49 protein-coding genes, 1 other RNA gene, 1 pseudogene and 1 riboswitch (2 of these 52 cut by a window edge) are annotated in these 57671 nt (G+C 63.7%); of the genes and pseudogenes, 30 read left to right on the top strand and 21 right to left on the bottom strand.

All coding sequences use genetic code 11. From position 1 onward, the window contains the following. On the top strand, nt 1–812 hold the 3' portion of the coding sequence (locus tag ISS99_RS02090; protein ID WP_284343855.1) for a D-alanyl-D-alanine carboxypeptidase family protein. It extends 325 nt beyond the left edge of the window; the window shows 812 of its 1137 coding nt (coding positions 326–1137); the start codon falls outside the window, past its left edge; it ends in the stop codon at nt 810–812. 100 nt (nt 813–912) lie between these two features. Here the strand turns inward: ISS99_RS02090 and metK are convergent, their stop codons facing one another. From metK to ISS99_RS02060, 6 genes and pseudogenes are all read right to left on the bottom strand, one after another. Continuing rightward, nucleotides 913–2109: a methionine adenosyltransferase gene (gene metK, locus ISS99_RS02085; RefSeq protein WP_204629914.1), complete on the bottom strand. Its 1197-nt coding sequence runs from the start codon at nt 2107–2109 to the stop codon at nt 913–915. Nucleotides 2110–2398: 289 nt separating this feature from the next. Beyond that, nucleotides 2399–4678, bottom strand: coding sequence for a 5-methyltetrahydropteroyltriglutamate--homocysteine S-methyltransferase (gene metE, locus ISS99_RS02080; RefSeq protein ID WP_204629913.1), 2280 nt, complete (start codon nt 4676–4678; stop codon nt 2399–2401). A gap of 200 nt (nt 4679–4878) precedes the next feature. Next, nucleotides 4879–5087, bottom strand: a riboswitch (cobalamin riboswitch). A gap of 64 nt (nt 5088–5151) precedes the next feature. After that, a pseudogene (locus ISS99_RS02075) lies at nt 5152–5981 on the bottom strand (class I SAM-dependent methyltransferase). A gap of 75 nt (nt 5982–6056) precedes the next feature. Next, nucleotides 6057–6977, bottom strand: a complete 921-nt coding sequence (locus tag ISS99_RS02070; protein ID WP_284343854.1) for an alpha/beta hydrolase — start codon at nt 6975–6977, stop codon at nt 6057–6059. Between the two features lie 64 nt (nt 6978–7041). Next, nucleotides 7042–8028, bottom strand: coding sequence for a tRNA dihydrouridine synthase DusB (gene dusB, locus ISS99_RS02065; RefSeq protein ID WP_204629912.1), 987 nt, complete (start codon nt 8026–8028; stop codon nt 7042–7044). Between the two features lie 24 nt (nt 8029–8052). After that, on the bottom strand, nt 8053–9312 hold the full coding sequence (locus ISS99_RS02060; protein WP_204629911.1) for a nucleoside permease: 1260 nt from the start codon (nt 9310–9312) through the stop codon (nt 8053–8055). A gap of 174 nt (nt 9313–9486) precedes the next feature. On the opposite strand from ISS99_RS02060, the gene rhtC reads away from it, so the two are divergent. Beyond that, a complete protein-coding gene (rhtC, locus tag ISS99_RS02055) occupies nt 9487–10116 on the top strand; it encodes a threonine export protein RhtC (protein WP_204629910.1) in 630 nt (209 codons plus the stop codon). Nucleotides 10117–10136: 20 nt separating this feature from the next. Here the strand turns inward: rhtC and ISS99_RS02050 are convergent, their stop codons facing one another. From ISS99_RS02050 to ISS99_RS02035, 4 genes are read right to left on the bottom strand one after another with little or no spacing between them, the layout of a single operon-like run. Beyond that, entirely contained in the window at nt 10137–10736 is a 600-nt protein-coding gene (locus tag ISS99_RS02050; protein WP_204629909.1) for a uracil-DNA glycosylase family protein, read from the bottom strand. Further along, on the bottom strand, nt 10733–12103 hold the full coding sequence (locus tag ISS99_RS02045) for an FAD-binding oxidoreductase (RefSeq protein ID WP_204629908.1): 1371 nt from the start codon (nt 12101–12103) through the stop codon (nt 10733–10735). Before ISS99_RS02045 ends, ISS99_RS02050 begins: the two co-directional genes overlap by 4 nt. Before the next feature lie 10 nt (nt 12104–12113). Next, on the bottom strand, nt 12114–12470 hold the full coding sequence (locus ISS99_RS02040; RefSeq protein ID WP_204629907.1) for a YraN family protein: 357 nt from the start codon (nt 12468–12470) through the stop codon (nt 12114–12116). Further along, nucleotides 12470–14317, bottom strand: a complete 1848-nt coding sequence (locus tag ISS99_RS02035; RefSeq protein ID WP_204629906.1) for a penicillin-binding protein activator — start codon at nt 14315–14317, stop codon at nt 12470–12472. The genes ISS99_RS02040 and ISS99_RS02035 overlap by 1 nt, the downstream gene beginning before the upstream one ends. 87 nt (nt 14318–14404) lie before the next feature. On the opposite strand from ISS99_RS02035, the gene rsmI reads away from it, so the two are divergent. The 17 genes from rsmI (at nt 14405) to lpxC (ending at nt 32740) form a co-directional block, all read left to right on the top strand. Next, entirely contained in the window at nt 14405–15244 is an 840-nt protein-coding gene (gene rsmI / locus ISS99_RS02030) for a 16S rRNA (cytidine(1402)-2'-O)-methyltransferase (RefSeq protein WP_204629905.1), read from the top strand. An 84-nt stretch (nt 15245–15328) separates the two neighbouring features. Continuing rightward, an RNA gene (gene rnpB / locus ISS99_RS02025) (RNase P RNA component class A) lies at nt 15329–15691 on the top strand. 268 nt (nt 15692–15959) lie between these two features. Further along, nucleotides 15960–16406 (top strand): division/cell wall cluster transcriptional repressor MraZ, encoded by a 447-nt coding sequence (mraZ, locus tag ISS99_RS02020; RefSeq protein ID WP_204629904.1) that lies wholly within the window; start codon nt 15960–15962, stop codon nt 16404–16406. Nucleotides 16407–16457: 51 nt separating this feature from the next. Then, the gene (rsmH, locus tag ISS99_RS02015) at nt 16458–17399 is read left to right on the top strand and encodes a 16S rRNA (cytosine(1402)-N(4))-methyltransferase RsmH (protein ID WP_204629903.1); all 942 of its coding nucleotides are present in this window, start codon (nt 16458–16460) and stop codon (nt 17397–17399) included. Continuing rightward, complete coding sequence (gene ftsL / locus ISS99_RS02010) at nt 17396–17671, top strand: cell division protein FtsL (RefSeq protein WP_204629902.1); 276 nt, start codon at nt 17396–17398, stop codon at nt 17669–17671. The genes rsmH and ftsL overlap by 4 nt, the downstream gene beginning before the upstream one ends. After that, the gene (locus tag ISS99_RS02005) at nt 17668–19488 is read left to right on the top strand and encodes a peptidoglycan D,D-transpeptidase FtsI family protein (RefSeq protein ID WP_204629901.1); all 1821 of its coding nucleotides are present in this window, start codon (nt 17668–17670) and stop codon (nt 19486–19488) included. The genes ftsL and ISS99_RS02005 overlap by 4 nt, the downstream gene beginning before the upstream one ends. Continuing rightward, the gene (locus ISS99_RS02000; RefSeq protein ID WP_204629900.1) at nt 19485–20960 is read left to right on the top strand and encodes a UDP-N-acetylmuramoyl-L-alanyl-D-glutamate--2,6-diaminopimelate ligase; all 1476 of its coding nucleotides are present in this window, start codon (nt 19485–19487) and stop codon (nt 20958–20960) included. The genes ISS99_RS02005 and ISS99_RS02000 overlap by 4 nt, the downstream gene beginning before the upstream one ends. After that, a complete protein-coding gene (locus ISS99_RS01995; RefSeq protein ID WP_204629899.1) occupies nt 20957–22321 on the top strand; it encodes a UDP-N-acetylmuramoyl-tripeptide--D-alanyl-D-alanine ligase in 1365 nt (454 codons plus the stop codon). Before ISS99_RS02000 ends, ISS99_RS01995 begins: the two co-directional genes overlap by 4 nt. Further along, nucleotides 22311–23393, top strand: a complete 1083-nt coding sequence (mraY, locus tag ISS99_RS01990) for a phospho-N-acetylmuramoyl-pentapeptide-transferase (protein WP_204629898.1) — start codon at nt 22311–22313, stop codon at nt 23391–23393. The genes ISS99_RS01995 and mraY overlap by 11 nt, the downstream gene beginning before the upstream one ends. Nucleotides 23394–23396: 3 nt before the next feature. Then, nucleotides 23397–24635 (top strand): putative lipid II flippase FtsW, encoded by a 1239-nt coding sequence (ftsW, locus tag ISS99_RS01985; protein WP_204629897.1) that lies wholly within the window; start codon nt 23397–23399, stop codon nt 24633–24635. Further along, nucleotides 24632–25705, top strand: a complete 1074-nt coding sequence (gene murG / locus ISS99_RS01980) for an undecaprenyldiphospho-muramoylpentapeptide beta-N-acetylglucosaminyltransferase (protein ID WP_204629896.1) — start codon at nt 24632–24634, stop codon at nt 25703–25705. The genes ftsW and murG overlap by 4 nt, the downstream gene beginning before the upstream one ends. After that, nucleotides 25702–27144, top strand: coding sequence for a UDP-N-acetylmuramate--L-alanine ligase (gene murC / locus ISS99_RS01975; protein ID WP_204629895.1), 1443 nt, complete (start codon nt 25702–25704; stop codon nt 27142–27144). The genes murG and murC overlap by 4 nt, the downstream gene beginning before the upstream one ends. Then, entirely contained in the window at nt 27141–28079 is a 939-nt protein-coding gene (locus ISS99_RS01970) for a D-alanine--D-alanine ligase (protein WP_204629894.1), read from the top strand. Before murC ends, ISS99_RS01970 begins: the two co-directional genes overlap by 4 nt. Further along, nucleotides 28076–28822, top strand: coding sequence for a cell division protein FtsQ/DivIB (locus tag ISS99_RS01965; protein ID WP_204629893.1), 747 nt, complete (start codon nt 28076–28078; stop codon nt 28820–28822). Before ISS99_RS01970 ends, ISS99_RS01965 begins: the two co-directional genes overlap by 4 nt. Continuing rightward, nucleotides 28819–30051 (top strand): cell division protein FtsA, encoded by a 1233-nt coding sequence (gene ftsA / locus ISS99_RS01960; RefSeq protein ID WP_204629892.1) that lies wholly within the window; start codon nt 28819–28821, stop codon nt 30049–30051. Before ISS99_RS01965 ends, ftsA begins: the two co-directional genes overlap by 4 nt. Before the next feature lie 118 nt (nt 30052–30169). Further along, nucleotides 30170–31351: a cell division protein FtsZ gene (gene ftsZ, locus ISS99_RS01955; protein WP_204629891.1), complete on the top strand. Its 1182-nt coding sequence runs from the start codon at nt 30170–30172 to the stop codon at nt 31349–31351. A gap of 474 nt (nt 31352–31825) precedes the next feature. Next, entirely contained in the window at nt 31826–32740 is a 915-nt protein-coding gene (lpxC, locus tag ISS99_RS01950; protein ID WP_204629890.1) for a UDP-3-O-acyl-N-acetylglucosamine deacetylase, read from the top strand. Between the two features lie 201 nt (nt 32741–32941). On the opposite strand, the gene ISS99_RS01945 is transcribed toward lpxC, so the two are convergent. Continuing rightward, on the bottom strand, nt 32942–33421 hold the full coding sequence (locus ISS99_RS01945) for a DciA family protein (protein ID WP_204629889.1): 480 nt from the start codon (nt 33419–33421) through the stop codon (nt 32942–32944). Between the two features lie 29 nt (nt 33422–33450). On the opposite strand from ISS99_RS01945, the gene ISS99_RS01940 reads away from it, so the two are divergent. Then, nucleotides 33451–34383, top strand: coding sequence for a M23 family metallopeptidase (locus ISS99_RS01940; RefSeq protein ID WP_204629887.1), 933 nt, complete (start codon nt 33451–33453; stop codon nt 34381–34383). A gap of 190 nt (nt 34384–34573) precedes the next feature. After that, nucleotides 34574–37297: a preprotein translocase subunit SecA gene (gene secA, locus ISS99_RS01935; protein ID WP_204629886.1), complete on the top strand. Its 2724-nt coding sequence runs from the start codon at nt 34574–34576 to the stop codon at nt 37295–37297. Between the two features lie 207 nt (nt 37298–37504). On the opposite strand, the gene ISS99_RS01930 is transcribed toward secA, so the two are convergent. The 6 genes from ISS99_RS01930 to ISS99_RS01905 form a co-directional block, all read right to left on the bottom strand. Further along, the gene (locus ISS99_RS01930; RefSeq protein WP_204629883.1) at nt 37505–38356 is read right to left on the bottom strand and encodes a symmetrical bis(5'-nucleosyl)-tetraphosphatase; all 852 of its coding nucleotides are present in this window, start codon (nt 38354–38356) and stop codon (nt 37505–37507) included. Nucleotides 38357–38413: 57 nt separating this feature from the next. Next, nucleotides 38414–38797 (bottom strand): Co2+/Mg2+ efflux protein ApaG, encoded by a 384-nt coding sequence (gene apaG, locus ISS99_RS01925; protein WP_204629882.1) that lies wholly within the window; start codon nt 38795–38797, stop codon nt 38414–38416. A 50-nt stretch (nt 38798–38847) separates the two neighbouring features. After that, nucleotides 38848–39636: a 16S rRNA (adenine(1518)-N(6)/adenine(1519)-N(6))-dimethyltransferase RsmA gene (gene rsmA, locus ISS99_RS01920; RefSeq protein ID WP_204629881.1), complete on the bottom strand. Its 789-nt coding sequence runs from the start codon at nt 39634–39636 to the stop codon at nt 38848–38850. Next, the gene (pdxA, locus tag ISS99_RS01915) at nt 39633–40682 is read right to left on the bottom strand and encodes a 4-hydroxythreonine-4-phosphate dehydrogenase PdxA (protein ID WP_284343853.1); all 1050 of its coding nucleotides are present in this window, start codon (nt 40680–40682) and stop codon (nt 39633–39635) included. Before pdxA ends, rsmA begins: the two co-directional genes overlap by 4 nt. Before the next feature lie 16 nt (nt 40683–40698). Next, nucleotides 40699–42066, bottom strand: coding sequence for a peptidylprolyl isomerase (locus ISS99_RS01910; protein ID WP_204629879.1), 1368 nt, complete (start codon nt 42064–42066; stop codon nt 40699–40701). Nucleotides 42067–42171: 105 nt separating this feature from the next. Next, a complete protein-coding gene (locus ISS99_RS01905) occupies nt 42172–44640 on the bottom strand; it encodes an LPS-assembly protein LptD (RefSeq protein WP_204629878.1) in 2469 nt (822 codons plus the stop codon). 83 nt (nt 44641–44723) lie between these two features. On the opposite strand from ISS99_RS01905, the gene msrB reads away from it, so the two are divergent. Next, nucleotides 44724–45125, top strand: coding sequence for a peptide-methionine (R)-S-oxide reductase MsrB (gene msrB, locus ISS99_RS01900; RefSeq protein WP_204629874.1), 402 nt, complete (start codon nt 44724–44726; stop codon nt 45123–45125). Between the two features lie 177 nt (nt 45126–45302). Here msrB and ISS99_RS01895 read toward each other — a convergent pair whose 3' ends face one another. Genes ISS99_RS01895 through ISS99_RS01885 form a run of 3 tightly spaced genes read right to left on the bottom strand, consistent with a single transcriptional unit; the run spans nt 45303 to nt 47390 of the window. Further along, the gene (locus ISS99_RS01895) at nt 45303–46226 is read right to left on the bottom strand and encodes a histone deacetylase family protein (RefSeq protein WP_204629945.1); all 924 of its coding nucleotides are present in this window, start codon (nt 46224–46226) and stop codon (nt 45303–45305) included. A 5-nt stretch (nt 46227–46231) separates the two neighbouring features. After that, nucleotides 46232–46798, bottom strand: a complete 567-nt coding sequence (locus tag ISS99_RS01890; protein ID WP_204629873.1) for a cob(I)yrinic acid a,c-diamide adenosyltransferase — start codon at nt 46796–46798, stop codon at nt 46232–46234. Between the two features lies 1 nt (nt 46799). Then, on the bottom strand, nt 46800–47390 hold the full coding sequence (locus ISS99_RS01885) for a hypothetical protein (protein ID WP_204629872.1): 591 nt from the start codon (nt 47388–47390) through the stop codon (nt 46800–46802). Between the two features lie 94 nt (nt 47391–47484). On the opposite strand from ISS99_RS01885, the gene ubiH reads away from it, so the two are divergent. The 3 genes from ubiH to ISS99_RS01870 are packed head-to-tail and all read left to right on the top strand — an operon-like array spanning nt 47485 to nt 50754. Beyond that, nucleotides 47485–48711, top strand: coding sequence for a 2-octaprenyl-6-methoxyphenyl hydroxylase (ubiH, locus tag ISS99_RS01880; RefSeq protein WP_204629871.1), 1227 nt, complete (start codon nt 47485–47487; stop codon nt 48709–48711). Further along, entirely contained in the window at nt 48708–49910 is a 1203-nt protein-coding gene (locus ISS99_RS01875; RefSeq protein ID WP_204629870.1) for a UbiH/UbiF/VisC/COQ6 family ubiquinone biosynthesis hydroxylase, read from the top strand. The genes ubiH and ISS99_RS01875 overlap by 4 nt, the downstream gene beginning before the upstream one ends. A gap of 49 nt (nt 49911–49959) precedes the next feature. Continuing rightward, nucleotides 49960–50754 (top strand): dienelactone hydrolase family protein, encoded by a 795-nt coding sequence (locus tag ISS99_RS01870; protein WP_204629869.1) that lies wholly within the window; start codon nt 49960–49962, stop codon nt 50752–50754. Between the two features lie 92 nt (nt 50755–50846). Here the strand turns inward: ISS99_RS01870 and ISS99_RS01865 are convergent, their stop codons facing one another. Beyond that, nucleotides 50847–51851: a polyprenyl synthetase family protein gene (locus ISS99_RS01865; protein WP_204629868.1), complete on the bottom strand. Its 1005-nt coding sequence runs from the start codon at nt 51849–51851 to the stop codon at nt 50847–50849. 181 nt (nt 51852–52032) lie between these two features. Between ISS99_RS01865 and ISS99_RS01860 the strand changes: the two genes are divergently transcribed. From ISS99_RS01860 to ISS99_RS01840, 5 genes are all read left to right on the top strand, one after another. Continuing rightward, on the top strand, nt 52033–52803 hold the full coding sequence (locus tag ISS99_RS01860) for a DeoR/GlpR family DNA-binding transcription regulator (protein WP_275578096.1): 771 nt from the start codon (nt 52033–52035) through the stop codon (nt 52801–52803). A 200-nt stretch (nt 52804–53003) separates the two neighbouring features. Next, nucleotides 53004–54512 carry a glycerol-3-phosphate dehydrogenase gene (glpD, locus tag ISS99_RS01855; protein ID WP_204629867.1) on the top strand — a complete coding sequence of 503 codons (1509 nt, stop codon included), beginning with the start codon at nt 53004–53006 and terminating at the stop codon, nt 54510–54512. 134 nt (nt 54513–54646) lie between these two features. Next, a complete protein-coding gene (locus ISS99_RS01850; RefSeq protein WP_204629866.1) occupies nt 54647–55489 on the top strand; it encodes an MIP/aquaporin family protein in 843 nt (280 codons plus the stop codon). A 63-nt stretch (nt 55490–55552) separates the two neighbouring features. After that, nucleotides 55553–57049, top strand: a complete 1497-nt coding sequence (gene glpK / locus ISS99_RS01845) for a glycerol kinase GlpK (RefSeq protein WP_204629865.1) — start codon at nt 55553–55555, stop codon at nt 57047–57049. A gap of 215 nt (nt 57050–57264) precedes the next feature. Beyond that, on the top strand, nt 57265–57671 hold the 5' end (the start) of the coding sequence (locus tag ISS99_RS01840) for a carbohydrate porin (RefSeq protein ID WP_204629864.1). The gene runs 901 nt beyond the window's last position; the window shows 407 of its 1308 coding nt (coding positions 1–407); its start codon is at nt 57265–57267; its stop codon lies beyond the right edge, outside the window.

The raw sequence follows: 57671 nt of genomic DNA, 5'->3' as shown, positions 1-57671 counted from the left end.
GTCAGACCATCGCGGTCAACGATTGCATCCTCGGCATGGTGACCAAGTCGGCCAATGACGCCGCCACGGTCGTGGCCGAGGCGCTGGGCGGTTCGGAGGACCATTTCTCCGACATGATGAATGCCCAGGCGGCGCTGCTCGGCATGGGTTCCACCCACTTCGACAACCCCAATGGCCTGCCGGACCCGGACAACAAGAGCACGGCGCGTGACATGGCCAAGCTGGCGATCGCGCTGTATCACGATTTTCCGCAGTATTCCCATTATTTTGCGACCAAGGATTTCGTGTTCCGCGGCCAGCTGATCCGCGGGCACAACAACCTGATGGATCGCTATCCGGGCATGGATGGTCTGAAGACCGGCTTCACGGACGCTTCCGGTTTCAACCTCGCCTCCACCGCCGTGCGCGATGGGCATCGTCTGTTTGCAGTGGTGCTGGGCGGTCGCACCGCCCGCGCCCGCGATAATTTGATGGCACGTCTGCTCGATGACGGTTTCGATCATCGGCCGACCCCCGATGCGCTGATCGCCGCGGCCAGCATCGGCGGTTCCACGCGCCGCGTACTCGCTGCGCTGTCGCCGATCGGCACGGCTGATGCCGAAGATGCGCCGGTTACCCATCGCCGCTGCAGCCGGGCCTGCATGCAGGCCCGGGCTACCCCGGCGTGCAAGCCGCATCGCGGCAAGACTTGTCCGCCGGCCGCCAAGTCGACCAAGGCCAAGCACAGCAGCGGCACCACCCGCCTGGCCCATCGCAACCGCAAGACCAAGAAGCCGGTGATGCTGGCCGCGTCGGCCGACAAGAAAGAATAAGCAACGATCCGTTTACGAGTTTCGGCGCCGGTCGATCCGCACAAACAAAAACCCCGCGGCATGCCGCGGGGTTTTTTGTGGTGTGCCGTAACCGGAGAGATTACAGCTTGGCGTCGGCGCGCAGCGCGTCGGCCTTGTCGGTCTTCTCCCAGGAGAATGCCGTGTAGGTCTTGCCGTCCGGACCCTTCACTTCGTACGGGGTGCGGCCGAAATGACCGTAGCTGGCGGTCTGCTGGTACATCGGATGGATCAGGTCCAGCATCTTGATGATGCCGTACGGGCGCAGGTCGAAGTGCTTGCGGATCAGCTTTTCGATCTTCTCGTCGGCGATCTTGCCGGTGCCGAAGGTGGTGACCGAGATCGAGGTCGGCTCGGCCACGCCGATGGCGTAGCTCACCTGCACTTCGCAGCGGTCGGCAATGCCGGCAGCCACGATGTTCTTGGCCACGTAGCGGGCGGCATAGGCAGCCGAGCGGTCCACCTTGGACGGATCCTTGCCCGAGAACGCGCCGCCACCGTGACGGGCCCAGCCGCCGTAGGTGTCGACGATGATCTTGCGACCGGTCAGGCCGCAGTCGCCCACCGGGCCGCCGATCACGAACTTGCCGGTCGGGTTGATGTGGAACTTGGTGCCCTTGTGCAGCAGCTTGGCCGGCAGCACGGGCTTCAGGATGTGCTCGCGCACGGCCTCGACCAGATCCTTCTGCTTCACGTCCGGATCGTGCTGGGTGGACAGCACCACGGCGTCGATGGCGGTCGCCACGCCGTCTTCATAGCGCAGGGTAACCTGGCTCTTGGCGTCCGGGCGCAGCCACGACAGCGGGGAGTTCTTCTTCTTGCGGATCTTGGCCTGCTGTTCCACCAGACGGTGCGAGTAGTAGATCGCCGCCGGCATGAAATCCTTGGTTTCATTGGTGGCGTAGCCGAACATCAGGCCCTGGTCGCCAGCGCCCTGTTCTTCGGGCTTCTTGCGGTCCACGCCCTGGTTGATGTCCGGCGACTGCTTGCCGATCAGGTTCAACACGCCGCAGGTGGCGCCGTCGAAACCGACGTCGCTGGAGTTGTAGCCGATGTCCAGGATCACCTTGCGGGTCAGCGCTTCCAGGTCGATCCAGGCGCTGGTGGTGATTTCGCCGGCGACGATGGCCACGCCGGTCTTCACCATGGTTTCGCAGGCCACGCGCGCGCGGTTGTCCTGCGCCAGGATCGCGTCGAGGACGGCGTCGGAAATCTGGTCGGCGACTTTGTCCGGATGGCCTTCGGAGACCGATTCGGAGGTGAAGAGGAAGTTGCTCATCGTGGCTTATATCCTTCTTTACGGATAAAGAGATGGAAGGGGGAATTGCCCATGATACACGCACTAGCCCTGGGTTTCACTGCCCAGTCTTGCATAACTACGTGACAGTGAGGCCGGATTCAGGCGGCCGGCCAGGGTTATCGCCCCGGGGTCTGGCTGGAGCTCGCCTGGGAGGCTCCGGCCTTCGACGAGGCGCCCGGAAGCGCTCCCGGCGCTGGTGGCCTGGGATGTTTCGCACCCAGGTCGGAGCACCTTCGCGCAGGTGCGAAGGTGCTCGTTCCATGGGTCGTCAAGGGTGGGCTGTATGTAGCGTTGCGCGCAGCGACTGCGCCGCCTGCACCATCGCCACCAGGGCCGGTTCGGTCTCCTTCCAGCCGCGCGTCTTGAGTCCGCAATCCGGATTGACCCATAGCTGGCCGGGCTCCAGCACCGTCAATGCACGCTGCAGCAGATCGATCATTTCCGTTTTCGAGGGCACCCGCGGCGAGTGGATGTCGTACACGCCGGGGCCGATGCTGCCCGGATAGCGGAAATCCTCGAACGCCTGCAGCAGTTCCATGCGCGAACGGCTGCTCTCAATCGAGATCACATCGGCATCGAGCGCGGCGACGGCTTCAATGATGTCGTTGAATTCGCTGTAGCACATGTGGGTGTGGATCTGCGTCGCATCGCCGGTGCCGCCGGCGGTGATGCGGAAGCAGCGCACGGCCCATTCCAGATACGCGGCGTGATCGGCGCGGCGAATCGGCAAGCCTTCACGCAGTGCCGGTTCGTCGATCTGGATGACGCGGATGCCGGCGCTTTCCAGGTCGTGCACCTCGTCGCGCAATGCCAGCGCCAATTGCAGGCAGACCTGGTCGCGCGGCAGGTCGTCGCGCACAAACGACCACTGCAAAACGGTAACCGGTCCGGTCAGCATGCCTTTGACCGGCCGGTCGGTCAGCGATTGCGCATAGCGCGTCCAGCTTACGGTCATCGGCTGCGGCCGGGATACGTCGCCCCAGATGATCGGCGGTTTCACACAGCGCGAGCCGTAGCTTTGTACCCAGCCGTGGCGGGTGAAGGCAAAGCCGTCGAGCTGTTCGCCGAAATACTCCACCATGTCGTTGCGTTCGGGCTCGCCGTGCACCAGGACATCCAGGCCGATGTTCTCCTGGAAGCGGATGACCCGTTCGATCTCTTCGCGAAGCACGCTCTCGTAGGCGTCGCCGTCGATGCGCTCGGCGCGATGTTCGGCGCGCGCGTGGCGTAGCGTTTCAGTTTGCGGGAACGATCCGATCGTGGTGGTCGGCAGCGGCGGCAGCGCCAGCACTTCGGCCTGTACTTTGCGTCTGTGCGCCAGGCTGGAGCGGCGCTGCGTGGCTTGCGGACTCAAGGCGCGCACGCGGGCACGTACATCCTTTCGTTGCACGCCGTCCGCCAGCCTTCGTGCGGCCAGGCGAGCGGACTGATCGCTGAGCGCGTGTTTGGCACCTTCGTCGCCATCGAGGGCTTGCGCATACAGTTTCAGCTCTTCCAGTTTCTGCTTTGCAAACGCCAGCCAATGGCGCAATTCGGCGGGCAGCGAGGTTTCCTGTGCAACATCGTACGGAGCGTGCAAAAGCGAGCATGACGGTGCAAGCCACAGGTTTTCCGTACCGCGCGCCGCGGCGATTTTTTGCAGCAAGGTCACGACTTGCGTCGGCTGACTGCGCCAGATATTGCGCCCGTCGACCACGCCGGCACTCAGCACGCGTTGCGCCGGCAGTGCGGACAGCACGGCATCGAGCTGTTCGGGGGCGCGCACGAGGTCTACGTGCAAGCCATCGACAGGCAGGTTGGCGGCCAGCGCGAGATTGTCGCCGAGGCCGCCGAAATAGCTGGCGAGCAGGCGTTTCGGCGAGGCGCCTTGGGCCAGTGTCTCGTAAGCGGCGACGTAGGCGAGTCTGGCGGTTTCATCCAGGTCCTGAACCAGGCAGGGCTCGTCCAGTTGTATCCAGTCGACGCCCGCCTGCGCGAGTTGTGCAAGCAGTTCCACGTATGCCGGCAGCAAGGCGTCAAGCAGATTCAGTGCATCGCTGCCATCGGTGGTTTTCGATAGCAGCAGGAAGGAAACCGGTCCGAGCACGACGGGGCGGGCATTCAAGCCCAGCGCGCCAGCCTCACGCCATTCGGCCAGCGGCTTGTTGGCGTTGAGCTGAAAGCGCTGGCCGGCGTGCAGCTCGGGGACGATGTAGTGATAGTTGGTGTCGAACCATTTGGTCATCTCCAGCGCGTGCAGGTTGCGATTGCCGCGAGCCATGGCGAAGTAGCCGGCGAGCGGGTCATCCTGCAACAGGGAGCGGTAGCGTTCCGGCACGGCGTCGAACATCACGGCGGTGTCGAGCACGTGGTCGTAGAGTGAAAAGTCGTTGACCGCGACCGTCTGCATGCCGGCCTCGCGTGCCAGCTGCCAATGGCGTTGTCGCAGAGCGCGTGCGGTATCCAGCAAGGCGCTGGCGTTGCCGTCCTGCCAGTATGTTTCCAATGCCCGCTTCAATTCGCGGCGGCGGCCGATGCGGGGAAAGCCCAGATAGGTGGTGTGTGTCACGTGTATTCCTCGTTGCGATGGGTGGCAAAGAGGAACGAAGGCAGGCGCGTCCGCGGGTCGGGCCCGTGATGCGCGCCGTCGACCTTCGCCCCCGCGGGCGAGCTGGATAAACCGCGGGATGGACGAGCGCCGCGCCGGATACGACGCGGTGCCGGGCCTCCCCGCGGAGATCCAGGTCGTACGGGCGCACCGTTGCGAAACGGTGCGCTTCGGCCAGGGCAGGTCTTCGGGCTCGTGGACGTGGCTCGCGCCGCCTACTGTTCGCCGCTTCCCGGGGTAACCCAGTGCCTATGGCGAAGGTCGTTTCCACACACCGCTGCGGGGCAGCGCCGGATTCCAACCGGCTTCCCTTTTAATTCCATCTCTTTATAAAGATAAAGAGATGAAAACCTCGGCAGGCGCACGATAACGGTACGGAGGACGGCCGTCAAACGGCAGGTGCCGCGGGCGATTTACGAGCCAGGGGTCCTGTTTCAGTAAACCGTCGCCCGCGCTTGCACAAAGGCAAAAAAGAACACGGCATTGGGATCGTTGCGCACCGCCTGCAATTCGCCGCGCATGCCTTCCACCGTGGCGGTGTCGGTTTTGCCCTTGCCAATCAGCTGTTCTGCTGCCGATAGCAGCAATTCTTCCCAAAACTCGATCATCTGTTTGCGCCGACCCGGTTGGCGATTGTCCAGGTGCACGTTCTTCACTTCGGTGTGTACATCGCGATATCCGCCGGCCAACAGCAGATTGCCCAGCTTGGCACCGATAAATGGATCGCCGCCGCTGTCGTACTGGTGGTCGTTGAACGCCATCCAGTAGCGCAACAGGTTGGGTGAATACGGATCGAGGAAAAACGAGGAATTCAGCACTTCCGTCACGTATGCGGTGGCGCCGGGGCTGAGTACGCGGCGAACTTCGCTGAGCCGCGGGCGGGGCTGGGGACGTGCTCCAGTACCCAGCACAGATACGCGGCGTCGAAGCTGCGTTCGGCGAACGGCAGATCCGCCGCATCCGCCTGCTGCAAAGCGTAGCGTTGTGCACACCACGCGGTGGCGCCGAGATTGCGCTCGGCCACCGCAAGTTGCTCGGAAGATCGGTCGACGCCGGTAACGTGCAGCTCGGGAAAACGGCGCAGCAGAATCTCCGTTTGTGCACCCACCCCGCAACCGACTTCCAATAGCCGTTTTGCGCCGCTGTAGTCGATGTGGCTGAACAGCGTGGATTCAAACATGCGCGCCTGGCGCACGAGCCGAGACTGTTCGTCCGCGGAAAATCCGTGGATATACGGAAAATCGCCGGTCACGATGCTGTTCATGGCGGAATGTTTGCCAGGATTAAACGCTCGCTTCTGGCGACACCTTACTCCTGTCCGCGACGGGCTGGGAGTGAGCTATGGCAAGGTGGCGACGTCGCCGGTCCTGTCATGGGCGCGAATGAAGCGCAGCACGTCATCCAGTGTCGGCGCATCGCCACGGAACGGCCGCGACAGCGCAAAGACCAGGGCATTGTGGCTCACCCCCGGATACAGGTGCAGCGTTACCTCATCGTGCTTCGCTTCCAGTTCGTGCGCCAACGAGACGGCGTTGGAGGGATCCACTTCGTGATCGGCCTCGCCCTGCAGCAACAACATCGGCGGTTCGTGGTTGCTGACGAAGTGCACTGGCTGCGCACGTGTCTGCGCCGCGGCATCGCGGCCGAACGCGCCAAGCATGTCCTTTTCGTTGGCGGGGATCGGCATGAAGTCGTAACAGCCGGCTAGGCCGATAAAACCGGCCAAGTCCGTGGGACGCAAATCGTACGGTGCCAGCCAGGAAGGGTCCGTCACCAGCAAGGCACCTATTTGTCCGCCCGCCGAATGCCCCATCACAAACAGCTCGTCCGGGGCAGCACCCAATTCGGATGCGTGCTGATGCACCCAGGCCACCGCCCTGGCGGCATCCTGCATGAAGCCGTCCATCTTCACGTGCGGATACTTGCGGTAATCCGGAATCACCGCAACGACACCGTGCGCAGCCAGTGTATCGCCGACGAAGCGATACCAACCGCGCTGCCCGTGCGTCCAGCTGCCGCCGTAGAAAAACACCACCACCGGCGCATGCACGGCCGTCTTGGGTCGATAGACGTCCAGCATCAGGTGATGTTGCGCATCGAACACGATGCTTCGTTGCGTGTCCACGCCGGCGCGGCGATTGGTGGCATTCAAGCTGGCGAACAGCGTCGAGCGGCAACCACCCAGCAGCACCAGCGCCGTCAGCAGAGCGAAGCGGACGATCAGCGCGAATCGACGGTTGGAGAAGGGCCGGATGAACACGTGAGAGGTAGCGGAGACAGAGTGGCCATGATGCCCGCATTCGTGCCGCAAAGGCTTGCGCCCGTCAGGCGGCGAGCGACCAATCGCTCTGCAGTGCCTCGAAATAGCTGCGGGTCAGGCGCAGTTGGTCCTGTGCATTCTCCGCGCGGTTGACCACTTCGCGGAAAGCGGCATTTTCCGGGCGATCCTTGGCATACCAGCCCAGATGCTTGCGCGCGATGCGCACGCCGGCGTGTTCGCCGTAGAACGCATACAGATGCTCCAGATGCCCCAGCAGAATCGCCGCGACGTCGGCGGGCGACGGCGTCGCCAGCAGTTCGCCGGTGGCCAAATAGTGCGAGATTTCGCGAAAGATCCACGGGCGCCCTTGCGCGCCGCGCCCAACCATCACCGCATCGGCGCCGGTAACGCGGAGCACGTGCCTGGCTTGCTGCGGCGTGCTGATGTCGCCATTGGCCAATACCGGAATGCGCACGGATGCCTTTACCGCGGCGATCGTTTCATATTCGGCTTCGCCCTCGTATTTGTCGGCGCGCGTGCGGCCATGCACGGCAAGCGCGGCAATGCCGTTCTCTTCGGCAATACGGGCGATGGTGAGCGCATTCTTGTGCTGGCGATCCCAGCCAGTGCGGATCTTGAGCGTGACCGGCACCTCGACCGCATCGACGACGGCCTTGACGATGCGCGCCACCAGCGGCTCGTCCTGCAGCAGCGCCGAGCCCGACCACACGTTGCACACTTTCTTGGCTGGACAGCCCATGTTGATATCGACGATCTGCGCGCCGTTGGCCACGTTGAAACGGGCCGCTTCGGCAAGCATGGACGGATCGTAGCCGGCGATTTGCACGCTGACCGGCTCCGGCTCGCCTTCGTGGTCCATCCGCTTGAGCGATTTGCGCGTCTGCCATAGGCGTGGATCGGAGGCAGTCATTTCGGAGACGGCGAGGCCCGCGCCCAGCCGCTTGCACAGCAGGCGAAACGGCTTGTCGGTGACGCCGGCCATGGGTGCCAGCACCACGGGCGGGTCGATGCGGTAGGGGCCGATCTGCATCCGGCCATTGTAGCCGGATGCGGCTTAGTGGGCCGGTACGCCTCGCACGGCTTCCGGCTGGTGCTTGTGCCGGAACAGGAACACGAACAGCACCGCCACCACCAGCGAATAGCTGGCGAAGGTGAGCCAGATGCCGTGCCATTCCAATGAGTGGTCGGGCCGGGTGAAGTATTTGTCGATGAGCAGGCCGCTCAGCGAACTGCCCAGCACGGCGCCGATGCCATTGGTCATCAGCATGAACAGGCCCTGCGCGCTGGCGCGGATGGCGGGATCGCTCTGGCCTTCCACGAACAGGGAGCCGGAGATGTTGAAGAAGTCGAAAGCCATGCCGTAGACGATGCACGACAGCACGATCATCCACAGCCCCGGACCGGGATCGCCGAAGGCGAACAGGCCGAAGCGCAGCGTCCACGCCAGCATGCTGATCAACATTACCGTCTTGATGCCGAAGCGCTTGAGGAAGAACGGGATGGCCAGGATGAACAAGGTCTCGGAGACCTGCGAAATCGACATGATGATGGCGGGATAGCGCACCGCCACCAGATCCTTGTACGCATCGACGCGGTCGAAATCGTGCAGGAATGTGTCGCCGTAGGCGTTGGTCAGCTGCAGGGCTGCGCCGAGCAGCATCGCGAAGATGAAGAACACCGCCATCTTGCCGTTCTTGAACAGCGCAAACGAGGTCAGGCCGAACACGTCCAGCCAGGAGCGATGCTTCTCGCCGCGCAGGCGCGGCGGGCAGGGCGGCAAGGTAAACGCATAAACGCCCAAGAACAGCGCCGCGGCGGCGGCTACATAGAACTGGCCGGTGGTGGTTTCCAGATGCAGCAGGCTCACCGTCCACATCGCCGCAATAAAGCCCACCGTGCCCCAGACGCGAATCGGCGGATACACGCGCACCACGTCGACGCCGTCCTGCTTCAGCGCGTTGTAGGCCACCGTGATTGCCAGCGAGATGGTCGGCATATAACACATCATGTTGATCAACATGACCCAGAACAGTGTTTCCGGGTCGTTGATCATCGGCACGATGCACAGCACGCAAGCACCAAGCAGGTGCAGGCAGCCGTACAGGCGCTCGGCGCGGATCCATTTGTCGGCAATCACACCGGTGATCGAGGGCATGAACAGCGAGGCCAGGCCCATGGTGGAGAAGATCGCACCGAATTCGGCACCGGACCAATGGCGGTTCTGGAACCAGTAGGCGCCGATGGTGATCAGCCAGGCTCCCCAGACGAAATACTGCAGGAAGTTCATCGCGATGAGTCGCAACTTCAGGCTCATGGTTTGGCTTCCCGCATGGATTTTCCCCTTGTGTGGCCGGGGACTGTCCCTGGACCGAAATCCACGGCAGCGTAGAGGAAGGCCGTGTCGGCGGGCAAGGCGCGCTGCGGCGCAGAAGGTGCCTGGGTACGTCGGCGCGGCTACACTGCCCTCTACGTTTACCGGGAGCTGCCCATGAGCCTGTTCATCACCATTGCGATCGTCCAGATCATCGCCTTGATGACGCCGGGCCCCGATTTCTTTTTCGTGTCGCAGACGGCCGTCAGCCGCTCCCGCCACGAAGCGATGGCCGGGGTGGCGGGCATCACCCTGGGTGTGGCGGTGTGGGCCGCCCTGGCGCTGCTCGGCTTGCAACTGGTGCTGCACAGGTTGATGTGGTTGCAGCACTTGATCGCCGTTGCCGGCGGCCTATACCTGTGTTGGATGGGGCTGAAGATGCTGCGTAGCGCCTTGGCCAAACCGGCCCAAGCCCAGGCGGAAGAGCCGGTGCAAGTGTTCGTTGGCGCATGGCGTTCGATGCGCAACGGCCTGTTGACCAATCTCTCCAACCCGAAGGTGGTGATCTACTTCGGCAGCATCTTTTCCGCCTTCGTCGGCACCGGGGTCGGTTCGGGCGCGCGCTGGGCGCTGTGGGCCTTGGTGGTTGGCGAGACCTTCTTGTGGTTCTCGATCGTCGCCGGCTGCTTTGCCCTGCCGGTGATGCGGCGCGGCTATTTGCGCATCAGTCGCTGGATCGACGGCTGCGCCGGGGCCGTATTCGTTGCTTTCGGCTTGCACCTGATCTTCGCGCGGCAAAGCCCGTAAGGCGGGCGCGGCGCGCGCATTCAATCGATGCCGAGTACGCGCGCTACTTCATGGCGCAACACGGGAAGCAATGCTTCCTCGAACCAGGGATTGCGCTTCAGCCACGCCTGGTTGCGCGGGCTGGGGTGCGGCAAGGGCAATACGCCCTGTGCCAGATGCATGCGCCATGCCGCCACGGTTTCGGTCAGGTTGCCGCCGCAACGCGCGCCCAGCACGCCCGCTTGCGCGTATTGGCCGATCGCCAGCGTCAACTGTACCTGGGTCAATAGCGGCAGCAGGCGCGGGTGCCAGGTCGGTGCGCATTCGGGCCGCGGTGGCAGGTCGCCGTTGCGGCTGCTGCCCGGGAAGCAAAAGCCCATCGGTACGATGGCGATGCGCTGCGCATCGTAGAAGGTGTCCCGATCGACGGACAGCCACGCACGCAGGCGATCGCCGCTGACGTCATTGAAGGGTATGCCCGTCGCGTGGACTTTGCGCCCGGGAGCCTGGCTGACGATCAGCAGACGCGACGACGCGGCGGCCTGTACCACCGGTCTTGGTCCGTCTTGCAGGTGTGCCTCGCACAGCCGGCACGCGCGAATGTCAGCGAGCAGCGGCTTGAGCGCGTCGCGATGGTTCACGGCAGCAGCTTGCCCGGATTGAGAATGCCGTCTGGATCGAAGGCGGCTTTCACGTTGCGCATCAGGCCGAGCGTGCTAGGCGGCAGCGCCAAGGGCATGAATTCGCGCTTGACCAGGCCGATGCCATGTTCGCCCGACAGCGTGCCCTGCAGCGAGATGACCAGGGCGAATACCTCGGCAAGGCAGGCGTGGGCACGCTCGCGCTCCGCGTCGTTGCGGGGGAGCAGGTTGACGTGCAGGTTGCCGTTGCCGGCGTGGCCGAAGGTGACGATCAGCACGTCGTGCTTTTGCGACAGCGCGCGAATGCCGTTGACCAGTTCCGGCAAATGGCTGACCGGCACCACGACGTCTTCGTTGATCTTGTTGGGCGAGATGGTGCGTTGTGCCGGCGATAAAGCCTTGCGCGCGGACCACAGCGCTTGCGTCTCTTCGGCCGTCTGCGCCACGTGCAGGGTTTCCAGCCCGTCGCCGCGAGCTGCGCGCGACACGGCTTCGACCGCCGAAGGCAGCGTTTCGGCTTCGCCATCGACTTCGATCATCAGCATGGCGCCGGCCAGCGGAACGCTGTCGCCGGCGTGATCGCGTGCGAGCTTCAGTGCAGTGTCGTCGATGAACTCCAGCGCGCACGGCGTGACAGGCTGCGCCATGATGCGCGCCACCGCGTGCGCGGCACTGCTCACGTCGCGATACGTGGCGCGCAGCGTGCGCAAGCCGGAAGGTTTGGGCGTCAGCTTCAGCGTGGCTTCGGTGATCAGCGCCAGCGTGCCTTCAGAGCCGATCAGCAATCGGGTGAAGTCGTAACCGGTCGCGCCTTTGGTGGTGTAGGTGCCGCAGCGGAATCCTTCGCCGGTGCCGGCCACTGCGCGCAGCCCAAGCGTGTTTTCGCGCGGGCTGCCGTATTTCACGGTACGCGGCCCGGCCGAATTGCAGGCGAGATTTCCGCCGATGCTGCACCAGGGCGAGGAGGTGGGGTCGGGCGGCCAGAAAAAGCCCAGGGGTGCCAGTGCACGTTGCAGGTCGCCGTTGAGCACGCCGGGCTCGACGATGGCAAAGCGATTGTCCGGATCGATGCGCAGAATGCGGTTCATGCGCTCGAAACTCACCACCACTCCGCCCTCCACTGGCACCGTGGCGCCCGTGGTATTGGTGCCTCGGCCGCGCGCGGTGAGCGGTACGCGATGCTCGCGGCACGCTTGCACGAGCGTTTCAACCTGCGCATGTTCCCGTGCGAAAACGACGGCATCGGGCAGCGCGTTGCGGCGCGAATTGTCATAGGCGTAAGCGAGCCGCTCGGCCTCGCCGGTGGAGCAGGCGTCGTGACCGAACGTTGCGTGCAGTGTTTCGAGCAGGGCGGCGGGAATGTTCATCGAGGAAATGTCAGTCGGCCTCAAATGCGCCGCGCAGCCAGTTCGCGATGGCGTCGTCGGCAGGCCCGTCATAGCTCACCACGTCGAAGCGGCAAGCGCGTTGCGCATGTTGCGGATGGGTGGCAAGCCAGAGTTGCGCGGTCTGGATCAAGCGCTTTTGCTTGGTGGCCGTGATGGATGCCGCCGCGCTGCCATGGCTGGCGCGAAGTCGATGACGCACTTCAACGAAAACTATGGTTTCGCCGTCGCGCATCACCAGGTCCAATTCGCCGTAGCGCGTGGTGTAGTTCCGTTCCAGCAGCTTGAGGCCGGCGCGTTCGAGCTCGCGGCACGCGCGCTGCTCGAACTCGGCCCCGGCCGCACGCATCAGCCGTTAGCCGGCGGAGCGGCTGGTGTCGGGGCGCTGCTTGCGGGAGCCGGTGCACTGCTGGAGGGGGCCGGGCCCGCCGGTGCGTTATCCATCTGCAGGCTGCCGTTCATGGGGCGCGCGACGCCATCCTGGAATTTCAGCCAGGTGAGCTGGCGATTGACGTGCCCGAACGTATCGGCAGAAAGCTGTCCGCTGGCGCCGGGCAGGTAGCTGCCGGGATGGCTGCGCAACCAGTCGATGTAGGGCACCAGGTTCCATGCATCCATGCCGAAGGCAAACAGCTGCGCCGTGGCGCCGCGTGCGACCGGCAATTGCGTGGCCACGTCCTGATGGCTGGGCAATCCGCTTTGCGCGTCGAAGAGCCATGGCGCATCGCAGAACTCCACGCCTTCCAGGTCGCGATCGGCGGTGGGATTGTCGCTGCCGCTGTAGATGTGCGAGGTGGCGAATACCGGCAGGGTGATGCGCGCCACGCGCAATTGCGGCAACAGCAGGCGCGCCTGTTCGGTACGCATGCTAATGAAGATGCCGGCATCGGCGGCGGCGTTGCCGGCATTCAACGAATTGATGGCGTCGCCATAGTTGACGCTGCCCGAGGAGATCGTGGCGAAGCCGACGATCTGCCCGCCTTTGGCGGTGAATTCGGTTTTGAATGAGTTGGCCGTGCGCTTGGCGAAGTCGTCGCTGGCGATGACCACGTAAGCGCTGTGGATGCCCCGATCGATCAGATGGTCGGCGGCTTGCGCGCCTTCGTCTTCCGGCAACAGCGCAAATTCGCTGGCGGTACCGGCCGGCAGGTTCTTGTTGTCCGAATGATTGAGTGCGAGCACCGGAACCGGCAATGAGGATTGCCCCAGTACGCCCATCACCTCGGAGCGGGTGAGCGGTCCGACCACGATTTGCGCGCCATCGGACACGGCCTGGGTATAGGCCTTGATGGCGCTGGCTGCATTGCCGCCGCTGTCGTACACGCGGATCGTGCCGCGCGGCGCGTGCGTATCGGCGTCCTGGTAGTAGGCGGTGAAGAAGCCCTCGCGGATGGCCGAGGATGCCGCTACCAGGCCATCGACGTCGGGTAGCAGCAGCGCTATCTGCGCCGGCATTTTGTAGCCTTCGCGCACGCTTGCATTGCTTCCGGGCACCAGGGTGCCGACCGGCTGCGTGAGATTGGGTTGCTGCGCCACCGTGACGCCCAGCCGGCCCAGGGCCTCGGCGATCCACGGCAACATCGGATCGCCTTGCTGCATCGCTGCGGCACGCTGTTTCAACGGCGCAATGCCGAGCCTGGCCAGCAGCGAGACGGCCTCATCACGGTTCTGGGCGCGGTCCGCGCCCTGCAGCAGGCCGTCCATGCTCACGCGTGTGCGCGCCGCGCTCCACAGATCGCCGGTATCGGCCAGCGCCTCGGCGCGCAAATTCAGCAAGCGTGGCTGCAGGTTCGGAGGGACGCTTACATCGGACTGCGTAGTCAGTTGCAACGCCGTGGCCGGGTCGCGCCGATGCAAGGCGATTTCCGCGCGCAGCAGGTCCAGGCGTACCGGTTCGTCGTCGCTGAGCCCTTTGCGCTGGATGCCGGCAACGATGGGTGCCGCGCGATCGAGTGCGTTTTCCTGGCGATAGGCTTCGGCCGCCAGCAAGTTGTAATGATCGGCGCGTCCGGGCGATTGCGCGGCCAGTGCCTGGTAGGCTTGCGCGGCCCTGTCCAATTGTCCCTGGGAGGCCAGTCCGGCGGCACTCTGCGCCGCCGCGATTTCAGCCGGGGACTGTGGCGCCAAGGTGGCGACGCAAGCGCTCAACATCAGTGAAACGAGCAGTCCCGGCAGGGCCAGACGACGTAAGCGCATGGACTTCCTCATGCTTATCGAACGGGGGGAATTGGGCGATCATAGCCGATCGTATCGACGCGCCGCCCCGAAAGGACCTATCTCTCTATGTCAGCAGATCAAGCCGGCTGCCTGTGGGTGGTGGCGACGCCCATCGGCCATCGCGACGATATCTCCGCGCGCGCCATCGAAACCTTGCGCAGCGTCACCGTGATCGCCGCCGAAGACACCCGGCACAGCCGGCCCATGTTGCTCCAGCACAACATCGGCACGCCCTTGATCGCCTTGCACGAACACAACGAGCGCGAGGCCGTGGCGGCCATCGTGCGCCGGCTGGAGCAAGGCGAATCCGTGGCGCTGATTTCCGATGCCGGTACGCCCTTGATCAGCGACCCGGGGTTCCGGCTGGTGCGCACGGCGCGCGAAGCGGGTATCCGCTGCGTGCCGGTGCCGGGGGCGTGTGCGGCGATCGCGGCGCTTTCGGTGGCGGGACTGCCTAGCGACCGATTTGTGTTCGAGGGTTTTCTGCCGCCGAAATCCGCGGCGCGCCGCAGTCGCCTGGAGGAACTTGCCGGCGATGCGCGTACCCTGATCTTTTACGAATCCTCGCATCGCGTAACGGAAAGTCTTGCGGATATGCGGGATGTTTTCGGTGGAAGCCGCGAAGCCGTGCTGGCACGCGAGCTCACCAAGATTTTCGAGACCGTGCTCGGCGAGCCGCTGGAACATCTCGCTGTCCGCGTGGCGCAGGACCCCAATCAGCAGCGCGGCGAATGCGTGATCCTGGTGGCCGGGCGAGGCGAAGAAGCCCACGCAAAACTGGCCGAAGGGCAGCGCGTGTTCGCGATCCTGCGGGAGGAATTGCCGCCGGCCAAGGCGGCGAAGCTGGCTGCCGCGATTACCGGTGCGCCGCGCAAGCTGCTTTACGGCGACAAGGGCGAAGGGTGAGTTGCGTGCATCAGTGCGCTCCGTTCGCGACCTGTTCTGCGTATTTTCCCTACCGATGCCGGCAAGCCGGCTATAATGGGCGGCGGAGTCGGCCGGACAGTCGCGTCGCGCGCAAGCGCATCGAGGAAAGTCCGGGCTCCACAGGGCAGGGTGCCAGGTAACGCCTGGGCAGCGCGAGCTGACGGCCAGTGCAACAGAAAGCAAACCGCCGATGGCCCGCAAGGGCACAGGTAAGGGTGAAACGGTGCGGTAAGAGCGCACCGCGCGCGGGGACAACGTCGCGTGGCACGGTAAACCCCACCCGGAGCAAGACCGAATAGGGGAACGATAACGCGGCCCGCGTTGTTCCCGGGTAGGTTGCTGGAGCCAGGCGGTGACGCCTGGCCGAGAAGAATGACTGTCGCGCCGCAAGGCGTACAGAACCCGGCTTACAGGCCGACTCCGCCTTTATTCAGGATTGAGTGAGGGGAGTGCGAAGCGAGAGAGCTGCCGTGAAGGCTTTATCTCTCACTTCTCACTCCCCTTGCTTACATTCATTTCAAAAAAAGTGATGTTGATCAAGGCACTTGCTGCTCTTTCTCGAAATCACTGGAAATTTCGCCAGAACCTCGCCTTTCTTATTGATTCGCAAGCGAAAATTTCTTGACAGTCTCAAGGGGCGAGACTATCGTGGGTCCCTGTGTGAAATCGTGGGATTTCGTGGAGTTCTTGGGTCGTGTTTCAAGGCGAGACCGCCATCACCGTCGATGACAAGGGCCGGCTGGCTATTCCGACTGCGTATCGGGAGCTGGTTGCGGATGCCTGCGCCAATCGGTTGGTGATCACCTACAACCCCTTCGAGACGGGCTGCCTGTGGCTGTTCCCGCACGCCGAATGGGAGCGGGTGCGCGACCAGGTGAATGCGTTGCCGAACGTCAAAGCCGTACATCGCGCCTTGCAGATGAAGCTGGTGGGCGCGGCCGCGATGGTCGAGCCGGACAGTGCGGCGCGCATCCTGTTGCCGGCCAGCCAGCGGGTGGCGGCCGGAATCGAGAAAAAGGCGATTTTGCTGGGCATGGGCAACAAGTTCGAGCTGTGGAGCGAACAGGCCCACCTGGCCAAGATCCGCCAGACCATCGGCGAAGACGAGATCAGCGACGACATGACGGACCTGCGGCTCTGACCGGTGACGGTCGAGACGCGGGATGAAGACGAACAAGAGCGGGAGTGCGGCATGGCCGAGCAAATGTTGCGGCACATCCCGGTGATGCTGAATGAAGCGGTGGAGGGTCTCGCCGTGCGGGAAGGCGGGCGTTATCTCGATGGCACCTTCGGACGCGGCGGTCACGCACGCGCGGTGCTGTCGCGTCTGGGTCCCGATGGGCGTTTGCTGTTGATGGACCGCGATCCCCAGGCGATCGCCACTGCGCAAAAAGAATTCGCTGCCGATCCGCGGGTGTCGATCCGTCACGGCAACTTCTCCAGCCTGGCCGAGTGGGATGAAACGGCCGAAGGCCTGGATGGCGTGCTGCTCGATCTCGGGGTTTCCTCGCCGCAGTTGGACGAGGCGGCCCGCGGCTTCAGCTTCATGGCCGATGCGCCGCTGGACATGCGCATGGATACCACCCAGGGTGAAAGCGCGGCCGAGTTTCTGGCGCACGCCAATGAGCGCGAGATCGCCGACGTGCTGTGGGTCTTTGGCGAAGAGCGCTTCAGCCGCAAGATCGCCCGCGCCATTGTCGAGCGCCGCGCCGAGTCGCCGATTGCCCGCACGGGCGAACTGGCGGCATTGATCGAACGCGTCGTGGGTCGCCGCGAACCCGGAAAGCATCCGGCGACACGCAGTTTCCAGGCATTGCGCATCCGCGTGAATGGCGAACTGGAAGCTCTGCAGCGCGGGCTCGACGCTGCCTTGGATCGGCTCAAGCCCGGTGGCCGCTTGTCGGTGATCAGCTTTCATTCGCTCGAAGACCGCGCGGTGAAATTGTTTATCCGCGACCATTCCGGCCGCGTGCAGGGCAGTCGCCGCGGGCCGCCGGTCGCTGCTGCCCCGGCACGTCTGGCGGCGGTGGGTAAGGCGCAATTTCCTTCCGACGCAGAGCAGTCCGCCAATCCGCGTGCCCGCTCGGCCGTGCTGCGCGTGGCGGAAAAGCTGCCAGACGGAGGGCCGGCATGAGGATAGTCGGCGTCTTTTGCCTGCTGCTGATGCTGGCCGCCGTGCTGGTCAGTGCGATTGCTGTGGTGTGGACCCGGCATCAAAGTCGCGTGCTGTTCGTGCAGCTCACGCAGCTGCAAGGGCAGCGCGATGCATTGAATATCGAATATGGCCAGCTCGAACTGGAGCAGGCGACCTGGGCCGAGCCGCGCCGCATCGACGACGAGGCGCGCACCAAGCTCGGCATGTTCATGCCGCGTCCGCAGGACGTGCAGCTGGTGCGACAGCCATGAATCGTCTGCCGCGCCCCACCGCCAAGCCGGCAGCGCGCCGCCAGAGCGCAAACCTCAGCACGCGCCGCCGCATGCTGCTGGTGATCGGCGTGCTGGGTGTCGCCTCGATCGGCCTGGTCGCACGCGCGTTCGATCTGCAGGTGGTACGCAAGCAGTTCTATCAGGACCAGGGCGATGCGCGCTTCCTGCGCGAAGTGCCGATTGCCGTTTCGCGCGGCACGATCTACGACCGCAACGGAGAGCCGTTGGCGGTGTCCACGCCGATGGTGTCGATCACCGTGGTGCCGTCGGAAGTGCTGGCCAACGCCGATCGCATTCCTGCCCTGGCGCAGGCGCTGGGCACCAGCCCGGACGAACTGAAAAATTACCTGGAGCAGCGCGCCGACCGCGAATTCGCCTATTTGCGCCGGCAGATGAGTCCGGATGCTGCGCAAGCGGTGCTGGCGCTAGGCGTGCCGGGCGTGAATGGCCAGCGCGAATACAAGCGTTACTACCCGTCAGGGGAAGTGACCGCGCACGTGCTGGGCTTCACCAATATCGACGATCACGGCCAGGAAGGCCTCGAGCTCGCCTTCGACAACTGGTTGTCCGGCAAGCCTGGTGCCAAGCGCGTGATTCGCGACCGCATGGGCCACATCGTGGAGGATGTGGAGCAGGTGCGTGCGCCGCAGCCGGGCCAGAACCTTACGCTCAGCATTGATCGCCGCATCCAGTTCCTGGCCTATAGCGAACTGAAGAAGCAGCTGGACGACCTCAACGCCGACTCCGGCGAAATGGTCATCATGGACGTGCACACCGGCGAGATTCTCGCCATGGTCAGCCTGCCCACCTACAACCCCAATGTGGTCACCGGCAGCGCGCCCGCGCAGCGCCGCAATCGCGCGGTGACCGACGTGGTCGAGCCGGGCTCGACCATGAAGACCTTCACCATGGCGGCCGGTTTGTCCAGCGGCAAGTACACGCCTACCGCGCCGATGATCGATACCGGCAACGGGCACTGGTACTTCATGGGCAAGGACATCCGCGACGTGGAGTCCGGTGGCAACGGCAACCTCACGCCGACCGGCGTGCTGACCAAGTCCAGTAACATCGGTGCAGCGAAGATCGCCTTGTCGCTGGACAGCAAGTTCCTCTACGACACGTATCGTGCATTCGGTTTCGGCGAAAGCACCGGCAGCGGCTTCCCGGGCGAATCGGCCGGCTACCTCAAGCCCAGCCACGGCTGGCGGCCGATCGAAAAGGCCACCATGGGGTACGGCTACGGGCTCAACGTGACGCCGCTGCAACTGGCGGTGGCCTACGCCACGCTGGCGAACAACGGGATGCGCCACACGCCCACTTTCATCAAAGGCGGCGCCGATACGGGTACGCAGATCGTTTCGACGACGATCGCGCGCGAACTCGTGGACATGCTTGAGACGGTGACCGCGCCGGGCGGATCGGCCACGCGTGCGCAGATCGCCAATTACATCGTTGCCGGCAAGACCGGCACCGCGCATCTGGCGTCGGCCGGCGGTTACGCCAAGAACAATTACAACTCGTTGTTCGCAGGCATCGTGCCGGCCACGAATCCGCGCCTGGTCGGCGTGGTGGTGATCAACAATCCCAAGTCCAGCATTTACTACGGCGGCCTGGTATCGGCGCCGGTGTTCCAGCGCGTGATGACCGGTGCGCTGCGCTTGCTCGACGTGCCGCCGGACAACATCGGTCGCTGGTATGCCGGCGGCCCGCTACAGGCCGGCGGCGGCCTCGCCGGCACGGCTCAGTCGCAAGACGCCAAGGACGATCAGTCCGCCGCGGAGGCGGTCGACCCATGAGCGGACAGCGCCTGGACCATCTGCTGCAGGGAATTGCCGAAACGAAGGCGGTCGGGCCCGTCGTCGTCTCCGGCCTCGCCCTCGATTCGCGCCAGGTGCGCCAGGGCGATGCGTTCTTCGCCTTGCGCGGCACGCGCGGTCACGGCATTGAATTCGTAGGCGGCGCTGTACAGCGCGGCGCCAGCGTGGTGCTGGCCGAAGCGCCGGCACACGTGCTGGAAGATCCGGGCGTGCCGGTGTTGTGGATCGACGGCCTGCACACGTTCGTGGGCGAGATCGCGTCGCGCTTTTTCGGCCGTCCGTCCGAGTCGATGAAAGTGATCGGCGTGACCGGCACCAACGGCAAGACCTCGACGGTGCAGTTGCTGGCCCAGGCGCTGGAGAAGCTCGGTCATCGCGCCGCGACCATCGGCACGCTTGGCGCCGGCCTGCACGGCGAGTTGCGCGAAGGCGAGCGCACCACGCCGGATGCGATCGCAGTGCAAGGTTTGATGGCTGAATTTCTGCGCGACGGTGCCACGCACGTGGCGATGGAAGTGTCTTCGCATGCGCTGGAGCAGGGGCGCGTTGCGGCGATGAATTTCGACGTGGCGGCCTTCACCAACCTCACCCGCGACCATCTGGATTATCACGGCAGCATGCAGGCTTATGGTGCAGCCAAGGCCAAGCTCTTTGCGTGGCCGACGCTGGACGCAGCGGTGATCAATACCGACGACGCGTTCGGCCGCGAGCTGGCCGGAACCTTGGCGCCGGGCGTGCGCGCCTTGACCCTGAGCGGCGCCGGCGATGCGCAGGCGGCGATTGCGGCCAGCGGCATTGTCACCTCGGCCGAAGGCGTGGCCTTCCAGTTGCGCACACCCTGGGGCGAGGGCGAGATTCGCAGTCGCCTGCTGGGTCGCTTCAACGTGGCGAACCTGCTGACGGTAGTGGGGTGTCTCGGTGCGCTGGGCGAGTCGTTCACGCGCATCGCGGACACGATTCGCGCGTTGGAGCCGGTCAATGGCCGCATGAGTCGCATCGGCGGCGTGCAGGGCCTGCCGCTGGCGGTGGTCGATTACGCGCATACGCCGGACGCGTTGGAACAGGCGTTGACGGCTCTGCGCGCGCATTGCGACGCGCGCCTGATCTGCGTGTTCGGATGCGGCGGCGAGCGCGATGCGGGCAAACGCCCGCAAATGGGCGCCATTGCCGAACGGCTGGCCGATGTCGTCATCGTGACCGACGACAATCCCCGTGGCGAGGATGGCGATCTGATCGTTTCTCAAATTCTCGCCGGCATGGCGCAGCCGCAAGCGGCGACCGTCCTGCGCGATCGCGAAGAGGCGATTCGCACCGCATTGCGCGTGGCCGTGGTCGGCGACGTCGTGCTGATCGCCGGCAAGGGGCACGAAACTTACCAGGAAGGCGCGGGCGGCAAGCGTGCGTTTGACGATGTGGCCGTTGCACGGTCGATTTTGGAGGGACACGCGTGATGCGCCTGAGCGCCATTGCCATGTGGACACATGGGCGCTTGCTCGGTGCCGATGCCGATATTGACGGCGTCGAGATCGATTCGCGCAAGATCAAGACCGGCGACTTGTTCGTCGCCTTCAAGGGCGAGCACGTGGACGGCCACGACTATCTGGCCGACGCCGCGGCGCGCGGAGCCGCCGCGGCGCTGGTTGAACGCCGAGTCGACTGCGACCTGCCGCAGGTCGAGGTGGAGAATGCCGAGCTCGCGCTGGGCGACCTGGCCAGTGCCGTGCGCGCGCAGCGCAACGCGCGTGTAATCGGCATCACCGGCTCCAACGGCAAGACCACGGTGAAGACACTGACGGCGTCGATCCTGTCGCGCCACGGCCGCACCCATTTCAATACGGGCAGCTACAACAACGAGATCGGCCTGCCGCTGACCCTGCTGTGGATGCCTGAAGACACCGAATACGCCGTGCTGGAAATGGGCGCGGGCAAGCCGGGCGACATCGACTACCTTGCTGCCATCGCGCGGCCCGAAATCGGCCTCGTCAATCTCATTGCGCCAGCGCATCTTGAGCGGATGGGTACGATCGAGACAGTGGCGGAAACCAAGGGCGCGGTGTATCGCGGATTGCCGGCCGACGGCGTGGCGATCATCAACGCCGACGACGCTTTCGCCAGCTTCTTCGCAGGGCTGGCAGGCGGGCGCCGAGTGCTGCGCTTCGGTCTGGACCACAAGGCGGATGTCGGCGCCGACATCCTGGATCAGCGCGTCGACGGCTCGCACTTCGTGTTGAGCACGCCGCGTGGCGATACCGATGTGCACTTGCCCTTGCCTGGCCGGCACAACATCGCCAATGCGCTGGCGGCGGCATCGATCGCGCTCGCATTGGATGTGCCGCTGGACACCATCGTTGAAGGCCTGGAACAGGCGTCGGCGGTGGAAGGGCGCCTCAAGCGCCTGGCCATGCCCGATGGCTGGACCATGATCGACGACAGCTACAACGCCAATCCCAGTTCGGTGCACGCAGCGATCGACACGCTTGCGCTCGCCGACGGCGAGCGTTGGCTGGTGCTCGGCGACATGGCTGAGCTGGGGGCGGATGCCCGTGCGCTGCATGCCGGGGTCGGTCGTCACGCACGCGAGCGAGGTATCCAGAAGCTGTTCGCCGTGGGGCCGCTGAACGCCGCTGCAGTAGAAGCATTCGGTGCCGAAGGAAAGCATTTTGCGGACAAGGCTGCCTTGATCGAAGCATTGCGCACCCAGTTGCATGCAGGCGTTACCTGCCTGGTGAAAGGCTCGCACTCGTCGGGCATGGAACACGTAGTGGCTGCGCTCATGCGCCGGCCAGAGGAGGGTGCACCCCATGCTGCTTGAACTCGCCGACTGGCTGTCGCAGCACTTCACTGCGCCTCATCTGTTTCAGTACATCACCTTCCGCACCATCATGGCGGCGCTCACCGCGCTCGCGATGTCGCTGCTGTGCGGCCCGGCGCTGATCCGCAAGCTCGCTGCGCTCAAGGCCGGCCAGGTGGTGCGCAAGGACGGTCCGCAGACGCATCTGTCCAAGGCCGGCACGCCGACCATGGGCGGCGTGATGATCCTCATTTCCGTCGCCATCGCCACCCTGGTGTGGGCGGATTTGGACAATCGCTACGTGTGGCTGGTGCTGGCCGTGATGGTGTGCTTCGGCGCCATCGGTTTCTACGACGACTACCGCAAGCTGGTTTTGAAAGACAGCCGCGGACTGGCGTCGCGCTGGAAGTATTTCTGGCAGTCGGTATTTGGCTTGGCGGCTGCCTGGTTTCTGTACCACAGTGCGGTCAATCCGGCCGAAACGGCGCTGTTCGTGCCGTTGTTCAAGCACGTGGAGATATCGCTGGGCGTGTTCTTCATCGTGATCACGTACCTGATGATCGTGGGCTTTTCCAATGCGGTGAATCTCACCGACGGCCTGGATGGCCTGGCCATCATGCCGACCGTGCTGGTATCGGGTGCGCTGGGCGTGTTTGCGTATCTGGCGGGTAACAAGGTGTTCTCCGAATACCTCGGTATCCCGGCCATCCCGGGCGCGGGCGAGCTGTCGGTGTTCTGCGGCGCGATGTCGGGTGCCGGCCTTGGCTTTCTCTGGTTCAACACCTATCCGGCGCAGGTCTTCATGGGCGACGTAGGCGCCCTGGCGATCGGTGCCGCGCTGGCGGCGATTGCAGTGATCGTGCGCCAGGAAATCGTGTTGTTGATCATGGGCGGCGTGTTTGTGATGGAGACGGCCTCGGTGATGTTGCAGGTGGCCAGCTTCAAGATGACCGGCAAGCGCATCTTCCGCATGGCGCCCATCCACCATCACTTCGAATTGAAAGGCTGGCCCGAGCCTCGGGTCATCGTGCGGTTCTGGATCATCAGCGTGGTGCTGGTGTTGATCGGCTTGGCTACCTTGAAGGTGCGTTGACGGATGTTCGGTTTCGACACAACCCAGGCAAAGCGTCGGCAAGGTCCGCGCGGCAAGTTCGACTTGCCGTTGCTGCTGGCCTTGATCGGTCTTGCCTGTGTCGGTGTCGTGATGGTGACCTCGAGTTCGATCGCGGTGGCCGACGCCCAGCACTTCGGCGAATTCTATTTCCTCAAGCATCACCTGGCGTATCTGGCGCTCGGCGTGGTTGCCGCGGGCGTGGCGATGCGCACCGAATTGAAGGTGGTCGAAAAACACGCCTTCTTCTTGATGCTGGTGGCCTTCATCATGCTGCTGGCGGTGTTCGTGCCGCATCTGGGCATGCGCCTCAACGGTGCGCGGCGCTGGCTCAACCTGGTGGTGACGTCGTTCCAGCCGGTCGAGGCGGTGAAGCTGATTCTGGTGGTGTATATCGCCAGCTATCTGGTGCGCCATCGCGAGAGCATCGAAACGCGCTTCCTGGGGCTGATCAAGCCGATCGCCGTGTCGGGCATCATCGTGCTGCTGCTGCTTGCGCAGCCGGATTTCGGTTCGGCCACCCTGGTGATCGCGGTGACCATCGCGATGGTGTGGCTGGGCGGGTCGCGGCCGATTTTCCTATTCCTGATGGGGCTGCCGTTGATGCCCTTGCTGGCGATTGCTGCGACCAGCGAAAGCTATCGCATGAAGCGCCTGACTACGTTCCTGCACCCGTGGGATCACCCCTTCGACGACGGATTCCAGCTGACCCAGTCGCTGATGGCGATCGGGCGCGGCGAGTGGACCGGCGTGGGGCTCGGCTCCAGTGTGCTGAAGCTGTCCTACCTTCCCGAAGCGCATACCGACTTCATTTTTGCCGTCATCGGCGAAGAGCTGGGCCTGGCGGGCATCGTTACGGTGATGGTGTTGTTCGCGCTGGTGGTGTGGCGCGGGCTGCACGTGGGGCTCAAGGGCGTAGAGATCGGTCAACGTTTTGCCGGCTACATCGCGTTCGGCATCTCGCTGATGATCGGGTTGCAGACCATGGTCTCCATTGGTGTGAATCTCGGTGCGTTGCCGACCAAGGGGTTGACCCTGCCGCTGATCAGCTACGGCGGCTCCTCGATCGTGCTGACCTGCGCAATGGCCGGCGTGTTGTTGCGCGCCACCTTCGAGATCTATCGCGCCATCGATGCGCGACAGATGGCGACGCGCGTTCCGGCTGCAGCCGTGCCTGATGCCAATCCTGCGAATGCGCGCGAGCGCGAGGCGGTGGCAGCATGAGCGCGCAAGCACCCGTGCTGATCATGGCCGGCGGTACCGGTGGCCACATTTTCCCGGGCCTGGCCGTGGCCGAAACGCTGCGTGCGCAAGGCGTGCCGGTGGTATGGCTCGGCGCTGCAGGCGGCATGGAAACCAAGGTGGTTCCCGCGCACGGCATCGAATTGCACACCGTCGCCGTCGGCGGCCTGCGCGGCAAGGGCTGGAAAACACGCGTGACCGCGCCGTTCATGCTGGCGCGCGCGCTGCTTTCGTCCCTCGCCGTACTGAGCAAGCTCAAGCCGCGCAGCGTGTTGTCCATGGGTGGCTACGTGGCGGGGCCGGGCGGCATCGCGGCGCGCTTGCTGCGCCGTCCGTTGTTGGTGCACGAGCAGAACCGAGTGGCAGGTTTCACCAATCGCAAGCTGGCCATGCATGCCAGTCGCGTGATGGCCGGTTTCGCCGACAGCCTGCCCAATGCCGAGTGGGTGGGCAATCCCGTGCGTGGCGCGATCGCGACACTGCCGCCGCCCGCACAGCGCATCGGTGCGCGCGCTGGCAAGCCGCGTTTGCTGGTGCTCGGCGGCAGCCTGGGGGCCCGAGCCTTGAATCTGGCCGTGCCGCAGGCGTTGGCCGAACTGCCGCAGGAGCACAGGCCTGAGGTGCTGCATCAGTGCGGCAATCGCGGCATCGACGAAGCGCGCAAGGCTTATGCCGATGCTGGCGTCGAGGCGCGCATCGTGCCGTTTATCGAAGACATGGCTGGCACCTATGCGTGGGCCGATCTGGCCGTATGCCGTGCCGGTGCCTTGACGCTGGCCGAGCTGACGGCTGCCGGCTTGGGCGCAATGCTGGTGCCGTTTCCGCACGCGGTGGACGACCACCAGACCCGCAATGCCGAGGCGCTGGTCGCCGCAGGCGCGGCCGAATTGATACAGGAGCGAGACCTGGATACGAAAGACCTGGCGCAACGGCTGGATCAGCTGTTGAGCAACCGTCCCACCCTGCTGGCGATGGCCGAAGCCGCGCGCACGCTGGCCAAGCCCGATGCGGCGGCAGACATTGCCCGTGCATGTGTGGAGGTGGCCGCATGACGCCGCGTCGCCTGCTTGCGCACGAAGATTTGATGAGTACCTTCCGTCGCGTGCATTTCATCGGCATCGGCGGTGTCGGCATGAGCGGCATCGCGGAAGTGCTGCACAACCTGGGCTACGCCGTCTCCGGTTCGGACCGCAGCGAGTCGCCGACCGCGCTGCGCTTGCGCGAACTGGGCATCGATGTGCACATCGGCCACGTTGCCGAACACATCGGCGATGCGGACGTCGTGGTCACCTCGAGCGCCATCAAGCTGGACAATCCGGAACTGGTCGCGGCCCGCGAGGCGCGCATTCCGGTGATTCCGCGGGCGGAGATGCTGGGTGAGCTGATGCGCTTCCGCCGCGGTGTCGCCATTGCGGGCACGCACGGCAAGACCACCACCACCAGCCTGGTCGCCAGCGTGCTGGCCGAGGCCAACTACGACCCGACGTTCGTGATCGGCGGGCAGCTCAACGCCGCGGGTGCGAATGCCCGCCTGGGTACCGGTCAATATCTGGTGGCGGAAGCGGACGAATCGGACGGTTCGTTCCTGCTGCTGTCGCCGGTGATCGCCGTGGTCACCAATATCGATGCCGATCACCTGGAGAATTACCAGGGCGATTTCGCGCTGGTGCGCAAGGCATTCAACGATTTTCTGCATCGCCTGCCGTTCTACGGCCTGGCCGTCTTGTGCGTGGACGATCCGGAAGTGGCCGAACTGGCCAAGATCACTGCGCGTCGCGTGATGACCTATGGCATCGATGCCGTGCATGCCGATGTTCGCGCGATCAACGTTGAGCAACGCGGTTTCGAAATGCATTTCGACCTGTTGCTGCCGGGCGTGACGCACCCCATCCCGGTCACGCTCAATTTGCCCGGCCGGCACAACGTGCTCAATGCACTGGCGGCGGCGTCGATCGGTTGGCAGCTGGGCGTGGAAGCCGATGCGATTGCGCATGCGCTTGCCCATTTCCAGGGTGTCGGCCGCCGCTTCCATCGCCGCGGCGAGATCGCGCTGGATCAAGGCAAGGCGATGCTGGTCGACGATTACGGGCATCATCCGCGCGAGCTGGCGGCAGTGTTCGCTGCGGCGCGCGGCGGGTGGCCGGAGCGACGCCTGGTGGTCGGCTTCCAGCCGCACCGCTACAGCCGTACCCGCGATCTGCTGGACGATTTCGCCAATGTGCTGGCCGAAGCCGACGTACTGGTGTTGACCGAGGTCTATCCGGCCGGCGAAGCGCCGATTGCCGGTGCCGACGGCCGCGCGCTGGCGCGTGCGGTGCGCGCGCGCGGCAAGGTCGATCCGGTGTTGATCGGCCATCCGCGTGAATTGAAGGACGCCTTGCCGGCGCTGTTGCGCGACGGCGACCTGCTGCTGTTGCTGGGTGCGGGCGATATCGGTGCCGCGGCGGTGGAACTGGCCCAGCTGGGTCATTTGAGGACGAGCGAGACATGAGCAAGATCCAGGATCCCGCCCAGTTTGGTCGCGTCGCGGTAGCGATGGGGGGCAGCTCGGCCGAACGCGAGGTGTCGCTCGACTCCGGCCGCAACGTGCTGGCGGCCTTGCAGGCGCGCGGCGTCGATGCCCATGCGATCGATGGCATTCCTGCGTTGCTGGATGCGCTGCGCGCCGGCCACTTCGCGCGTGTCTTCAATATTCTGCACGGCCAGCATGGCGGCGGCGAAGATGGCGTGCTGCAAGGGGCGCTCGAGTCGCTGCACGTGCCCTATACCGGTTCGGGCGTGCTTGGTTCCGCGCTGTCGATGGACAAGACGCGCTCCAAGCGCGTGTGGCAATCGCTGGGTTTGCCTACGCCGAAGTTCGTGCCGCTGCCGCGCGGTGCCGACGTGCACGCGGCGGCGCGGGAGATCGGCTTTCCGCTGATCGTGAAGCCGGCCTGCGAAGGATCCAGCGTGGGTGTCACGCGGGTGTTCGAAGAAAAAGATCTGGATGCGGCCGTGGCGCTGGCCGAGAAATATCCCGGCGACCTGCTGATGGAAACGCTGATCGAAGGCGACGAGCTGACCGTGGGCATTCTGGGGCGCCAGGTGCTGCCCAGCATCCTCATCGTGCCGAAAGGTGCGTTTTACGACTACAACGCCAAATATGTCGCCGACGACACACGCTATATCTGCCCAGGCCTGGAAGGCGAGGTCGAAGCATCGCTGCGTGCCCTTTCGCTGGAAGCGTTCGACGCGCTGGGCTGCTACGGCTGGGGCCGCGTCGACGTGATGCGCGATCGCCAGGGCCGCAACTGGTTGCTGGAAGTGAACACTGCGCCAGGCATGACCTCGCACTCGCTGGTGCCCAAGGCCGCGGCGGTTTCCGGCATCGACTATCAGGAACTGTGCTGGCGCGTGCTCGAAACCAGCTTCCGGGGGGATGCATGAGGGGAAGCATTCGCCTCGTTGCCTGGTGCCTGGCCATCGCCCTGGTGGTGATGCCGATCGTGGGCGTGTTGTGCGGCTGGTTCGCCGCCGACCGCTGGCCGGTAACTCAGTTGACGATGCAGGCCGAGTTCAAGCACGTGAGCGCGGAGCAGATCCGCGCCGCCGTGCTGCCGCGCCTGGGCAAAGGCTTCTTCGCATTGAATCTGGATGGCGTGCAGCAATCCGTCGCGGCGCTGCCCTGGGTGGAGTCGGTCGAGGCGAGCAAGCGCTGGCCCGATACCTTGTTGTTGCGCGTGTATGAGCGCCAGCCTTTTGCGCGCTGGAACGGCAACCAGTTGATCAGCCGCGAAGGCAAGGTGTTCACTGTGCCGGATGCGGCCGATTACGGGCAGCTTCCCGATCTGCATGGCCCGGACGACCACCTGGCCGAAGTGGTGAGTTTCTTTGCCGACGCGCAGAAGGCGTTTGCCGGCACCCATCTGAAAATTACCGGCGTGACGTTGACCGAACGCGGCAGCTGGAGCGTGGCGACCGACAGCGGCGCGCAGATCGTGATCGGCGATCGCAACCAGGCCGGCCGCCGGCTGCGCCGTTTCCTCGACGTGTACCCGCAGGTCATTGCCGGTCACGGTCAGGACTTCGTATACGCCGACCTCCGTTACACCAACGGCTTTGCCGTGAAATGGCCGCAAGCGACGGCCGCCCCGACCGCTCCGACAGCCGGAGGCACGCCCCGCACATGAAAGGCAAAAACGAGAAACAACTGGTAGTCGGCCTGGACATCGGCACCTCGAAAGTGGTGGCGATCGTGGGCGAATACGAGCCGGGCGAACCGATCGAAGTGATCGGCATCGGCTCGCACGTATCGCGCGGCATGAAGCGCGGCTCGGTGGTGGATATCGAATCCACCGTGCACTCGATCCAGCGTGCGGTGGAAGAGGCCGAGTTGATGGCCGGCTGCGATATTCGTTCGGTGTATGCCTCCATATCCGGCAGCCACCTGGAAACGCGCAATTCGCATGGTACCGCTGCCATCCGCGACCGCGAAGTGGCGCCGGGCGACCTGGACCAGGTGCTGGAGGCGGCCAGCGCAGTGGCGATACCGGCCGACCGCAAGGTTCTTTATAAGGAGTCGCAGGAGTATCGCATCGACGGCCAGGACGGCATCCGCTCGCCGGTCGGCATGAGCGGCGTGCGCCTGGAGGCGTCGGTGCACCTGGTGACGGGTGCGGCGGCGGCGGTGCAGAACATCAGCAAATGCATCCAGCGCTGCGGCCTTTCGGTGGACGAGCTGGTGCCGTCGGCCGTGGCGAGTGCCAAGTCGGTGTTGACCGACGACGAACGCGAGCTGGGCGTGTGCCTGGTCGATATCGGCGCGGGCACTACCGACATTGCCATCTATACACAGGGTGCGATCCGCTACACCAAGTCGCTGCCGGTAGGCGGCGACCAGGTGACCAACGACATTGCCTACGGCGTACACACGCCGACTGCGCATGCCGAAGAAATCAAGATCAAGTACGCCTGCGCGTTAGCGCAACTGGCGCATGCGGAGGAAACCATCCAGGTGCCCAGCGTGGGCGATCGTCCGCCGCGCCGGCTGGCCCGCCAATCGCTCGCGCAAAGCGTGCAGGCGCGCTACGAGGAAATCTTCGAAATGGTGCAGGACGAGTTGCGCCGCTCCGGCTACGACAGCCTGGTTGCGGCCGGCGTCGTGCTCACCGGCGGCGCCGCCCGCATGGAAGGCGCCCTGGAGCTGGCCGAAGAGATCTTCCACAAGATGGTGCGCATCGGCGTGCCGCAGCATGTGAACGGCTTCGGCGAGGTCATCGCCAATCCGCTGCATTCCACCGGCGTCGGCCTGCTTTTGCATGGCGCTCGTTCGGGCGGCATGCGCGTGAGCGGTTCGGGCGGCGGCAGCGTGGGTGGGCTGGTCGACAAATTGCGCAACTGGATTACCAAGAATTTCTAAAAGATTTTTCGCCGCGCAGGAAGCGTGGCACGGGCGAATGGAGGTTCGCCCACCACCAAGGCAAGGCAGGAGCCGCGCTGCGGTTACAACGACAATGAAACTCTACGGAGGACGGGAAATGTTTGAACTGGTCGAAAAACTCGCACCGAATGCGGTGATCAAAGTCATCGGCGTGGGCGGCGGCGGCGGTAACGCCGTGGCGCACATGCTCAATTCCAATATCGACGGCGTCGACTTCGTCGTCGCCAACACCGATGCGCAGGCGATGAAGGGCTGCGGCGGCCGCATGCACCTGCAACTGGGCGCCAATGTCACCAAGGGCCTGGGTGCCGGCGCCAATCCGGAAGTGGGCCGCCAGGCCGCGCTGGAAGATCGCGAACGCATCGAAGAAATGCTCGAAGGCGCCGACATGGTGTTCATCACCGCCGGCATGGGCGGCGGTACCGGTACGGGTGCGGCCCCGGTCGTCGCACAACTTGCCAAAGAGAAGGGCATCCTGACCGTGGCGGTGGTGACCAAGCCGTTCCCGTTCGAAGGTCGCCGTCGCATGCAGGTGGCGCTGAAGGGTATCGAAGACCTGTCCCAGCACGTGGATTCGTTGATCACGGTACCGAACGAGAAGCTGCTTTCGGTGCTCGGTCGCGAAGTGACCCTGCTCAACGCCTTCAAGGCGGCCAATGATGTGCTGCAGGGTGCGGTGCAAGGCATTGCCGACCTGATCACCAGCCCGGGCCTGATCAACGTCGACTTCGCCGACGTGCGCACGGTGATGAGCGAGATGGGCCTGTCGATGATGGGTTCGGGTACCGCCCGTGGCGACGATCGCGCCCAGGCAGCTGCCGAAGCGGCGATCAACAACCCGCTGCTGGAAGACGTCAACCTCAACGGCGCCTGCGGCATCCTGGTCAACGTGACGGCCGGTCCGAACCTCACCATGCGCGAGTTCGACGAAATCGGCCGCATCATCCACGACTTCGCCAGCGAAGACGCCACGGTGGTGATCGGTACCTCGCTCGATCCGGACATGCAGGACGACGTGCGCGTGACGGTGGTCGCTACCGGCCTGAACCGTGTTGCGGCCCGCCAGCCGATGCGCCCGGTCGCAACCCAGCAGGTGGAGATGCGCCAGCGCCCTCGTCCGATGGTGCTGCGTACCGGTACCGGCAACGAGGTGGTGGACTACGCGCAGCCGGAAGTGGTGGCGAGCAATCCGCGGGGCGGCGACAGCCAGGCCAAGAGCGCCGATCCCAGCTTCGATTACCTGGACATCCCGGCTTTCCTGCGCCGCCAAGCAGATTAATGCGTAAAGAAATGTGAATGCGATGAACTAACGACGTATTAACTTGTCTGAGTTCCCTGTGCCGGACGAGGAGGGGTATCCTCCCTGTCCGCTGCCTGGCCGTCGCCGGCTAGCCGGATGTGCGGCAAGGGGACATCGCTATGTCGACTGACTTCGCTTTCGTGCGTTTGACTGCGATAGACGGTGCGGCCTAAGGATGGCGCACGATTGGCCAGTGTGGTGTGTATGCCGCCCTGCCGGTCCAGAATCCCGTTGCCGGATCTTCCCGTCCCCGGCACGGGATTTTGTGTCGTATCGCAAGTACTTGATCTACCTGTAGTGCTTGCTGCGTCTTAATGCGAATGAATCGCATTTGATGATGAAAGGAAAATGAAGGATTGACCGGACGGTTCGGTATGGTCTGTTTTTCCGCAGGTTAAGACTGTGTTAGCATCCTGGCTCGAATTGGCTGCTGCCCCTACAGGTACCCAATAAATGATCAAGCAGCGTACGCTTAAAAACATCATCCGTGCCACCGGCGTCGGTCTGCATACCGGCGACAAGGTCTATATGACGTTGCGTCCGGCCGCACCGAACACCGGCATCGTTTTTCGCCGCACGGATCTCAATCCGCCGGTCGATATCCATGCACGTCCCGATCACGTAGGTGACACTCGTTTGTCCACCACGTTGGTAAATGGTGACGTTCGTGTTTCGACGGTGGAACACTTGCTCTCCGCCATGGCCGGCCTGGGCATCGACAATGCTTATGTCGATCTGTCCGCGCCCGAGGTGCCGATCATGGACGGCAGCGCCGGCCCGTTCGTATTCCTGCTGCAGTCGGCGGGTATCGAAGAGCAGTCGGTGGCCAAGCGCTTCATCCGCATCAAAAAGCCGGTGAAGGTGCAGGAAGGCGATAAATGGGCCAGTTTTGAGCCGTTTGAAGGCTTCAAGGTCGGCTTCTCGATCGAGTTCAATCACCCGATCATCTCCAAGCGCACCTCGCGCGCCGAGATCGACTTCTCCACCACGTCCTTCGTCAAAGAAGTGAGTCGCGCGCGTACCTTCGGTTTCATGCGCGACATCGAGATGCTGCGCGAACACAACCTCGCGCTCGGCGGCTCGATGGACAACGCCGTGGTGCTCGACGACTACCGCGTGCTCAACGAAGACGGTCTTCGCTACGAAGACGAATTCGTCAAGCACAAGATCCTCGATGCGATCGGCGACCTGTATCTGCTTGGGCACAGCCTGATCGGCGCGTATTACGCACACAAGTCCGGTCACGAGTTGAACAACAAGCTATTGCGGGCCTTGATGGCCGACGCTACCGCCTGGGAAGAGGTCAGCTATCAGGACGATCCGGCCACCGCTCCGATCTCCTACGCGCATCCCGCCCAGGCCATCTGAAAACCTGTTCGGCGGCTGAAAGCCGGGCCTCCTGAGGTCCGGCTTTTTCATTTTGTGATGTGGATCACAATTTTCGCCTACCTATCTTCACGCGATCGAGACGGGTCCTAAAGACCTGGGTGGGGCTGTGCGTGGTATAAATCCGGCTTCCCGTTTCGGGCCGGCCATCCATCGGCGGGTCTCTAGGACAAACGCTTCAGCTCAGGGCGTTCCGCCGGGATTGGACTTCGCAGGTTCGGCGACGGACGCCAGTTCCAGAAATAGGGCCCGCAATTCGGGATCCTTGATCGATTTCGCGGCCGTCTTCAAGTGAAGCGCTGCCGCGGCAGAAAGCGGTTTTAACTGCTCCGGCTGGGGATCGGGCGGAGGAAGGGGGGCCACTTTCACGGTAACTGAGCCGGCATTCGCGCCTATGGCGCGTGCGGTGGCGAGGATCTGCGTCTGTTGCATGCGCAGCCGGGCCGCCCAGGCAGGCGAGGAAGCCAGGAATACGAGACGGTCGTCGCGGAAGTTGGCAAATCTGACCTGCTCGCGCAGGGGCGACGACAACGTCTGGCGTAGTGCGCGGTCCAAGGCTTCCAGCCTGCTGGCCTTTTTGGCCAGTGCTGCAACCGGGCTGACATCGGTGATGGACTGCGGTCCATGGCCGGTGCGCTGGGGGGCTGGAACGTCGCGCTGCATCGGTAAATAACTTAAGAACTGGTCATGACATGCAAATCATACTCGTCTCACGCGCAGGGAAGGTTCCAAAAACACTGGACCTGGCCAACCAGAAGCTTCGCTGGCGTGTTTGGGGTATGGCTGCAGGGGTAGTGCTGGCCGTGGCGGGCATCGGAGCAGGCGTGGCGCTGGCGGTGGCCAGCCCTCGCGACAGAGCCCTGGCCGAGATCGATGCCCTCCATACGCAGGTCAGGCAGCAGGACAAGCAGCTGGGGGATCTGCGTGAAGACGCCCATCGGCAGCTTGACGCCCTCGCGATCAAGCTGGGGCAGCTGCAGGCACAGGCCACGCGCCTGAACGCCCTGGGCGAGCGTCTGGCCCAGGTTGGCAAGCTCGACAATGGCGAGTTCAATTTCGACCAGCCGCCACCGGTCGGTGGCGTGGAAGTGAGCAACGGCAGCAGCGCTTATGCCTTGCCGCAGACGCTGGATGCCAGCATCGACCAATTGGCGACCCAGTTCGATACCCAGCAAGCACAACTCGGCGCCATGCAGAGCCTGTTGATGAATGCGCGCATCGATTCGGATCTCAAGCCGACCGGCATGCCGGCGGACGGTTACATATCCTCTTACTTCGGCGTGCGCGCCGATCCCTTTGACGGCAAGGCTGCACGCCATACCGGTCTGGACATTGCCGTGCCCTACGGCAGCGCCGTGCACACGGTCGCCGAGGGCATGGTCACCTATGCCGGGGTTCGCAACGGCTACGGCAACGTGGTGGAGATCGATCACGGCAATGGCTACATGACCCGCTATGCCCACAACAGCAAATTGCTGGTCCACCCGGGCGAGCACGTACGGGTTGGCGACGAGATCGCCCAAGCCGGTTCTTCGGGGCGGTCCACCGGGTCTCACGTCCATTTCGAGGTCTGGTACAACGGCCGAGTGGTCAATCCGCTGGCGTATGTGAAGAACCATCGCTGAGCGGGTGCCTGCCTGCACCCTTGAAAGCGCAGCCTCCTACCGCCACCCCTTGGCGAGCGGTAAGGATGAGGCCAGGCGATTCGCACGTTCCCGCGTTTGGGATACCTGCGCGACCCTAGTATCATCAAACCTTTGTCCGTCCGGGTCGCCCCCGAATGGACCCCCTTCAGTTTCCTGATCCGGAAGATCGATGCTCAATCGTGCCCTGACGAGCCTTTTTGGCAGCCGTAACGAACGCGTGCTACGCCAGCTATCCAAGACCGTCGCGCGCATCAACGCGCTTGAACCGGAGATGGAGAAGCTTGGCGACGAGGCGCTGCGCGACAAGACTGCCGAGTTCAAACAGCGCATTGCCAATGGCGAAACGCTGGACAAGATCCTGCCTGAAGCGTTTGCCGTGGTGCGCGAAGGCGCCAAGCGCGTGCTTGGCATGCGCCATTACGACGTGCAGCTGATCGGTGGCATGGTGCTGCACCAGGGCAAGATTGCCGAAATGCGCACCGGCGAAGGTAAGACCCTGGTGGGAACCGCCCCGGTCTACCTCAATGCCCTGCAAGGCAAGGGCACCCACGTGGTGACGGTCAACGATTACCTGGCCAAGCGCGACGCCGCCCAGATGGGCAAGCTGTACAACTTCCTTGGCATGAGCGTAGGCGTGGTGTATCCGGGCATGGATCACGCCGACAAGTTCGCCGCTTACGCCGCGGACATCACCTACGGCACCAATAACGAATTCGGCTTCGACTATCTGCGCGACAACATGGCGCTGTCCAAGGATCAGCGCTGCCAGCGCGGCCTGCACTACGCCATCGTCGACGAAGTGGACTCGATCCTGATCGACGAGGCGCGTACGCCGCTGATCATTTCCGGTCCGGCCGAGGATTCGCCCCAGCTCTATATCGCCGTGAACAAGATCGTGCCGCGCATGACGCGGCAGGAAGCCGAAGACGGCGCCGGCGACTATTGGGTCGACGAGAAGCAGAAGCAGGTGCATCTGTCCGAAGAGGGCATGCAGCACGCGGAAGAACTGCTGCAGCAGGCCAAGGTGCTGGACGAGGACAGCAGCCTTTACGACGCGCGCAACCTCGCCATCGTGCACCATCTCAACGCGGCGCTGCGCGCCAATGCGATCTATCAGCGCGACGTCGACTACATCGTGCGCGACGGCGAAGTGATCATCGTCGACGAGTTCACCGGCCGCACCCTGGCGGGCCGCCGCTGGTCGGACGGCCTGCATCAGGCCGTGGAAGCGAAAGAAGGCGTGCCGATCCAGCGCGAGAACCAGACGCTGGCCACGGTGACCTTCCAGAACCTGTTCCGCATGTACAAGAAGCTGGCCGGCATGACCGGTACGGCCGACACGGAAGCCTACGAGTTCCAGACCATCTATGGCCTGGAAGTGGTGGTGATTCCCACCCACAAGCCGATGATCCGCAAGGACAATTCGGACATGGTGTTCCTCAGCCAGGAAGTGAAGTACAAGGCGGTGATCGAGGACATCAGGGATTGCCACAAGCGCGGCCAGCCGGTGCTGGTGGGTACGGCATCCATCGACGTATCCGAGCTGCTGTCCAATCTGCTGCGCAACGAGAAAATCCCGCACGAAGTGCTCAACGCCAAGCAGCACGAGCGCGAAGCGCACATCGTGGCGCAGGCCGGCATTCCAGGCGCGGTGACCATTGCCACCAACATGGCCGGCCGCGGTACCGACATCGTGCTTGGCGGCAGCCTCGAAGCCGCCTTGGCCACGCTGCCGGAGGATGCCTCCGAAACCGATCGTGCGCGCATCAAGGCGGATTGGAAGAAGCTCCACGAACAAGTGCTGGCTGCCGGCGGCCTGCACATCGTTGGTACCGAGCGCCACGAATCCCGCCGCATCGACAATCAGCTGCGTGGCCGTTCGGGCCGCCAGGGCGACCCCGGTTCGTCTCGCTTCTACCTGTCGCTGCAGGACAACCTGCTGCGCATCTTCGGCGGCGAAGGCCTGGTGCGCTGGATGAAGCGCTTCGGCATGAAGGAAGACGAGGCGCTGGAAGATCGCATGATCAGCCGCCAGATCGAAAAGGCGCAGCGCAAGGTCGAACAGCACAACTTCGATATCCGCAAAAACCTGCTCGAATACGACGACGTTGCCAACGATCAGCGCAAGGTTATCTATCGCCAGCGCGATGAACTGCTGGAAGAAGACGACGTGTCCGCCACCGTCACCGACATTCGCGACGACGTGGTCGAAAACGTCGTGCGTCGGCACGTGCCTGCCGACAGTATCGATGAGCAATGGGATGTCGCCGGCCTCGAGCGCGAGCTGGAGAGCGACTTCGGCATGTCCGTCGATCTCAAGCACTGGCTGGAACAGCAATCCGAAGCGGACGCCGAGATCGTGCTCGGACACGTGCGTACGTTGGTTAGCGACCTGTTCCAGGGCAAGGAAAAGCAGATCGGCCCTGAAACCATGCGTCAGCTTGAAAAGCACATCATGCTGAGCGTGGTGGACAATGCCTGGAAGGAACATCTTTCGAGCATGGATTACATGCGCCAGGGCATCTATCTGCGCGGTTATGCACAGCAGGATCCCAAGCAGGCGTTCAAGCAGGAATCCTTCGAGTTGTTCTCGCAGATGCTGGGGCGGATCAAGACCGAAGTGACCCAGATGCTGGCGCGCATCCGTATCCGCAGCGAGGAAGAAGTCGCTGCGATGGAGGCCGAACAACAGCGCATGGCCGAGCGCATGCAGCGCCAGATGCTGGCCAGCGGTGGCGGTGCACCCGCTGGCGGTGCGCTGGGCATCGAGACGCCGGCACAGCAGGTTGCGCCGGCAGAGCCGGCAATATCCGGCCCGAAAGTCGGGCGCAACGACCCATGCCCCTGCGGTTCGGGCAAAAAATACAAGCACTGCCACGGTCAACTCAGCTGACCGTGTTCCGCCCTTGAGCGAGTTGTCGCGTAGGTTGGGTTAGCAACGCGTAACCCAACTGTTTGGGAGTGAGTAGAAAGAGAAGAGGGCAATGAGAAAGAGTCAAGGCGCTGCCTTGCCGTTCTCAATGCCCACTTTTGCTTACCCATTTGGGGGGGCGTCAGGTTACGCTGTCCTAACCCAGCATGCAGCGGGTCCGCACCGAATTCAGTCGCCGCCACCAGCCGGGCGCTTGCGATGCGGCTCGGCATTCACGGTGAAATAGTGCGGTTCTTCGCCGTCCAATTGCAGCGCGGTAAGCTTGCCGCCCCAGACGCAGCCCGTATCGATGCCGTAGATGCCCAGGCCGGCGAAGCGATCCAGTGCGGACCAGTGACCGCATACGATGCGCACATCGCGCCGGCGCATGCCGGGGACTTCGAACCAGGGATACATGCCGGGTTTCTGCGTCCCGGGAGCGCCTTTGCTTTCGAAGTCGATGCGGCCGTTGACGTCGCAGAAACGCATGCGGGTCAACGTATTGATCGATGCGCGCATGCGCTCGATGCCTTGCAGGCGGCTGGACCAGGCCGCGGGTCGATTGCCGAACAGATTTTTCAGCAGCCGCGGATGACGCGGACTGGAAAGTTCGCGCTCGATTTCTTGTGCGCAACGTTGCGCCTGCTTGAGCGTCCAGGTAGGTGCGAGGCCGGCGTGCACCATCGTCCAGCCCAGGGCTTCGTCGTGATGCAGCAGCCTTTGGCTGCGCAGCCATTCAAACAGCACGGGCGCATCTTCGGCGAACAATACTTCGCGAAGCTCGGGGTTCACGCGTGCCTGGGCATCTTCCTTGCGCAGGGCGATAGCGAGCAGGCTCAGATCGTGATTGCCGAGCGTAATGACGGCGCTGTCGCGCAGCGAGTGCACCAGGCGCAAGGTTTCCAGCGACTGTCCGCCGCGATTGACCAGGTCGCCGCAAAACCACAGCCGGTCCTGCGCCGGATCGAAACGCAGTTTTTCCAGCAGTCGCTGCAGTTCCGGATAGCAGCCCTGGACATCGCCGATCGCGTAAGTCGCCATCAGCGCATTGTCTCAATCGTCTGCTGCGCGCCGTCCATCATCGGTTGCCTTCTCCTGTTAATGCAGTGTGCGCGGGATGGACAAGGTAAATGCTGGAATGGGCGCTTCGAAGCGCGTGCCATCATCGGCCACCATCTGATAACTGCCCTGCATCGTGCCCACTGCGGTTTCCAGCACGGCACCGGAGGTGTATTCGTAATCGTCGCCGGGGCGCATCCACGGCTGCTCGCCGACGACGCCTTCACCGTGAACTTCCTCAATCTTGCCATTGGCATCCGTGATCACCCAGTGACGGGTGAGCAGACGGGCGGAGATGCCGCCGATGTTGTGCAGCCGGATCGTATACGCGAACACGTAGCGATTTTCGTCAGGCACGGACTGATCGGGCACGAAGCGGGTCTGAACCTGCACGTCGATCGAGTAGGGGGTTTTCTCGTTCATGGGCGCATTGTAAGGGCTAAGCATGCCCTTGGGCAGCGCGCGCGGCGGCGCTACGGTGCAATCTCGATCTTGGCGAGGCGTACGAAATCTTCGGGTGAGAGCGTTTCCGCGCGAGCCTTGGGGTCGATATCGGCCCGTCGAATGGCGTCGGCATCCAGGTGCTGCCGCAGTGCATTGCCGAGTGTCTTGCGGCGCTGGGCAAAGGCTGCCTTGACGATCTGGTGCACGCGGTCCGGATCTGCATCGTGACGAGCTTCCGGCGCGAGCGGAATCAGCCGCACCACGGCTGAATCGACCTTCGGCGGGGGGCGAAAGGCGCCGGGAGGAACGTTGAACAGCGGCTCCACCCGGCATGCCAGCTGCAGCATGACGGATAGCCGTCCATATACCTTGCTGCCTGGTTCGGCAGCCATGCGATCCACGACTTCTTTTTGCAACATGAAATGCATGTCGCCGATGGCCGCAGCATGCTCGACACAGTGAAACAGTATCGGACTGGAAATGTAGTAGGGCAGGTTGCCGGCGATGCGCAGACGCGCCACGCCCTGGCGCTCTGCCAAGGCGGTGAAGTCGACCTTCAGCACATCCGCGTGCACGATGGACAATTCGCCGATGCCCTCTGCATTCGCTTGCAGGTTGGGGATCAGGTCGGTGTCCAGTTCGATCGCGGTCAATTTGCCTGCGGCAGCGAGCAGCGGGAAGGTGAGCGCGCCTTCGCCCGGGCCGATTTCCACCAGAAAATCGTCGGGGCGCGGCGAGATTGCGCTAACGATGCGCTCGATGTAACGACGCTCGTGCAGAAAATGTTGCCCGAAGCTTTTTTTGGGGCGGGCGCTCATGATGATTTCCTCGAGTTGTGCCCCTGGTCCTCTCCGTTCGCGTCGCGAGCGATGGACGATTCGGCCCGCGCTGCGAGGTCCAGCGCCATCTTCGCCGCGGCGATCAGGCTGGACGGATCGGCCTTGCCACTGCCGGCGAGATCCAGTGCCGTGCCGTGATCGACCGAGGTGCGAATGAAAGGCAGGCCCAGGGTGAGATTCACCGTGCGGTCGAACGCTTCGCTCTTGAGTACGGGGAGCGCCTGGTCGTGGTACATCGCCAGCACGGCGTCATAGTGTTGGCGTTGCGTTGGCACGAACGCCGTGTCGGCCGGAAGAGGGCCTAGCAGGCGCATGCCTCGTTGCCGGAGCTTTTCCAGCACCGGCGTGATTGTGTCGATTTCTTCGCGCCCGAGATGGCCATTCTCGCCGGCATGCGGATTGAGGCCCAGTACCGCAATACGCGGGTCCGGATAGCCGAATTTGGCGCACAGTTCGTCGTAAACGATGCACAGGGTTCGTTCGAGCGACGCGGCATCGATGGCGGCGGAGACGGCATGCAGCGGCAAATGAGTGGTTGCCAAGGCGACCCGCAGCTCCGGGCTTGCCAGCATCATCACGACATCGGTTTGCGCCAGTGCGGCGAAAAATTCGGTGTGCCCGCTGAAGGGAATGCCGGCATCGTTGATCGAGGCTTTCTGCAGGGGCGCGGTCACCACGGCTGCGTAGCGCCGCTCCATGCAACCCTGCGCCGCCTCGCTCAGGGTGGCCAGCACGTGGCTGGCGTTGCGCGGATCAGGCCGCCCAGGCACCTCTTGCGCGGCCAACGGGATGTGGCGTATCCGCAGGCTGCCGGCAGGGCGCACTTCGATATCCGCACCATCATCGTCGGTCAACTGGAGCGAGGCACCGCAACGCTCGGCAGCCCGCGCGAGCAGGCCGCGATCGGTGATCGCAATGAAATTGGCCGCCAACGAGGTGGCGGCCAATCGAACGAGCAGCTCGGGACCGATGCCGGCCGGCTCGCCTGCGGTGAGGGCGAGCCGTGGTAGCACTGGGCTGCTCACAGCTTTCCCGGACCCATCATGGCGACGCCTTGATACCTGCGCCGCCGTTATTCGAATCGCTGGAGTCCTGCAGTTCGGGGACCAGGATTTTCACGTACGAAGACGAACGCAGATCGCGCAGGAAGTCGTCGTAGGCCTGGTCCGCCTTGCGATTGCCGATGGACTGGCGTGCCTCGTTGCGGGAGACCTCGGTGGTCATGTCGGTACTGCGCGAGCCCAGGCGCTGCAGAATGTGCCAGCCGGCTTCGCTCTTGAACGGCTGGGAAATCTCGCCGTCTTTCAGATCGGCCACCTTCTGGCCGATCAGCGAACCCCAATCACCCTGCTGGAACCAACCCATGTCGCCGCCCGCATTCGCGGTGGTGTCGTCGCTGGAGTTGTCCTTCGCGAGCTTGGAGAAATCTTCGTGTTTTTTGGTGATGCGGTTGTAGAGATCCTGGGCCTTCTGCTCGGCCTGGGTTTCGGAGATCAGTTCGCTCGGGCGAATCAGGATCTGGCGAGCATGGTATTCGGTCACCATCTGCTTGGACTGCGCGCGCGTGGCAATCAGTTGCAGGATGTGGAAGCCGGTCGGGCCGTGCAGGATGCCGCTGACCTCTCCGGGCTTGAGCGAATTGATGGCGTCGACGAAGGCCGGCGGCACTTCGTCCATGCGGCGCCAGCCCAGGTCACCGCCATCCAGGGCATCCGGGGCGTCCGAGAAGCGGATCGCTGCGGCTTTGAAGTTCATGCCGCCCTTGATCGCGGCCAGCGCCTGTTCGGCTTTGCTCTGGGCGGTCTGGATGTCTGCCGCCGAAGCGCCGCTGGGGATGCTGACCTGGATGTGCGCCAGATGCACCTCGCCGGCCTTGTAGGCAGGGCTGTTGAGCAGGTTGTCGATTTCGCTGTTGGTCACCGACACCGAGTCGCGGACGACGCTCTGGTGCAGTTTCTGCACCACGAGCTGGTCGTGCAACTGCTGGCGGAAGGCGGTGTAGCTGAGTCCGCTCTGTTCCACAGCGGCATGCAACTGGTCGGGGGTCATCTTGTTCTGGTTGGCGACGTTCTGTACCGCCTGGTCCACTTCCGCGTCGGAAACGCGCACGCCCTGGTCGTCGGCGCGCTGCAGTTGGAGCTTCATCAGGACGAGACGGTCGAGCACCTGCCGGCGCAGCACGTCGATGGGGGGCAGCTGGCCGGGTTGGCTGGCGTACTGCTGCTGGATCGCGGCGACAGCGTCGTTCAGTTCGCTCTGCAAGATCACATCGTCTTCGACTACGGCGACGATCCGGTCGATCGGCTGCGGACCGGAGCCTGCATTCTGCGGCGACAGGAGCTGAGCCTGGGCCAGCGACGGCATCGCGGTGACGATCGTCAGCAGGAATAACGCAAAAATCTGCTTCATCAGTGAACAGCCTTCTGTCGCCGGTGGCGATGGAAATGAACGGTAAATAGTCTGAATGGCGGGCCGGCCGCCATTCAGGGCACGCCCGGGCCTGCCTGGGCGTACTTATTGATAGCCAAGGATATCACGCCGCAGGATGCTATCCGTTTGGCCGCTGAAAGCACCCATGCCCTTGAATTCCAACTCGAACATGACGGCGGTGTCGCTGCCCGGTCCGACCTGGCCGGGGGGCAGGGTGGTGATGACGCCGTCGTATCCGGTGACGTAGTGACGGGCCACGACGCTCAGCTTCACGCAGCAGCCCTCGTACTGCACCCCGGCCACGGCCTCCACCGTCCGTTTGTCCATGACCGAGTAGGTCCAATCGCCGATCAGGCGCCAGCGGTCCGTGAGCGGATAGACCGCCGAGATGTCGTATTGTTCCACCAGCTTCTGATAGGCCTCCACGTTGGGGCCGGTCAGCTGCAAGTTCTGGCGGAATCGATAGGAGAAATTGAGCACGCCGTCGAAACCCAGTCGGCGCTGCACGGTGAACGTACCCAGCTCGGTCCTGCGAGTGTTCGGATTCCAGAGGTACTCCGTGCTCATGGTCCACTGGTCGTTGAGCTGGCTACTCAATTCGGCCACGTAGTCCGAGCTTGCCCAGTTTGTGGTTGGGGCTTCGGGCACCTGGACCAGTTGCGGAGTGAAGTAGCGAATCTGGCCAAAAGTGGCCGAGAGCCGTTCCACACCGCCATCGTCGAGTAGGCGCGTGGTGACTGCCGCGGTCAGGTTGTTTGCATTCATCTGGCGGTCCGCACCTGAGAATTGGTTCGGTGCGAACAGCATCCAGTCATCGAACGACATCAGGCCGGTATCGAACAGTGGCAGGTTGTTCTGGTTGCGATACGGCGCATAGAGGTAATACAGGCGCGGCTCCAGCGTCTGCGTGTAGTTGGTGTCGAACATCGAGGTGTTGCGCTCGAAGATCAGGCCTTCGTCCAGGCTGACGATCGGCAGCGAGCGGCTCGGGTTGCTTTGCGTGAACGGCGAGACAGTACCGCTCCCGATCGGACCATAAGCGTTGTAGTTCTTATAGCCGGCGTCGAGCGAGTAGGTCGTGTAGCGATAAGTCAGCTTGGGCCTGATAAACCACCATGGTCCCTGGAAATCGGCATCGATATACGGATTGAGGTCCAGTCGATTGCCTTCGACGCTGTCGAATTTGTGGAATGACACTGCTTCGCTGGTGATGCCCACGTCATACCAGCGCCAGAACGGAATGTCTGCGTTGAATGTGGCGCGCGGCAGCCGCTTATACGGTTCCACCGTGTTCGGTTCGGCAGGATTCACGTTTTGGAAAATGTCGCCGCCTAACGAAGCACTCCACCAGTTGCCGGCGCCATTCAGATACATGCTCGATGGCAGCAAGCTGGTGGAGAGCGAAAAGAGATCGTCGCCAAAATCGTGCAGATAGTTCTGATCTGACGCGCGCGTGATGTTGGTGTTCAGCGACCATCCCGGCCACAGGCTGGTGTTGTTGACGAATCGGTACAGATAGCGCTGCTGGCCCTGCGTATCGATCGAGGTCGGCGTGATCTTCTGATCGTTGTACAAGTCGTTCGGCAGGAATTCGAAATCGAAGGTGCCGCTCGTCTTGGGGAACAAATAGCGAGCTTCGCCGGAAAGCATCACGCCGCGCAGCGAATAATAGCGTGGCGTCAGCGTGGCATCGTAATTGGGTGCCAGGTTGAAATAGTACGGAATCCTGAACTGGTACCCGGCGTTGCCCGTGTGCTCGAAGTACGGGTAGAGAAAACCGCTCTGGCGATCGTTGTTCAACGGGAACGACATGTACGGCGTGTAGAGGAACGGAATGCCGTAGAGATTCATCGTCGCATCGCGCGCCACGCCGCGGCCGGTGTTCTCGTCGGTATCGATCTTCTTGGCGCGGATTTCCCAGATGTGGCGGCCGATGTCGCAAGTGGAATACGTGGCCACGCTGTAGCGGCTGCGGTTCGCATCGAACTGCTGGCTGCGTACCGCCGTGCCGTTGCCGTGAGAGTCCAGCATCTGGAAGCGCACGTTGCCGGTGGCCAGGGTTGTGCTGTTATTGGTATTGCCGACGACGTGGTCGGCCGACACCAGGTGGGTGGCCTCCTGGTAGTGAACGTTGCCGCGCGCGTCGTAATCGGTGGTGTCGCTGTTGTAGTCGGCGACGTCGGCGTGCAGTTCCTGGTCGGCGCGAACGGTTTTCACGTGGCCGGTCAGGTGGTAGATGACCTGGTCCGGGCTTTCCACGTGGTCGGACCAGACATAGGTCTTGGCCGTGTCGCGCAGGGACGAATCCTTGCTCAGGAACGGGTCGTAGAACTCCAGCATGCCATTGGGCCGGCACAGCGCAAAATTGTCCGGACGCTGCGGGCACAGGAACGTGCCCAGCGGACAGACGACCTCCGAGCCGTCCAGGGTGGCCTTGGGCTTCTTGTTCTGGGTGCCGGCGTAAACGCTCGGGCTGCTGAGCAGGGCAGCGGAAGCGGCGATTGCCAGCAGGCGGCGTGGAGGCAGAGAACGCAAGGGCGGCGTAGGCTTCACGGAGGGCAGTCAATCGGCAACGAAGGGCGTTAAGCTAACAGAAAGGCCCTTCAATCGGCACCGGTTGCGGACAGGGATTCAGCATGACCGAAAACAAGCCCAGCAAGACGGACGAACAATGGCGCGAGAGCCTGAGCGCGGAACAATATGCCGTCTGCCGATGTTCGGCCACCGAGCCCCCTTTCAGTGGCAAGTGGTACCGGCACAAGGAGCCAGGCACCTATATTTGCGTGGCTTGCCGGGCACCGGTGTTCGCCTCCGAAACCAAATACGATTCCGGATCGGGCTGGCCCAGCTTCTTCCAGCCGCTGAAGTCTTCAGCGATCAGCCTGGTGAAGGACGACAGTCACGGCATGCATCGCACGGAAGTGCGCTGTGCGGCGTGCCAGTCGCATCTCGGGCACGTTTTCCCTGATGGCCCCAAGCCTACCGGCTTGCGTTATTGCATCAATTCGCTGGCGCTCGACTTTGAACAAATGAAGTGAGCACCCGCCGCGCGGGGTTTGTTTCTTTTCCCCTTTGGGGTGGCCCGAAGGGCCGGACGAGGGGCAGGGCGTGCGACAAAGATGGACTCGGGCGAGTTTCGTGGGCAGCCCCGGTCCGTCGTTGAATCCCGTCCCGACATGAACGTGGGCGGCGAATCGGCGTGTCAGGCAGGAGATTTATTCAGACAAGAGCGCGGTAACGTGCGCACTGGCACTGGCAGCCAGCGCAGCCAGGTCGTAGCCGCCTTCCAACGTCGAAACCAGCTTTCCGCCGGCGTGAGCGCGCGCCAGGTCGACCAGTCGTTCGGTAATCCAGGCGTAGTCTTCCGCGTGCAGGCGGATGTCGGCGATGGGATCGCTGCGGTGCGCATCGAATCCGGCCGATACCAGTACCAGCTGCGGCTTGAATGCGTGCAAGCGAGGCAGCAGTGCCCCATTCCACAGTTCGCGAAATTCGTAAGAACCATCGCCCGGGGATAGGGGTGCGTTGACGATATTTCCCGCGCCGCGTTCGTCCTCGCGCCCAGTGCCTGGGTATAGCGGGGACTGGTGGCTGGAAATGAACAGCACGCGCGGATCACGCTGAAAGATGTCCTGGGTGCCGTTGCCGTGATGGACGTCGAAATCCGCAATCGCCACGCGTTTCAGTCCATGCACGGCCAAGGCATGGGCAGCGCCAATGGCGATGTTGTTGAACAGGCAAAAGCCCATCGCGGTATCGGGGGTGGCATGGTGGCCGGGCGGCCGTACCGCGCAGAACGCACGCGTGGCCGCGCCTGTCATGACCGCATCCACCGCGGCAACGACGGCGCCGGCGGCGCGCAAGCCGGCCTCTGCCGATGCCGGAGACATCAAGGTGTCCTCGTCCAGTCGAACCGTGCTGGTCTGTGGCGTGATGGCCAGGATGTGGTCGACGTGGGCGGCGGTATGTACGCGCAGCAATTGCTCGCGGGTGGCCCGTGGCGCTTCCACGCGATCCACGCCCGCGAAGCGGTCCTGATCCAGCGCCTGCAGTACCGCGCGCAGGCGCGCGGGCGATTCGACGTGACCCGGTCCCGGATCGTGCTGCAGGCAGATGGCGTGGGTGTAGAGCCGCACCACGTGTCTCAGGTTTGCGGTTTGCGGCGACGCTCGTGTTGCCACAGCACTTCGCCGTGGCCACTCGCCCGAGCCAGCACGCGGCACAGCACGAACAGCAGATCGGAAAGGCGATTGAGATAGCGTTGTGCCTGCGGGCGGATCTCTTCCACCCGGCCCAGCGCGATCACCCCGCGTTCGGCCCGGCGGCAAACCGTGCGTGCCAGGTGGCAGCAGGAGGCGGCCATCCCGCCGCCCGGCAGGATGAAATCCTTCAGCGGCGGCAGCGGGTCGTTGAAACCGTCGAGAGCCTGCTCCAGCCGCGTGATGTCGGCATCGTCAATCATCGCCATGCCGGGAATGCACAGCTCGCCACCGAGGTCGAACAACTCGTGTTGCACCTGGACGAGCGTTTCGCGCACGGTATCGCTCACATCCTCGCAGGCCAGCACCATGCCGATGGTGCTATTGAGTTCGTCGACCGTGCCGTACGCTTCTACGCGCAGGGAATCCTTGGGCACGCGCGAGCCATCGCCCAGGCCGGTGCTGCCATCGTCCCCGGTACGCGTGTAGATCTTCGAAAGCCGGTTGCCCACGTCAGTGCTGTGCCTGGCCGTGGTGCTGCGACACGCGCGCCACCTGCAACGCCAGCACGTGCAGTACGGCCCCCAGGCCTGCGTACAGGGCCGTGGTTTGCAGGAACGGCAGGTACCAGTCGCCCAGGTTCTCGAACCAGGCGGCAAAGCTCTTCGGTGCCGGCACGTGGCTGCTCAGCCAATAGAAGCTGCCATTGGAAATGACATAGCAGGCCGCTTCGCTCACCAGCAGCACCGCGACAGCCATGCCCAGCGTGGAAAGCTTCAGGCCGTGCTGGCGCTTGGCCAGCCAGCTGCCGCCCATCCACAGGGCCCCGTAGGCGGGAACCAGGAACCAGTAGCCGGCCGACACACAATAATGGCTCCAGAAATCGATGCCCAGGTCGGTGATCACTACGTAGTCGATCAATACGGCCGCGGCCATCAGCACCGGAAATGCCCAGCGAGCCGAGCCGCGCAGCCAGAAGCCGGCGAGGAAGAAAATGCCCCAGCTCGCGTCAGGCAAGGCATTGAAGTGATGGATGCGCGTTGCCGCCATCACCAGGATGAGCGCGGCAAAAATGCCGACGCGCTGGGTCTGAGTCAGAGCCATGAGAAACTCCCTGCGAAACGTGATGGCTGGTGGAAGGCGGACATTTTAGCCCAGGCCTGCAAAGAATGCCGTTTCAACGCGTATCATTTCGCGCATGAATCCTTCCGTGTCCTTTACCGCCGGTGGCAACATCCTGATCGTCGGCGGCGGCCTCGTCGGTGCCAGCCTCGCCATTGCGCTGGATGCTGCCGGCTGCCAGGTCACCCTGGTCGAAGCGGCCGCGCCGCGCGCCGATGCCCAGCCCAGCTACGACGAACGCAACCTGGCCCTGGCCCGCGCCACCGTCAATGGCCTGGGTGCGATCGGGGTCTGGCCGCTGGTGGCTGCGCAGGCTACGCCGATTCGCCACATCCACGTCAGCCGCGCCGGCGAATTTGGCAGTGCCCGCCTGGATGCCGCTCGGCATGGCGTGGACGCGCTGGGTTGGACCCTGCCGGCACGCGAGCTGGGAGCGGGTCTGCTGAAACGATTGAATGATTGCGAACGCCTGGTGCGGCTGGCTCCCGCCAGCCTCGTCGGACTGGAAAAGCATCCCGGCGGCTGGCGCGCCCAGATCAAAACTGCAGACGGCATCCAATTCGTGGATGCCGCGTTGCTGGTCGGCGCCGACGGTACCGAATCGTTCGTGCGTGCCCAGCTCGGCATCGAGGCGGATACGCACGATTATCAGCAGACATTATTTGTCTGCACCATAACACCCGAACGCGACCCGGCGGGTCGTGCGTGGGAGCGCTTCTCCGATGAAGGCCCCATTGCCATGCTGCCTCTGTCGGAGCGTCGTTGCGGATTGGTGCTTACCGTACCGTCGGACATCGCAGCCGACGTAGCGGCGCTGGATGATGCGGATTTCATTGCGCTTGCGCAGCAACGTTTCGGTTGGCGGCTGGGGCGTCTCAATCGCCCCGGCAGACGCCATCCCTACGCCATCCGCCGAGTTGCGGCGCGCAAACTCATTGCCTCGCGTGCCGTGCTGGTTGGCAATGCCGCGCAAACCGTGCATCCGATCGGCGCACAAGGTTTCAACCTTGGCCTGCGCGACGCGCTGACTCTGGCCGAAATGGTGGCTGATGCCGCCGATCCCGGTTCGGCGGCATTGCTGGTGTGCTATGCCGAGCGCCGTGCACCAGATCGCGAAGGCACCATGGCCATGAGCCACGATCTGGTGCGCTTTGCCTGCATGGCGCAGCCCTTGCTGTCGCCGTTCCGCTCACTGGCTCTGCTGGCCTACGACCGGGTACCACCACTGCAGCGGGCGCTGGCGCGGCGCGGCATGGGTTTTCGCGGCGAACCGCCGCGTGCGGTGCTGGAGCGCCTGCCATGAGAACCGTACCGGCAACGCAGCGTCGCGGTCCGTCCCTGGACATCGCCGTCGTCGGTGGGGGCATGGTCGGATCCGCCGCGGCGTTGGCCCTCAGTCGCGCAGGTTTCAGCACGGCCTTGCTCGAAGCGAAGCCACCGTCGCCGTGGGATGCCCAGGACGAAGTGGACCTGCGTGTCGTAGGGTTGGCGCCGTCGTCCATCGCCTTGCTCGAAGAGTTGGGCGTCTGGACGTCCATTCGCCAGGCGCGCGCCTGCGCTTATGCACGCATGCACGTATGGGATGCGGAGAGCGGCGCGGCGATCGATTTCGATGCCGCCAGCGAAGGCCGCGATCTGCTGGGTTATATCGTCGAGAACAGCCTGGTGCAGTGGAGGCTGTGGCAATCGCTGGATGCTGCCGGCGTGCAGCGCCTGTGCCCGGCCGTCGTGAAGGGGTACGAAGTGCGTTCCGATCGTACCGTGCTGGAATTGGCCGATGGCGAAAGCCTGTCGGTGCGCTTGCTGATCGCGGCCGACGGTGCCGGCTCGCCGTTGCGCGAACGCGCCGGCATTGCGACGCGCGGACGCGACTACGGGCAACGAGCCATCGTGGCGCACGTGACTACCGAGCGCGCCCACGCACAGACGGCGTGGCAGCGCTTTTTGCCCACCGGACCGCTGGCTTTGTTGCCGTTGGCGGATGGGCGCAGTTCGGTGGTCTGGTCGCTGCCCGAAGCCGAGGCCCGGCGCATTCAGTCGCTGGATGACGGCGCGTTTTTGAACGAACTGGGCATTGCCAGCGATTTCCGACTGGGACGCGTCACAGGGTCGACGGCGCGAGCGGCATTTCCATTGCGGTTGCAGTTGGCCGAGAGCTATCAGGCGGATCGTTTCGTGTTGCTGGGCGATGCCGCGCATACCGTGCATCCGCTGGCCGGGCAGGGTGTCAACCTGGGCCTGCGGGATGTGGTCGAATTACGCGACACGCTGGTGGCAGCCCGCGATGCCGGGCGCGACGTGGCCGGCGAGCAGGTGCTGCGCCGCTACGCGCGCCGGCGCCGCAGTGCCGATACCCTCGATGCCTACGGTTTCGATGCCTTGGCGCGCATCTATGCCTGGCAATCGGCGCCGCTGGTGGCGGCACGCGGGCTGGGTGTGCGCGTGCTCGATCGGCTGGCGCCGCTGAAGCGGCGCATTGCCGGGCATGCGGCCGGTTTTTGATGAAGCAGGCGCAACTTCCGTTTTGTCATCCACGCTGAGGAATCACGCCATGCGTTTCGTTCGACTGGGTTGTTTCGTTTCGTTGGCCCTGCTTTGTGCAACCGCGCAGGCAAAGATGGTTCATCGCAGTGTCGAGTGGACGCAAGACGGCACGCACTTCAAGAGCGTGCTGGTCTACGACGATGCCGTGACCGCCAAGCGCCCGGGCCTGGTGATGGTGCCGAACTGGTATGGCGTCAATGACGCCGCTGTGAAGAAAGCCGACATGCTTGCGGGCAAGGATTACGTCATCCTGCTCACGGACATGTATGGCGAAAACGTGCGACCGCAGCCGGGGCACGCCGATCAGGCGCAGGCGGCAGTCAAGCCGCTGTATACGAATCGCGTGCTGATGCGCAAACGCATCAACGAGGCGCTGGCGCAATTGAAGGCGCAGGCAGCAGCGGCGCCGATCGATTTGACGCGGCTGGCGGCCATCGGTTTCTGCTTCGGCGGCACGGCCGTGCTCGACCTGGCGCGCAGCGGCGCCGACGTGGCGGCCGTGGTGTCGTTCCACGGCGGACTGGCCACGGATGATCCTTCGTTGGCAAAGAACATCAAGACCCGCGTGCTGGCCATGAACGGTGCGGACGACAAAGGCACGATGCCTGACGCCGATAAATTCATGGACGAAATGCGCGGCAGTCCGGCCGAATGGCAGTTCGTGGTGATCGGCCACGCCGTTCATTGTTTTACCGAGGTGGACGAGAACTCGCCCGGCTGCAAGTACGATGCAGGTGCCGCCGCCCGCAGTTACCGCATGATGAGCGATTGGCTGCGGGCTGCCTTTGCGGGTACGCCCTAGCCGTCCATCATCAATCAGTGCCTGGTGGCGTAAAAAAAAGCCCATGCGCGAGCATGGGCTTTTTTGATGGCGGCAGCTGCAGCGAGGCGGGTTCAGAACGTGCGTTGCACCGAATAGTCCGCAAGAGTCGCCAACGCATCGCGGTAAGCGGATGCAGGCAGCATCGCGAGTGCATCGCGCGCCGCATAGGCATGGCGCAGCGCGCATTCGCGCGTGCGCTCCAGGGCGCCCGATTCGCGAATCGCCTGGATGATGTGGTCCAGCGAATCCAGCCCGCCATGCTCGATGGCGTGGCGCATCTCGCGTGCCTGTTCCGTGCCCACGCGCTGCATCGCGTAGATCAGCGGCAGGGTGGGCTTGCCTTCGGCAAGGTCGTCGCCGATGTTCTTGCCGAGCGTGCCGGCGTCGCTGACGTAGTCGAGCAGGTCGTCGGCAATCTGGAACGCGTAGCCCAGTTGCATGCCGTAGCGGCGCAGTGCCGCCACCTGGGCTTCGCTCAGCCCGCCCAGTAGTCCGCCGAGTTCGGTGGCCGCGGCGAACAATACGGCGGTCTTGCGCTCGATCACCGCCAGGTAGGCGGCCTCGTCCACGTCGGCGTTGCCGATGTTCAGCAATTGCAGCACTTCGCCTTCGGCGATGGTGTTGGTGGTGTCGGCGAGGATGCGCATGATGCGCATGTCGTCCAGTTCCACCATCAGCTGGAACGAGCGGGAATAGAGAAAGTCGCCGACCAGCACGCTGGCGGCATTGCCCCACAGCGCGTTGGCGGTCTTGCGGCCGCGGCGCAGGTCCGACTCGTCCACCACGTCGTCGTGCAGCAGGGTCGAGGTGTGGATGAATTCCATGACCGCGGCCAGCTTGATGTGCTTGTCGGCGGTGTAGCCGGCCGCGCGTGCCGCCAGGGCATGCAGCATGGGCCGCAGACGCTTGCCGCCGCCCGCGATGATGTGGTCGGCGATCTGGTTGATCAGTACCACGTCCGAGGCCAGCCGTTGACGGATCAGGGCATCGATGCGCTGCATGTCGCCTTCGGCGAGCGCACGCACGCTGGCAAAGTCGCGTACGGGATCGATGGTCTGGAGAACGGGTGAGCTCATGCGGCTGGAACTGGACATAGATCCCCAATTATAGAGGCGGCCGCCGCTTTCCGTACGGTTTCACTTCGAATTTCCTTTAGAGCCTCGCGGTTCGGGGGCGGTGTGCGCCCAGGCCGCCGTTCGCGACCGCCCCGTTCGCACTCCGGCTACCATGGTGGCCGTTGTCCGGATGGGAGGCACGATGAGCGACCTGGTTCTCAATCGCAGGCAGGAACAACTGGTTGCGCGTGTGCGCGAAGAGGGCTTCGCCACCGTCGAGGACCTGGCGGGGCATTTTGACGTTACCCAGCAGACCATCCGTCGCGACCTGGCTGTGCTGTGCGATGCCGGGCTGCTTCGCCGCTACCACGGCGGTGTCAGCATGCCGTCCAGTGTCGAAAACCTGGCCTATGCCGAACGGCAGCACCTGTGGCAGGAGGAAAAAGTCCGGATCGCTCAGCTGCTGGCCAACCACATCCCCGATGATGCTTCGCTGTTTATCAATCTGGGCACCACCAATGAGGACGTGGCCCGTGCCTTGATGAATCACAAAGGCCTGCGCGTCATCACCAACAACCTCAACGTGGCGATCATGCTCAGCGAGAACCCCAGTTTCGAGGTGATCGTGGCGGGGGGCGTCGTGCGTGGGCGCGATCACGGCGTGACCGGTCAGCCGACCATCGAGCTCATCCGCCAGTTCAAGGTCGATTTTGGGGTGATCGGCATTTCCGGGATCGACCCGGACGGCACTCTGCTGGACTTCGACCTGCACGAAGTACGCGTGGCGCAAGCCATCATCGAGCATTCCCGCCAAGTCTATCTTGCCGCCGACCACAGCAAGCTGGGGCGCAATGCCCTGGTGCGGCTGGGGCCGATTTCACTGGTCCACGCCTGGTTTACCGATCGGCCGCCACCCGCCGAAATGGCCGACGTGCTGGCCGCGGCAGGGACCCAGGTGCACATCGCTGCCTGATGCCTCGCTGCACTGCAGCGTGCAGTGACTGAAAATGTTCGAATACGATCACGACTCTGAGTGAAATTGTTCGATTAGGCGCAGAGTAGCAGCATGATTGCGTGAATTTAGTTTCGATGTGTTCGTAATCGAATATTTTCGCATGAAACCCAAGAGGCCTTTCGTGAAAGCATTCCCCCTGGCGATTCCTGGGACGAGCGATGACTGAGCAGTTCGATCTGCTGGTCGTTGGGGGCGGCATCAATGGCGTCGGCATTGCGCGGGACGCGGCCGGGCGCGGTTTGTCGGTGTGCCTGTGCGAGCGCGACGATCTGGCCGCGCATACCTCCAGCGCCAGCACCAAGCTGATCCACGGTGGCCTGCGCTACCTGGAGCAATACGAGTTCGCCCTGGTCGGCAAGGCGCTGGCCGAGCGCGAGGTGCTGCTGCGCGCCGCGCCGCACATCATCTGGCCGCTGCGTTTCGTGCTGCCACACCAGTCGCACCTGCGCCCGGCCTGGATGATCCGCCTGGGCCTGTTCCTTTACGACAACCTGGGTCGCGGCCGGCGCACCTTGCCGGGGTCCCGGCGGGTGGCCTTGAAGCATCACGAGGCGGGACCGCCGTTGCGCGACGAATTCCACACCGGTTTCGTCTATTCCGACGCCTGGGTGCAGGATGCGCGCCTGGTCGTGCTCAACGCCATGGATGCGATGGAGCGCGGCGCGACGATTTTTACGCGTACGCGTTGCGTCAGTGCCCGGCGGGATGTGGATGGCTGGACGGCGGAGCTGGAATCCGCGCGTGGCGAACGCTGGACCGTTGGCGCCAAGGCCGTGGTCAACGCCGCCGGTCCGTGGGCCGTGCAATTCCTCGACGAAGTGGCCAAGATCGGGCACGACCACGCATTGCGCCTGGTGAAGGGCAGCCACATCGTCGTACCCAAGCTGTTTGAACACGAGCACGCATACATCTTCCAGCAGCCGGATCGGCGCATCGTGTTCGCGATTCCCTACGAGCACGATTTCACTCTGATCGGCACCACCGACGTCGATTACCGCGACGATCCGTCCACGCCACGCATCAACGCCGACGAAACGCGTTATCTCTGCGATGCGGCGAACCGGTATTTCAAGCGCCAGATCGCTCCCTCCGACGTGGTCTGGAGCTACAGCGGCGTGCGCCCCCTGCTCGACGACGAACAAGGCAACGCTTCGGAAGTCACTCGCGACTACCTGCTGGAACTGGATGAAAGCGTTGCGCCGCTGCTCAACGTGTTCGGCGGCAAGTTGACCACCTACCGCAAGCTCGCGGAAGAAGCGATGGACCGGCTGGCGCACTTGTTCCCAGATGCCTCGGAAGCCTGGACCGCCAAAGGCCATCCGCTTCCCGGCGGCGAGCGCCGCGATGTCGACACGCTGCAGCGCGAACTGCAAGCGGCGCATCCCTGGCTGCCCCAGTCATTGGCCTGGCGCCTGGTGCACAGCTACGGCGGCCGCAGCGCCCGCATCCTGGGGCAGGCGCGGTCGCTGCAGGACCTGGGCGAACACTTCGGCGCGGATCTGTATCAGGCGGAAGTGGATTACCTGCGCGCGCTGGAGTGGGCAGTGGACGCCAGCGACGTGCTTTGGCGTCGCAGCAAGCTCGGCTTGCGCTTCAACACCGAGCAAGTGGCGCGCCTGACCGCCTATCTTGCCGACGCACCGCCGAGGCGAGCGTCATTTGAATGAAATGGCAGCTTCACCTGTATGCAGGAGAAGTTGCGGGAACCACACCGTCATCGAGGGAGGAAAGACATGTCGAACCATGCAGTGAGCCTGTCTGTTGCAATGCCTGACCCGCAGCGCCATCGAGAGGTGCGGCCATGAACCGGCAAGGCATCGGCGAACTCATTTCCGAGGCGGTCGCCACGTTCATCATCATCGCCTTCGGCGATTCGGTCGCATGCATGTATGTGCTCTACGACCCAAGCCCTTACGCGAATGCCTACTGGGGTGTGTGCATCGCCTGGGGGTTGGCGGTGACCTTGGCCATCTACGTCACCGGTTCCGTTTCCGGCACGCACGCCAACCCGGCCGTGACGCTGGCGCTGGCGACCTTTCGCGGGTTCCCGTGGAAGAAAGTGATTCCCTACAGCCTTGCGCAAGTGGTCGGAGCTTTTATCGGTGCGGCGCTGGTCTACGTGCTGTTTCAGCCGGTGATCGATCACTACAACCAGGCGCATCAGCTCACGCGAGAGGCAGGGGGCGCGGCGGGCGTGTTCTTCACCCATCCAGGGCTGGCCATTACGCCCATGCACGCCTTGCTCGATCAGATCGTACTGACTGCCTTGTTGCTGTTCGGCATCTTCGCCATCACCGAGCAGTACAACGAAATGGCGCCTGGTGCGAACTCCGGCGCGCTGATCATCGGCTTGCTGGTGGCGACCATCGGCGCTTCGATGGGGTATCTGGAAGCCTGGGCCATCAACCCCGCGCGCGATTTCGGGCCGCGCCTGTTCGCTTATTTTGCCGGCTGGGGTTCGTCGGCCCTGCCAGCACCGGACAACTATTGGTGGATTCCCATCGTCGGTCCGCTGATTGGCGGCGTGATCGGCGGTGCGGCCTATCAATGGCTGATCTATCCATTCCTGCCTGCACGCCAACGTGCCTTGCAACCGCAAGCGGCGAATGTGCCGGACCGGGTCTTCGTCGATCCCACGCCGTGACCTCATCAGGCGCCTGGCGGCGGCAAAACCGGCTTGGCGCAACAGACACACAGGAGCCGTTTCATGGATAAGACCTACATCCTGGCCATCGATCAGGGCACGACGAGTTCGCGCGCCATTCTCTTCGATCGGGCGGGCAGCATCGTCGGCGTGGCCCAGCGCGAATTCGGGCAGATTTTTCCGCAGCCGGGTTGGGTGGAACACAATCCGCGCGAAATCATGACCAGCGTGCTGACCACCATCACCGAGGTGATGAACAACTCGCAGGTGGATGCGCGATCGATTGCCGGCATCGGCATCACCAACCAGCGTGAAACCGCGGTGGTTTGGGACAAAGCTACCGGCCAGCCGATCTACAACGCCATCGTGTGGCAGTCGCGGCAGACGCGCGAGATCTGCGACCAGCTCATCGCCGCCGGCCACGACAAAATGGTGCGCGCCAAGACCGGCCTGCTAATCGATGCCTATTTCTCCGGCACCAAGGTGAAATGGATACTCGATCGCGTCGAAGGTGCACGCGAGCGCGCCAAGCGTGGCGAGTTGTTGTTCGGCACCATCGATACCTGGCTGATCTGGAACCTCACCGGAGGCAAAGTGCACGTAACCGATTACACGAATGCCTCGCGCACCCTGATGTACAACATCCACGAGCAGCGCTGGGATGACGAGTTGCTCGCCATGCTCGACGTACCCAAGGCGATGCTGCCGGAAGTGCGCTCCTGCAGCGAAATCTACGGCAAGACCTTGGGGCAGCATTTCTTCGGTCAGGAAGTGCCGATCGCCGGCGTGGCCGGCGACCAACAGGCGGCCTTGTTCGGCCAGGCATGCTTTGAGCCGGGCATGGCGAAAAATACCTATGGCACCGGCTGCTTCATGCTGATGAATACCGGCGACAAAGCCGTCGCCTCGCACAATGGCCTGCTCACCACGATTGCCTGGGGCGTGGACGGCAAAGTGGAGTACGCCCTCGAAGGCGCGATTTTCGTGGCCGGTTCGGTAATCCAATGGTTGCGCGACGGTTTGCGCATGCTGGGCAAATCCAGCGACTCGCAGGAATACGCCGAACGCGCCGGCACTAACGAAGGCGTCTACGTCGTGCCGGCTTTCGTCGGTCTCGGCGCGCCGTATTGGCGCAGCGACGTGCGCGGCGCGGTGTTCGGCCTCACCCGTGGCACCACCAAAGAGCATTTCATTCGCGCGGCAGTGGAATCGATGGCATATCAGACGCGCGACGTGCTGGCGGCGATGGAAAGCGATGCCGGCATCAAGCTGAAAGAGCTGCGCGCCGACGGCGGCGCGATTGCCAACGGCTTTCTCGGCCAGTTCCAGAGCGACATCCTCAACGTGCCGGTGTTGCGTCCCAAAGTTGCGGAAACCACGGCGCTGGGTGCTGCGTATCTGGCGGGCCTGGCGACCGGATTCTGGTCCAGCCGCGAAGATATCGCGCGTCATTGGGCCATCGATCACCGCTTCGAGCCGGAGATGACCCAGGCCAGGCGCGAAGAGCTTTACGCCGGCTGGAAGCAGGCGGTGGAGGCCACCATGGCCTTCAAGGTCTGATCGGTTCTCTCTCCCCTGCGAGTCGGGGGAGGGCCGGGTGAGGTTGCTGTCGACCTGACGGTGTACCTCAACCCTTGGTTCTTCTGCCCGCAGAAGAACGAGACAACCTCGCTAACCCGATAACGCAAACGGGCGTGTCTGCACGCGCCTGCAAGGCCCCCTTTTGCCTGTCGCCAACTTTTGCGTCGTAGCAACACCGCCCAAGGAGAACCCGCATGCGCCAGAAAATCATTGCCCTGATCGCGATGGCCGGATGCGTCGCCGCGACCAGCGGAAACGCCGCCGACAGCGCGCCGGACTATGCCAACACCACGCTCACCGGTGATTGGGGCGGAGCGCGCCAGCGTCTTTACGATCGGGGCATCGACATCGGTTTGGATTACCTGGGCGAATACGCGCACAACACTAGCGGCGGCGTGCGCCAGACCGACGCCTATGCCGACCAGATCCACCTGCACGCGGCCTTCGACTTCCAGAAGTTGTGGGGATGGACGGGCGGCTCGCTGCACGTCGATATCAACAATCGCAACGGCAGCCAGATCGATGAGAAGGCCCGGCTCGGCACGCTGCTGGAGTCTCAGGAAATCTACGGCGGCGGCAACGTCACGCGCTTGACTCGGTT

It is taken from the genome of Dyella mobilis (assembly GCF_016904945.1).
Taxonomy (GTDB): domain Bacteria; phylum Pseudomonadota; class Gammaproteobacteria; order Xanthomonadales; family Rhodanobacteraceae; genus Dyella_B; species Dyella_B mobilis.
Note: the sequence above shows the minus strand (reverse complement) of the source record. Positions and strands in the feature narration are given on the sequence as shown.

Bases quoted from the DNA above. Each gene is read 5' to 3' on its own strand.
- metK (WP_204629914.1), bottom strand. From the start codon at position 2,109: ATGAGCAACTTCCTCTTCACCTCCGAATCGGTCTCCGAAGGCCATCCG.
- dusB (WP_204629912.1), bottom strand. From the start codon at position 8,028: ATGCAGATCGGCCCCTACCGCATCGACCCGCCCGTGGTGCTGGCACCC.
- ISS99_RS02060 (WP_204629911.1), bottom strand. From the start codon at position 9,312: ATGAGCCTGAAGTTGCGACTCATCGCGATGAACTTCCTGCAGTATTTC.
- rhtC (WP_204629910.1), top strand. From the start codon at position 9,487: ATGAGCCTGTTCATCACCATTGCGATCGTCCAGATCATCGCCTTGATG.
- ISS99_RS02045 (WP_204629908.1), bottom strand. From the start codon at position 12,103: ATGAACATTCCCGCCGCCCTGCTCGAAACACTGCACGCAACGTTCGGT.
- ISS99_RS02040 (WP_204629907.1), bottom strand. From the start codon at position 12,470: ATGCGTGCGGCCGGGGCCGAGTTCGAGCAGCGCGCGTGCCGCGAGCTC.
- ISS99_RS02035 (WP_204629906.1), bottom strand. From the start codon at position 14,317: ATGCGCTTACGTCGTCTGGCCCTGCCGGGACTGCTCGTTTCACTGATG.
- rsmI (WP_204629905.1), top strand. From the start codon at position 14,405: ATGTCAGCAGATCAAGCCGGCTGCCTGTGGGTGGTGGCGACGCCCATC.
- rsmH (WP_204629903.1), top strand. From the start codon at position 16,458: ATGGCCGAGCAAATGTTGCGGCACATCCCGGTGATGCTGAATGAAGCG.
- ftsL (WP_204629902.1), top strand. From the start codon at position 17,396: ATGAGGATAGTCGGCGTCTTTTGCCTGCTGCTGATGCTGGCCGCCGTG.
- ISS99_RS02005 (WP_204629901.1), top strand. From the start codon at position 17,668: ATGAATCGTCTGCCGCGCCCCACCGCCAAGCCGGCAGCGCGCCGCCAG.
- ISS99_RS02000 (WP_204629900.1), top strand. From the start codon at position 19,485: ATGAGCGGACAGCGCCTGGACCATCTGCTGCAGGGAATTGCCGAAACG.
- mraY (WP_204629898.1), top strand. From the start codon at position 22,311: ATGCTGCTTGAACTCGCCGACTGGCTGTCGCAGCACTTCACTGCGCCT.
- ftsW (WP_204629897.1), top strand. From the start codon at position 23,397: ATGTTCGGTTTCGACACAACCCAGGCAAAGCGTCGGCAAGGTCCGCGC.
- murG (WP_204629896.1), top strand. From the start codon at position 24,632: ATGAGCGCGCAAGCACCCGTGCTGATCATGGCCGGCGGTACCGGTGGC.
- murC (WP_204629895.1), top strand. From the start codon at position 25,702: ATGACGCCGCGTCGCCTGCTTGCGCACGAAGATTTGATGAGTACCTTC.
- ISS99_RS01970 (WP_204629894.1), top strand. From the start codon at position 27,141: ATGAGCAAGATCCAGGATCCCGCCCAGTTTGGTCGCGTCGCGGTAGCG.
- ISS99_RS01965 (WP_204629893.1), top strand. From the start codon at position 28,076: ATGAGGGGAAGCATTCGCCTCGTTGCCTGGTGCCTGGCCATCGCCCTG.
- ftsA (WP_204629892.1), top strand. From the start codon at position 28,819: ATGAAAGGCAAAAACGAGAAACAACTGGTAGTCGGCCTGGACATCGGC.
- ftsZ (WP_204629891.1), top strand. From the start codon at position 30,170: ATGTTTGAACTGGTCGAAAAACTCGCACCGAATGCGGTGATCAAAGTC.
- lpxC (WP_204629890.1), top strand. From the start codon at position 31,826: ATGATCAAGCAGCGTACGCTTAAAAACATCATCCGTGCCACCGGCGTC.
- ISS99_RS01945 (WP_204629889.1), bottom strand. From the start codon at position 33,421: ATGCAGCGCGACGTTCCAGCCCCCCAGCGCACCGGCCATGGACCGCAG.
- ISS99_RS01940 (WP_204629887.1), top strand. From the start codon at position 33,451: ATGCAAATCATACTCGTCTCACGCGCAGGGAAGGTTCCAAAAACACTG.
- secA (WP_204629886.1), top strand. From the start codon at position 34,574: ATGCTCAATCGTGCCCTGACGAGCCTTTTTGGCAGCCGTAACGAACGC.
- ISS99_RS01930 (WP_204629883.1), bottom strand. From the start codon at position 38,356: ATGGCGACTTACGCGATCGGCGATGTCCAGGGCTGCTATCCGGAACTG.
- apaG (WP_204629882.1), bottom strand. From the start codon at position 38,797: ATGAACGAGAAAACCCCCTACTCGATCGACGTGCAGGTTCAGACCCGC.
- rsmA (WP_204629881.1), bottom strand. From the start codon at position 39,636: ATGAGCGCCCGCCCCAAAAAAAGCTTCGGGCAACATTTTCTGCACGAG.
- ISS99_RS01910 (WP_204629879.1), bottom strand. From the start codon at position 42,066: ATGAAGCAGATTTTTGCGTTATTCCTGCTGACGATCGTCACCGCGATG.
- msrB (WP_204629874.1), top strand. From the start codon at position 44,724: ATGACCGAAAACAAGCCCAGCAAGACGGACGAACAATGGCGCGAGAGC.
- ISS99_RS01885 (WP_204629872.1), bottom strand. From the start codon at position 47,390: ATGGCTCTGACTCAGACCCAGCGCGTCGGCATTTTTGCCGCGCTCATC.
- ubiH (WP_204629871.1), top strand. From the start codon at position 47,485: ATGAATCCTTCCGTGTCCTTTACCGCCGGTGGCAACATCCTGATCGTC.
- ISS99_RS01875 (WP_204629870.1), top strand. From the start codon at position 48,708: ATGAGAACCGTACCGGCAACGCAGCGTCGCGGTCCGTCCCTGGACATC.
- ISS99_RS01870 (WP_204629869.1), top strand. From the start codon at position 49,960: ATGCGTTTCGTTCGACTGGGTTGTTTCGTTTCGTTGGCCCTGCTTTGT.
- ISS99_RS01865 (WP_204629868.1), bottom strand. From the start codon at position 51,851: ATGAGCTCACCCGTTCTCCAGACCATCGATCCCGTACGCGACTTTGCC.
- ISS99_RS01860 (WP_275578096.1), top strand. From the start codon at position 52,033: ATGAGCGACCTGGTTCTCAATCGCAGGCAGGAACAACTGGTTGCGCGT.
- glpD (WP_204629867.1), top strand. From the start codon at position 53,004: ATGACTGAGCAGTTCGATCTGCTGGTCGTTGGGGGCGGCATCAATGGC.
- ISS99_RS01850 (WP_204629866.1), top strand. From the start codon at position 54,647: ATGAACCGGCAAGGCATCGGCGAACTCATTTCCGAGGCGGTCGCCACG.
- glpK (WP_204629865.1), top strand. From the start codon at position 55,553: ATGGATAAGACCTACATCCTGGCCATCGATCAGGGCACGACGAGTTCG.